This window comes from Brevibacillus jepli (assembly GCF_047229145.1).
In the GTDB taxonomy this organism is placed as follows: domain Bacteria; phylum Bacillota; class Bacilli; order Brevibacillales; family Brevibacillaceae; genus Brevibacillus.
Window position 1 is genome coordinate 1 of sequence record NZ_JBFEFW010000018.1, and the last position, 57,671, is coordinate 57,671.

52 protein-coding genes and 2 tRNA genes (1 of these 54 running past the window's edge) are annotated in these 57,671 nt (G+C 47.5%); 21 read left to right on the forward strand and 33 right to left on the reverse strand.

Translation table 11 applies throughout. The features are described 5' to 3' along the window. Positions 1 to 35 precede the first annotated feature (35 nt). From AB1L17_RS19280 to AB1L17_RS19295, 4 genes are all read right to left on the reverse strand, one after another. Positions 36 to 977 (reverse strand): helix-turn-helix transcriptional regulator, encoded by a 942-nt coding sequence (locus tag AB1L17_RS19280; RefSeq protein WP_412846825.1) that lies wholly within the window; start codon positions 975 to 977, stop codon positions 36 to 38. 137 nt (positions 978 to 1,114) lie between these two features. Then, complete coding sequence (locus tag AB1L17_RS19285; protein WP_412846824.1) at positions 1,115 to 2,581, reverse strand: S-layer homology domain-containing protein; 1,467 nt, start codon at positions 2,579 to 2,581, stop codon at positions 1,115 to 1,117. A gap of 179 nt (positions 2,582 to 2,760) precedes the next feature. Next, complete coding sequence (locus AB1L17_RS19290; protein ID WP_412846823.1) at positions 2,761 to 3,969, reverse strand: DUF418 domain-containing protein; 1,209 nt, start codon at positions 3,967 to 3,969, stop codon at positions 2,761 to 2,763. 68 nt (positions 3,970 to 4,037) lie between these two features. Further along, complete coding sequence (locus tag AB1L17_RS19295; protein ID WP_412846829.1) at positions 4,038 to 4,421, reverse strand: 3'-5' exonuclease; 384 nt, start codon at positions 4,419 to 4,421, stop codon at positions 4,038 to 4,040. 190 nt (positions 4,422 to 4,611) lie between these two features. On the opposite strand from AB1L17_RS19295, the gene AB1L17_RS19300 reads away from it, so the two are divergent. The 3 genes from AB1L17_RS19300 to AB1L17_RS19310 all read left to right on the forward strand — a co-directional run bounded on the left by AB1L17_RS19300 (position 4,612) and on the right by AB1L17_RS19310 (position 9,695). Beyond that, complete coding sequence (locus tag AB1L17_RS19300) at positions 4,612 to 7,734, forward strand: GNAT family N-acetyltransferase (protein WP_412846822.1); 3,123 nt, start codon at positions 4,612 to 4,614, stop codon at positions 7,732 to 7,734. Then, positions 7,721 to 8,578 carry an amidohydrolase family protein gene (locus tag AB1L17_RS19305; RefSeq protein ID WP_412846821.1) on the forward strand — a complete coding sequence of 286 codons (858 nt, stop codon included), beginning with the start codon at positions 7,721 to 7,723 and terminating at the stop codon, positions 8,576 to 8,578. Before AB1L17_RS19300 ends, AB1L17_RS19305 begins: the two co-directional genes overlap by 14 nt. Positions 8,579 to 8,849: 271 nt before the next feature. After that, complete coding sequence (locus AB1L17_RS19310; protein WP_412846820.1) at positions 8,850 to 9,695, forward strand: fatty acid kinase binding subunit FakB; 846 nt, start codon at positions 8,850 to 8,852, stop codon at positions 9,693 to 9,695. 73 nt (positions 9,696 to 9,768) lie between these two features. On the opposite strand, the gene AB1L17_RS19315 is transcribed toward AB1L17_RS19310, so the two are convergent. The 4 genes from AB1L17_RS19315 to AB1L17_RS19330 form a co-directional block, all read right to left on the reverse strand. Continuing rightward, on the reverse strand, positions 9,769 to 10,680 hold the full coding sequence (locus tag AB1L17_RS19315) for an NAD(P)-dependent alcohol dehydrogenase (protein ID WP_412846819.1): 912 nt from the start codon (positions 10,678 to 10,680) through the stop codon (positions 9,769 to 9,771). Between the two features lie 83 nt (positions 10,681 to 10,763). Then, complete coding sequence (locus AB1L17_RS19320) at positions 10,764 to 13,412, reverse strand: winged helix-turn-helix domain-containing protein (RefSeq protein WP_412846828.1); 2,649 nt, start codon at positions 13,410 to 13,412, stop codon at positions 10,764 to 10,766. Between the two features lie 74 nt (positions 13,413 to 13,486). After that, positions 13,487 to 15,580, reverse strand: coding sequence for a multicopper oxidase family protein (locus tag AB1L17_RS19325; RefSeq protein ID WP_412846818.1), 2,094 nt, complete (start codon positions 15,578 to 15,580; stop codon positions 13,487 to 13,489). A 5-nt stretch (positions 15,581 to 15,585) separates the two neighbouring features. After that, entirely contained in the window at positions 15,586 to 16,113 is a 528-nt protein-coding gene (locus tag AB1L17_RS19330) for a hypothetical protein (RefSeq protein WP_412846817.1), read from the reverse strand. A gap of 145 nt (positions 16,114 to 16,258) precedes the next feature. Here AB1L17_RS19330 and AB1L17_RS19335 point away from each other — a divergent pair, with 145 nt between their 5' ends. Together AB1L17_RS19335 and AB1L17_RS19340 are read left to right on the forward strand one after the other, a co-directional pair. Then, on the forward strand, positions 16,259 to 16,960 hold the full coding sequence (locus tag AB1L17_RS19335) for a response regulator transcription factor (RefSeq protein ID WP_412846816.1): 702 nt from the start codon (positions 16,259 to 16,261) through the stop codon (positions 16,958 to 16,960). Then, entirely contained in the window at positions 16,950 to 18,308 is a 1,359-nt protein-coding gene (locus AB1L17_RS19340; protein WP_412846815.1) for a sensor histidine kinase, read from the forward strand. Before AB1L17_RS19335 ends, AB1L17_RS19340 begins: the two co-directional genes overlap by 11 nt. A 43-nt stretch (positions 18,309 to 18,351) precedes the next feature. On the opposite strand, the gene AB1L17_RS19345 is transcribed toward AB1L17_RS19340, so the two are convergent. The 5 genes from AB1L17_RS19345 to AB1L17_RS19365 all read right to left on the reverse strand — a co-directional run bounded on the left by AB1L17_RS19345 (position 18,352) and on the right by AB1L17_RS19365 (position 21,154). Then, positions 18,352 to 18,798 (reverse strand): SRPBCC family protein, encoded by a 447-nt coding sequence (locus AB1L17_RS19345; RefSeq protein WP_412846814.1) that lies wholly within the window; start codon positions 18,796 to 18,798, stop codon positions 18,352 to 18,354. Between the two features lie 87 nt (positions 18,799 to 18,885). Beyond that, complete coding sequence (locus AB1L17_RS19350; protein WP_412848879.1) at positions 18,886 to 19,035, reverse strand: DUF4253 domain-containing protein; 150 nt, start codon at positions 19,033 to 19,035, stop codon at positions 18,886 to 18,888. Next, positions 19,022 to 19,954 (reverse strand): iron-hydroxamate ABC transporter substrate-binding protein, encoded by a 933-nt coding sequence (locus AB1L17_RS19355; RefSeq protein ID WP_412846813.1) that lies wholly within the window; start codon positions 19,952 to 19,954, stop codon positions 19,022 to 19,024. Before AB1L17_RS19355 ends, AB1L17_RS19350 begins: the two co-directional genes overlap by 14 nt. Positions 19,955 to 20,039: 85 nt before the next feature. Beyond that, positions 20,040 to 20,693 (reverse strand): serine hydrolase domain-containing protein, encoded by a 654-nt coding sequence (locus AB1L17_RS19360; RefSeq protein ID WP_412846826.1) that lies wholly within the window; start codon positions 20,691 to 20,693, stop codon positions 20,040 to 20,042. Then, positions 20,609 to 21,154 carry a serine hydrolase gene (locus tag AB1L17_RS19365; RefSeq protein WP_412846812.1) on the reverse strand — a complete coding sequence of 182 codons (546 nt, stop codon included), beginning with the start codon at positions 21,152 to 21,154 and terminating at the stop codon, positions 20,609 to 20,611. The genes AB1L17_RS19360 and AB1L17_RS19365 overlap by 85 nt, the downstream gene beginning before the upstream one ends. A 144-nt stretch (positions 21,155 to 21,298) precedes the next feature. Here AB1L17_RS19365 and AB1L17_RS19370 point away from each other — a divergent pair, with 144 nt between their 5' ends. The 3 genes from AB1L17_RS19370 to AB1L17_RS19380 all read left to right on the forward strand — a co-directional run bounded on the left by AB1L17_RS19370 (position 21,299) and on the right by AB1L17_RS19380 (position 23,995). Beyond that, positions 21,299 to 21,886: an ASCH domain-containing protein gene (locus AB1L17_RS19370; protein ID WP_412846811.1), complete on the forward strand. Its 588-nt coding sequence runs from the start codon at positions 21,299 to 21,301 to the stop codon at positions 21,884 to 21,886. Between the two features lie 132 nt (positions 21,887 to 22,018). After that, positions 22,019 to 22,402, forward strand: a complete 384-nt coding sequence (locus AB1L17_RS19375) for a nuclear transport factor 2 family protein (protein ID WP_412846810.1) — start codon at positions 22,019 to 22,021, stop codon at positions 22,400 to 22,402. A gap of 132 nt (positions 22,403 to 22,534) precedes the next feature. Beyond that, entirely contained in the window at positions 22,535 to 23,995 is a 1,461-nt protein-coding gene (locus tag AB1L17_RS19380; protein WP_412846809.1) for an MFS transporter, read from the forward strand. A 180-nt stretch (positions 23,996 to 24,175) separates the two neighbouring features. On the opposite strand, the gene AB1L17_RS19385 is transcribed toward AB1L17_RS19380, so the two are convergent. Further along, positions 24,176 to 24,544, reverse strand: coding sequence for a DUF4180 domain-containing protein (locus AB1L17_RS19385; RefSeq protein WP_412846808.1), 369 nt, complete (start codon positions 24,542 to 24,544; stop codon positions 24,176 to 24,178). Between the two features lie 134 nt (positions 24,545 to 24,678). After that, a complete protein-coding gene (locus tag AB1L17_RS19390) occupies positions 24,679 to 25,698 on the reverse strand; it encodes an AraC family transcriptional regulator (protein WP_412846807.1) in 1,020 nt (339 codons plus the stop codon). Between the two features lie 142 nt (positions 25,699 to 25,840). Here AB1L17_RS19390 and AB1L17_RS19395 point away from each other — a divergent pair, with 142 nt between their 5' ends. After that, positions 25,841 to 26,416: an NAD(P)H-dependent oxidoreductase gene (locus AB1L17_RS19395; protein ID WP_412846806.1), complete on the forward strand. Its 576-nt coding sequence runs from the start codon at positions 25,841 to 25,843 to the stop codon at positions 26,414 to 26,416. Between the two features lie 186 nt (positions 26,417 to 26,602). After that, entirely contained in the window at positions 26,603 to 27,133 is a 531-nt protein-coding gene (locus AB1L17_RS19400; protein WP_412846805.1) for an ECF transporter S component, read from the forward strand. Between the two features lie 482 nt (positions 27,134 to 27,615). Here AB1L17_RS19400 and AB1L17_RS19405 read toward each other — a convergent pair whose 3' ends face one another. Continuing rightward, complete coding sequence (locus tag AB1L17_RS19405; RefSeq protein ID WP_412846804.1) at positions 27,616 to 28,224, reverse strand: TetR/AcrR family transcriptional regulator; 609 nt, start codon at positions 28,222 to 28,224, stop codon at positions 27,616 to 27,618. Between the two features lie 114 nt (positions 28,225 to 28,338). Here AB1L17_RS19405 and AB1L17_RS19410 point away from each other — a divergent pair, with 114 nt between their 5' ends. The 4 genes from AB1L17_RS19410 to AB1L17_RS19425 all read left to right on the forward strand — a co-directional run bounded on the left by AB1L17_RS19410 (position 28,339) and on the right by AB1L17_RS19425 (position 31,784). Continuing rightward, the gene (locus tag AB1L17_RS19410) at positions 28,339 to 29,043 is read left to right on the forward strand and encodes a response regulator transcription factor (protein WP_412846803.1); all 705 of its coding nucleotides are present in this window, start codon (positions 28,339 to 28,341) and stop codon (positions 29,041 to 29,043) included. Continuing rightward, the gene (locus tag AB1L17_RS19415) at positions 29,043 to 30,005 is read left to right on the forward strand and encodes a sensor histidine kinase (RefSeq protein WP_412846802.1); all 963 of its coding nucleotides are present in this window, start codon (positions 29,043 to 29,045) and stop codon (positions 30,003 to 30,005) included. Before AB1L17_RS19410 ends, AB1L17_RS19415 begins: the two co-directional genes overlap by 1 nt. 113 nt (positions 30,006 to 30,118) lie before the next feature. Continuing rightward, positions 30,119 to 31,039: an ABC transporter ATP-binding protein gene (locus AB1L17_RS19420; protein WP_412846801.1), complete on the forward strand. Its 921-nt coding sequence runs from the start codon at positions 30,119 to 30,121 to the stop codon at positions 31,037 to 31,039. Then, positions 31,032 to 31,784: an ABC transporter permease gene (locus AB1L17_RS19425; protein WP_412846800.1), complete on the forward strand. Its 753-nt coding sequence runs from the start codon at positions 31,032 to 31,034 to the stop codon at positions 31,782 to 31,784. Before AB1L17_RS19420 ends, AB1L17_RS19425 begins: the two co-directional genes overlap by 8 nt. 61 nt (positions 31,785 to 31,845) lie before the next feature. Here AB1L17_RS19425 and AB1L17_RS19430 read toward each other — a convergent pair whose 3' ends face one another. Continuing rightward, on the reverse strand, positions 31,846 to 33,159 hold the full coding sequence (locus AB1L17_RS19430) for an MFS transporter (protein WP_412846799.1): 1,314 nt from the start codon (positions 33,157 to 33,159) through the stop codon (positions 31,846 to 31,848). 300 nt (positions 33,160 to 33,459) lie between these two features. Between AB1L17_RS19430 and AB1L17_RS19435 the strand changes: the two genes are divergently transcribed. Beyond that, positions 33,460 to 35,172, forward strand: a complete 1,713-nt coding sequence (locus AB1L17_RS19435) for a LytS/YhcK type 5TM receptor domain-containing protein (RefSeq protein WP_412846798.1) — start codon at positions 33,460 to 33,462, stop codon at positions 35,170 to 35,172. Next, positions 35,147 to 35,890 (forward strand): LytR/AlgR family response regulator transcription factor, encoded by a 744-nt coding sequence (locus AB1L17_RS19440; protein WP_412846797.1) that lies wholly within the window; start codon positions 35,147 to 35,149, stop codon positions 35,888 to 35,890. The genes AB1L17_RS19435 and AB1L17_RS19440 overlap by 26 nt, the downstream gene beginning before the upstream one ends. A 207-nt stretch (positions 35,891 to 36,097) precedes the next feature. Here the strand turns inward: AB1L17_RS19440 and AB1L17_RS19445 are convergent, their stop codons facing one another. The 5 genes from AB1L17_RS19445 to AB1L17_RS19465 all read right to left on the reverse strand — a co-directional run bounded on the left by AB1L17_RS19445 (position 36,098) and on the right by AB1L17_RS19465 (position 41,376). Next, positions 36,098 to 36,586 carry a DUF6022 family protein gene (locus AB1L17_RS19445; RefSeq protein ID WP_412846796.1) on the reverse strand — a complete coding sequence of 163 codons (489 nt, stop codon included), beginning with the start codon at positions 36,584 to 36,586 and terminating at the stop codon, positions 36,098 to 36,100. A gap of 257 nt (positions 36,587 to 36,843) precedes the next feature. Beyond that, positions 36,844 to 36,925 (reverse strand) — tRNA-Ala (locus AB1L17_RS19450). Between the two features lie 44 nt (positions 36,926 to 36,969). Beyond that, positions 36,970 to 38,130 carry a hypothetical protein gene (locus tag AB1L17_RS19455; protein ID WP_412846795.1) on the reverse strand — a complete coding sequence of 387 codons (1,161 nt, stop codon included), beginning with the start codon at positions 38,128 to 38,130 and terminating at the stop codon, positions 36,970 to 36,972. A gap of 403 nt (positions 38,131 to 38,533) precedes the next feature. Then, positions 38,534 to 38,609: transfer RNA gene (locus tag AB1L17_RS19460), tRNA-Ala, on the reverse strand. A gap of 169 nt (positions 38,610 to 38,778) precedes the next feature. Then, the gene (locus AB1L17_RS19465; RefSeq protein ID WP_412846793.1) at positions 38,779 to 41,376 is read right to left on the reverse strand and encodes an Ig-like domain-containing protein; all 2,598 of its coding nucleotides are present in this window, start codon (positions 41,374 to 41,376) and stop codon (positions 38,779 to 38,781) included. Between the two features lie 202 nt (positions 41,377 to 41,578). Here AB1L17_RS19465 and AB1L17_RS19470 point away from each other — a divergent pair, with 202 nt between their 5' ends. Further along, positions 41,579 to 42,220 carry a YdcF family protein gene (locus AB1L17_RS19470; RefSeq protein ID WP_412846792.1) on the forward strand — a complete coding sequence of 214 codons (642 nt, stop codon included), beginning with the start codon at positions 41,579 to 41,581 and terminating at the stop codon, positions 42,218 to 42,220. Here AB1L17_RS19470 and dnaI read toward each other — a convergent pair. The 3 genes from dnaI to nrdR all read right to left on the reverse strand — a co-directional run bounded on the left by dnaI (position 42,197) and on the right by nrdR (position 45,231). Next, positions 42,197 to 43,129, reverse strand: a complete 933-nt coding sequence (gene dnaI, locus AB1L17_RS19475) for a primosomal protein DnaI (protein ID WP_412846791.1) — start codon at positions 43,127 to 43,129, stop codon at positions 42,197 to 42,199. The genes AB1L17_RS19470 and dnaI overlap by 24 nt on opposite strands. Positions 43,130 to 43,144: 15 nt before the next feature. After that, positions 43,145 to 44,596, reverse strand: a complete 1,452-nt coding sequence (locus tag AB1L17_RS19480) for a replication initiation and membrane attachment family protein (RefSeq protein WP_412846789.1) — start codon at positions 44,594 to 44,596, stop codon at positions 43,145 to 43,147. 155 nt (positions 44,597 to 44,751) lie between these two features. Beyond that, positions 44,752 to 45,231, reverse strand: coding sequence for a transcriptional regulator NrdR (nrdR, locus tag AB1L17_RS19485; RefSeq protein ID WP_012685137.1), 480 nt, complete (start codon positions 45,229 to 45,231; stop codon positions 44,752 to 44,754). A gap of 137 nt (positions 45,232 to 45,368) precedes the next feature. Here nrdR and AB1L17_RS19490 point away from each other — a divergent pair, with 137 nt between their 5' ends. Then, positions 45,369 to 46,499, forward strand: coding sequence for an HD-GYP domain-containing protein (locus tag AB1L17_RS19490; RefSeq protein ID WP_412846788.1), 1,131 nt, complete (start codon positions 45,369 to 45,371; stop codon positions 46,497 to 46,499). Between the two features lie 69 nt (positions 46,500 to 46,568). On the opposite strand, the gene AB1L17_RS19495 is transcribed toward AB1L17_RS19490, so the two are convergent. The 5 genes from AB1L17_RS19495 to polA all read right to left on the reverse strand — a co-directional run bounded on the left by AB1L17_RS19495 (position 46,569) and on the right by polA (position 52,514). Beyond that, positions 46,569 to 47,615: a glyceraldehyde-3-phosphate dehydrogenase gene (locus AB1L17_RS19495; RefSeq protein WP_412846787.1), complete on the reverse strand. Its 1,047-nt coding sequence runs from the start codon at positions 47,613 to 47,615 to the stop codon at positions 46,569 to 46,571. Positions 47,616 to 47,792: 177 nt separating this feature from the next. After that, positions 47,793 to 48,356 (reverse strand): lytic transglycosylase domain-containing protein, encoded by a 564-nt coding sequence (locus AB1L17_RS19500; protein ID WP_412846786.1) that lies wholly within the window; start codon positions 48,354 to 48,356, stop codon positions 47,793 to 47,795. After that, positions 48,353 to 48,961: a dephospho-CoA kinase gene (gene coaE / locus AB1L17_RS19505; protein ID WP_412846785.1), complete on the reverse strand. Its 609-nt coding sequence runs from the start codon at positions 48,959 to 48,961 to the stop codon at positions 48,353 to 48,355. The genes AB1L17_RS19500 and coaE overlap by 4 nt, the downstream gene beginning before the upstream one ends. Positions 48,962 to 48,989: 28 nt before the next feature. Beyond that, positions 48,990 to 49,817 carry a DNA-formamidopyrimidine glycosylase gene (gene mutM / locus AB1L17_RS19510; protein ID WP_412846783.1) on the reverse strand — a complete coding sequence of 276 codons (828 nt, stop codon included), beginning with the start codon at positions 49,815 to 49,817 and terminating at the stop codon, positions 48,990 to 48,992. Positions 49,818 to 49,865: 48 nt separating this feature from the next. Continuing rightward, on the reverse strand, positions 49,866 to 52,514 hold the full coding sequence (polA, locus tag AB1L17_RS19515; RefSeq protein WP_412846782.1) for a DNA polymerase I: 2,649 nt from the start codon (positions 52,512 to 52,514) through the stop codon (positions 49,866 to 49,868). Positions 52,515 to 52,655: 141 nt separating this feature from the next. On the opposite strand from polA, the gene AB1L17_RS19520 reads away from it, so the two are divergent. Beyond that, the gene (locus AB1L17_RS19520) at positions 52,656 to 53,438 is read left to right on the forward strand and encodes a divergent polysaccharide deacetylase family protein (protein ID WP_412846781.1); all 783 of its coding nucleotides are present in this window, start codon (positions 52,656 to 52,658) and stop codon (positions 53,436 to 53,438) included. Here the strand turns inward: AB1L17_RS19520 and AB1L17_RS19525 are convergent. Next, positions 53,409 to 54,152: an N-acetylmuramoyl-L-alanine amidase family protein gene (locus tag AB1L17_RS19525; RefSeq protein WP_412846780.1), complete on the reverse strand. Its 744-nt coding sequence runs from the start codon at positions 54,150 to 54,152 to the stop codon at positions 53,409 to 53,411. The two genes, AB1L17_RS19520 and AB1L17_RS19525, sit on opposite strands and share 30 nt — an antisense overlap. A gap of 124 nt (positions 54,153 to 54,276) precedes the next feature. Between AB1L17_RS19525 and AB1L17_RS19530 the strand changes: the two genes are divergently transcribed. Both AB1L17_RS19530 and AB1L17_RS19535 read left to right on the forward strand, forming a co-directional pair. Next, positions 54,277 to 55,221 (forward strand): DMT family transporter, encoded by a 945-nt coding sequence (locus tag AB1L17_RS19530; RefSeq protein WP_412846779.1) that lies wholly within the window; start codon positions 54,277 to 54,279, stop codon positions 55,219 to 55,221. Then, positions 55,184 to 55,324, forward strand: a complete 141-nt coding sequence (locus AB1L17_RS19535) for a hypothetical protein (RefSeq protein ID WP_412846778.1) — start codon at positions 55,184 to 55,186, stop codon at positions 55,322 to 55,324. The genes AB1L17_RS19530 and AB1L17_RS19535 overlap by 38 nt, the downstream gene beginning before the upstream one ends. Positions 55,325 to 55,384: 60 nt before the next feature. On the opposite strand, the gene AB1L17_RS19540 is transcribed toward AB1L17_RS19535, so the two are convergent. Continuing rightward, positions 55,385 to 56,959: a DHA2 family efflux MFS transporter permease subunit gene (locus tag AB1L17_RS19540; protein ID WP_412846777.1), complete on the reverse strand. Its 1,575-nt coding sequence runs from the start codon at positions 56,957 to 56,959 to the stop codon at positions 55,385 to 55,387. Between the two features lie 13 nt (positions 56,960 to 56,972). Further along, positions 56,973 to 57,671: the 3' portion of an efflux RND transporter periplasmic adaptor subunit gene (locus AB1L17_RS19545; RefSeq protein ID WP_412846776.1), read on the reverse strand. The gene runs 531 nt beyond the window's last position; the window shows 699 of its 1,230 coding nt (coding positions 532–1,230); its start codon lies off the right edge, out of view; it ends in the stop codon at positions 56,973 to 56,975.

Genomic DNA, 57,671 nt, shown 5'->3' on the forward strand with positions numbered 1-57,671 from the left:
TCCAAGACCCAGCATACAGGAGGCGCTTTTTTCTTTCAAAGCTCAAATTTCTTCATTACAGGAATGGCTCCTCGAAATGATTGGTAGCGTTGCTGAATCTCTTGGATCTCTTTACATACATCTGCCTTCAAGTCGTCAGGTGAAATAATTTCAACCTTCGATCCATAGCTTAGAACAACGGAAATCGCGTAGTCTCTTTTATAGAAAACTTTATGCAGATCGATATACGTCCCGTGGTGCGTGCATTCTCCCGGGAATTGTTCCAGCACACGCAGCTGAACTGCCGGATCAAAGCGGAGATGCGCAAGCGTCCCTTGAACTTCTTGCGTTTCTTCTTCGTCTTGGCTCGTCGGCTCTTCTTTTGGTTGGAAAATTTCTTCTGTCACCTCAAGTGCAGTAATTCTTGATAGTCGAAAGATACGCTTGGCCTGGCGCAGCAAGCAGTACGCCTCTAGATACCATGCTCCACGCTCCCAAAATAGATGGAGCGGCTCCACTCGTCTTTCGGTGACCGTACCAGATGCGCTTATATATGAGAAGATCGTGACTCGCCTTTGATGAACGGCCTCCGAGAGAGGGTGTATGGTGTTCTTCTCACCTTCTACCGTACTCAGGTTAAAAATGATCGATTCGTTATTTCCCCCATTCACTAGAGCAGGCTGGAGACTGCCGAGCTTATGAACAAGTGATGTATATTTTCCTCCGATAGCCCCTTCCGTGCTCTTTAAGAGATTGTAGATGACCGAAAAGTCTTCAACAGAGAAGTGCTGTTTCGTTATGAAGAAACCTTCCATCAGCTCAAATCCGCCATCTGCTCCTGTAAAAGAAACGATGGGAATGCCCGCCTGATTGATTAACTCCACATCTCGATAAATCGTTCGCACCGAGACCTCAAACCGGGCAGCAAGCTCTGTGGCTGTCACCCTTTTTTTCGTCATCAACTCCATCGTAATGGCGAGCAATCGATCCAGTTTCATCTGTGTTCACTCCTCATGTTCATCACCAATCCGGCAACTGTTATCATCATAACGCACGAATCCTGACATCATGTGTGTCAGGATTTAAAAGACGCACCCTCATCTTTTACACGAGGGTGCGTCCATTATCGAAAACGCTACTTTATGGATGCTTCTTCAATTTGTTGATACGCCCAATGGCCAGGTACTACATCCGGCCATCTCTGTGCCCCAGTCAGGTTCTCTGGAACACGATTCAGCACGCGATTGAGAATCGTTACGGCTTCAGCACGAGTCAACGCTTTCTCTGGCTGGAATGTTCCGTCGGGATAACCCGCCATGTATCCTTTTGCAACTACAGCCGTTATGATTTGAGCCGACCAATGATCTCCCCTCACATCTGCAAAGGGACTGCCCCCTCCTACACCTTGCAATGCCTTATACTTAAAGATTACCGCAGCTATTTCAGCCCGGGTAATGTTGGCCGATGGTCGGAATGTGCCATCCGGGTAGCCGTTCATCATGCCTGCGCTGCTTGCTTGATGAATCGCATTGACAGCCCAGTAGTTGTCGGCTACATCGTAGAACGTCCCCTTATTCGCTGACTGGCTCACCATTCCTGCGTTCAGCAAAATGGCAGCCAGCTCAGCACGGGTCACTGTGCGATCTGGTTGAAAAGTCCCATCTGGATAGCCATTGATATATCCACGCTGACTTTTCGTCTTTTTGTTGGTTGTTGGGCGATCTTCTTCCTTTTCTGTGCTGCTACCACCTAGGAAAAAGGTGCTTGTCGGCGGGGGAGAAGCACCTTTTTTACTGTCCCTGTCCCGGTCTCGACCGTTGTCATCTCTGTCTTCATCTAGATTTCTCCATGCTCTTTTCAAATCATTCAGTGCGTCATCTACCTCAGACTGCGTTGCATGTGGATCGTCGAGGACGTCCCACGCATGATCGAGAGCTTTTTCCAATGCACGCCAGCTCGATCGGGTATAGTCGTCTTCATCCAGGTCTTCGTCCTCGATGTCATCCACCTTGGCCCTCAGCTGTCTTTTATAGACCGCCTCATCCTCTCTCGTCAATTCCTTTCTCGCCTTGATCAATTTCTCAAGAGCAACATCTACGACAAGCTGGCTTGCATGCGGATCATCCAACACAAAGTAAGCCTGCCCCAGTGCATCCTGCAGCTTTCGCCAGCTGACTCTGGTGTAGTGTTTTTCTTGCAGTTTTTCTACTGAAATTTCCTCTACTTTCGATTGCAATTTACTCTTGTCGATGGAGGCATCCTGCTTCGTCAAGCCTTCTCTCGCTCTGACTAACACAGATAGTGCGTCATCAATTTCAGCTTGGGTGACGTTTGTTTTCATCAGTGTTGCTCTTGCCTCGTCCAACGCATTCACAAGCCTTCTCCAGCTATCGGGCGTATATTTATCCTGGTTTAAATTCTCGGCCTTAATTTCATTTACTTTTGCGACCAGATTGTGAAGGTCTACTGTGGAGTCAGCCTCGGCAGGAGTTTCCTCTGCGCTTGCTGCCTGGCTAACAGGCGCGAATACGGATGCGTTGAAGATCAAACAAAAGAGGCTAAAGAAAACAAGACTCGTTATGGCTCTTTTAAAGCGTCTCAATTCCAATCCTCCGTTCTGTACGATGATCCATGCGACCATCTTATTTCCAATCATTACCACTATATGATGGATACCGATAAGAGGATTCATATTATTGAAGAATGATATCGAAAAAATCTGGATGGCTTCCACATACAAAAGCCATGCACCCGATGGAATGCTTGGCTTTTGCTCCCTATTTAACCAACATGCTCAACAGACACAGGCTTTTCTGGACGCTGCTTCGTCTTGCCGGAGATCGAAAAATTCGTCCACATGCGCAGAAGCTTTTCCACAGGTCCATAACGGAACCGTGTGACATACCACTGACTCACGAAAAGCTGTCCCACATAAATCACGATCGCCAATCCGCAGCCAGCCAGTACTCCGATCTTGCCGAACCAACCGAGTCCATAGCCATAGAAGATCGTTGTACAAATGACGGTTTGCATAAGGTAATTCGTTAAGGATAGTTTACCCACTGCCTGAAACCTCGGCAACCAAGTCGATTGTGTGCTTCTGGAAAAAAAACATACAAAGACGAAAATATAACCGATGGCAAGGATGGTTCCGCCAGATATTTCTCCGACACCACTCCACCAATTTCCGGGAAATAGCACATGTGACGCCTTTAGCAAAAGTCCCACTGGCACGAAGATCAGTATTTTTCGGAGATACGAAGCTCGTTCTTCCTCTGGACTCTCGAACCATCGACGCTTCGCAGCATACATCCCAAATAAAAACATGGGTGCACTCATCAACGGAGCAACCAACAGTATTCCGAACATCATGTAGTCAGGCAATCCAAGCGGATCTTCATTGAATCTGTGATTCACGATTTCCTCGTATGTGCCGGTGCCATATACGGTGATTGTTTTGAGGACATAAGCTTCCATCCGAGCAGGATCGGTGATACTCGCTGGATTATTCGGATCATCTGGCACAAATCCTAGCAAGCTGGCCAAGCATAGTATGATCATCCCCCAAACGAGCAACGTCTTCGGTTTACGGTTCATGAACAGTAACAGGAAGAATCCCATCATGCCATAAAACAGTAAGATATCGCCTTCCCACAGGAAGTACGAATGAAGGCTGCCAAGCCCGATCAGCATCAGAAATCTTCGGGCAAGGTAACGTTTTTGCCTCAATCCCTTGGCAGCCAAGCTTTGTTGCATCTTAATGATGCCGTAACCAAACATGAACGCAAAAATCGGCATAAAACTGCCTTCCACAAATATTTGCACCAGTTTGTAAACAGTCATTTCAAAATTCGGCAGCGCGTATAAATCGATTTCCTGGCTTCCCCAAACCCCGTACTGGAATATCAGCATATTCGCCATCAATATCCCTACTAAACTAAATCCCCGCAAACCATCGATGATGCGAACGCGGTTTTGTTTTAGCTCCATGATGATCACCTCAGCTTGAGTGTAGCAACGCAAGCTTAAGGGCTTCTAAATGTCACCTTAATTTTTACTTAATTATCCAATTCCAACTTTTCAAAAATCGCTGCGAATATTTTGGCGATATTTCTCGCGTCATCTATTCCGCGATGATGAGTGCCTTCCAGAGGTATTTGAAGCATCTGCAAAGCCTTCCCCATCCCTACGCCACGCTCTACTCCGATCATTTTTCCATGCTTGTGTTTCAGGCTCATATGGTTCCGAATCCACGTGGAGGATTCTTTGTGAAGTTCACAATCCATTTTCAACTGCTTTTTATCATAAAATCCCCACGAAACTAGACGATAATCAGAACCGTTCCAGTTCTTGAAATTGCGAATAGCCTTACCAAAAGTCGGTGCTTGATCCACCTCTTCTTGAGAAATCGATGTTAATTGTTTGCAAAAGTCCGAGAGAATCGGATGTAGATTAGATTATTACTGATTCTACCATCTCTTGAAAATCTTATGCTACTTGTAGCAAGCTTAGCATTATGCGCAAAGCTAAGCCCTCATACTTTTTTCCTAAAACTAGCAACAATTATGTCTCTCAAACGTACAATTCTAATAGGATACAAAAATTTACAATGCAATCGAGGTGTTAGCAACCATGGAATCATCAATTTCTCTCGTCACCTATCGCCCAGAGCTGGCCGCAGCAGTCGCTGATATGTGGAACGCCAGCCGGGATAGCTGGGGAGGCGGAAACTCGATTACGACCGCAGAACAGATCCGTCAGGAAGAAGCAAATTCTGATGCTCTCGTCGTATACCTGGCGATGGATGGTGAAACAGTCGTTGGCTATTGCAGCCTCGGTGAATATCGGGAAGATACAGGTGCACTCTACATCCCGTTGCTCAATGTACGGCCTGACTATCACGGCAAAAAAGTAGGCCGCATGCTGCTTGCTCGTGCGCTGGAAAAAACGATTGAGCTTGGCTGGCCGCGACTTGACCTTTATACATGGGCCGGAAACACGAAGGCTGTTCCTTTGTATAAAAAGTTCGGCTTTTTCTGGGAAGACCGGGACGACGCCACACATCTAATGAACATGATCCCCACTGTCCTGCGTACAGAGGCAATCGCCCACTATTTCGAGGAGCTTGACTGGTATCAGGATTCTACGCGAGAGATTGTAGTAGAACCGGACGGACGCAAGGAGAACGGCTTTGATTACTTCACCTACTCCTGGGCAAAAGGCGATAAGAACTTGCGCGTGGAGTTTGAGCGGCGCGGTCGAGGCATGCGCCTCATCGAGACAGAGGACTATCTGTTGTCTGCCGAGGTAGAGAAGCTGGAGCTGGTATTTGGCCGGGAGTATCAGATTCACTACCGCATCGTCAACAAATCAGGCAAGCCGCTGCAAATTTCCTTAAAGGGAGAACCGGGCGAGACGATCCGCTTTGATTATCAGCACGAGCTTGCGGTTACAGGGGAAACGACGCTGACTGCAAACTTTTTCGTGGATGAGATCACAGAAGAGCAAAGCGTCTGGCGAACGCATCCTCGTGTCTGCACAAACCTCCTGATCAACGGCAAGGCAGCTCAGTTCCAAGTCGGGATTTTGCCCAAGTTTCCTGCCACTCTTTCCCTGCATGTACCTGGGCTCTCCTATCCAGGTCAAACGAAGCCATTTTATTTGGATGTGGAGAACAACTTTGCAGAAGAGGCGGAATTTTCATTCGAGCTTCCCGCTCATTCCTTTCTCCGCCTAAATGAACAGCGTCACACGCTCCGGCTGCTCGGAAAGGAACGCATCTCGCTTCCGCTTGCCGCTGATTTGCATGAACACGGCTTTTATGAGGCCAATGTGCAAGTAGTGGCAAAGCTGGCGGATGGCAGCACTGTCTCTTTTGCCAAAAAGATCGGGGCCGCCTTTACAGGACTCGGGGCGATGCTGTCTGGTGAAACGGAGCAGGCCTGGCAGGTTCACCATGGCCGCCACACGCTTTCCTTAAACAAGGACGATAATGAGATGACTGTTTCGGTCGGAACAGGTGGGGAGCCATCTACTCTTCTCTATCCGAAGCTCGGCAAACCGTATTCTAGCGAGTTCTCCAAAAAACGTGCCGAGAAAGTCGAATTTTTCATGGAAAAAGGGGCTATCGGTATCCGCGCCACGTATCGTTCGGGTACATACCCGCAAATAGCCTTGGTTGGCAGTACACTCCTATTCGGAGATGGTACGGTGGAACACGGACTGGAGATAGAAAACCTCTCACCTGACAAGATGGCAGCTGAGCTCTGGATTAACCAAGGCTTTGAGCACAGCTTTGAGCGTCCGATTTTGCCTTATCAAGGGCGTTATGTTGAAACCCCCTCCTCCTACGGGAGTGATCTGGACTATTGGGATGCGGAGCTAATCAGTGAAAACTGGCTGTTCACAAGGGAGGAAACAACTACCTGGGGCATGTGCTGGCCAGAGGAGTACCGTCTGGATATTCAAGGATGGTATATGACATTGGAAATTAGTCTCGGGATGATGGAGGCGCATAGCAAAAAAACCTTCGGCCCTATCCACCTCATGCATGGAAGCTGTACCGACTGGAAAGAGTTCCGTGCATTTGCCAGAAAAGAAGCAATGCCAGCGGACTTGTCGCTGTCACCTCATCTGGAGCTGATTGCGAACGAGAATAACCCGTTTGTCCGTAATGAGGAAATAAACGTACAGGTAAAAGAATACAAGCAGCAGTATTTGGAGGGAGAACTGACTTCCTCGCTGATGAGCGATTCAGCCGCAGGGCAAGCACAATCGTTTACGGAAGAGGAGGAAGAGACGGAATCCAGCTTCTCTCTTGTGACTCCTGGTCATCCATATGACCTCGTGCAGGTTGATGGACGCTTTGCCACGCATGACACTCAATTGCGCAGTGCTATTTTCCCGATTGGCCAAGGGAAGGTTATCCACGAGCAGTCTCTGGAAGAAGGACAGCAAGTCTTTATTGCTGACAACGGTCTATTGCGAATCAAAGCAGCTCCAGATTTTTCTTCGACGCTCTACTCCCTGACGAGCAATGGCCAGGAGTGGCTGGATACCTCCTTCCCCGAGCGACAGCCCAAATCATGGTGGAATCCGTGGACAGGCGGAATCGGCAACTATATTGAGGAGCTAAGCGCATTTTCACTGGTCAAGGAAGAGCGTACTGCCTCATTTGTCGAGCTGGTAGACAACAAGCAAAATGTGTGGCAGGGAATCAAGGTGAGCTACCATGTGAAAAAGCAGGAGAAGTATCGCGGCTTGACGTGCCATCAGTACTACCTGCTTTTGCCCGGGGTTCCTGTCCTCTGTCATACAGTAGAAATCGAGCAAAATACCGGAACGTACTTCGCTGACAAGACCTGGTCGACTGAAATCTTCTTGAACACAGGCAATGAAAACGAAAAAGCTTGGCTGAAAACCTGCGATTCCAATGGCGAAGAACTGAGCTACAAGCTTGCACAGGGTGAGTTGTTCGTCGGTGAAATCTCTGATTATGTGGTTGGACATGCTTCCCGGAAGCATCAGATGCAGATCGTTACTGACCTAGACACAGCAGAACTGCAAGTTTACTCCAACAAGGAAGTGGCAGTGACCTCGGTCTTCCGCGAACTGAATCTGCCGAACAATAGCGTTTCCTTTACTCCACCCGTCTTTTTCCTGTTTGCTGACAAGATGATTCCGTCCGATGCCTTGTCTGCTTTACGGGCCATACGTTTTGTTAACCAAGGGAGGACACCGAATGAAAATCATTGATGCCCATATGCATTTATCCCATATCGAGGAGTTCAAGCGGACCGCGGCGGAAAAGTCATTTGTCGATTACTCAGTGGCTGGCCTTTTGCAGGAATATGCGGAAAATGGCGTCGTGCTAGGAATCGGCATGGGCTTGACGGAAACACAGCCGGACGGCTTTCCTGATACGGAGGCTGTCACTCCCATGGGACTGGACCTGACCGACGAGCTACCGCCGCAGTTCGTCTACTGCTTGGGCATCAATCCGTTCAAGCTGGATGAAGCAGCAGTAGCACGCTTGGAGAGCGACCTTCAGAAGCCGCACGTGGTCGGATTGAAAATCTATCTAGGCTACTATCCCTTCTACGCCTATGATAGTGTCTACGATCCAGTCTATGCACTCGCTGCCAAATACCAGGTGCCCGTCGTCTTTCACACCGGCGACACGTATTCGGAGCGTGGGCTGCTCAAGTATTCCCACCCTCTCACGTTGGACGAGGTGGCGGTGAAGCATCGAGACGTTAACTTCATGATGGCCCATTTTGGCGATCCGTGGGTACTCGACGGGGCGGAAGTCGTCTATAAAAACCGCAACATGTTTGCCGATCTCTCCGGACTGATGGTAGGTGACACAGCCAATTGCAAGCGTCTTGCGGACTCCCCGCTCTTCTTCTCCCATCTGCGCCACGCGATCACCTATTGTGATCATTATGACAAGTTTTTGTTTGGAACCGACTGGCCGCTGGCACCTGTGAAGCCGTATATTCAGTTTGTACAGGACCTGATCCCGGCAGAGTATCACGAGGATGTATTTTACAAGACAGCCTTGAAGGTGTTTCCAAAAATCAAACCGTTGGTCGAGTAGACGATACAAATCCCATGTCCCTTCCCTTTCACAATGTGAAGGAGCATGGGATTTTTCTTGTCTAAGGTACCTTTTCCCAGTAATCCCCTCTCATTTGTTCAATAAAATTTCTTCTATTACGACAAAAACCGACATATTTCGTATTATGATAGAGAGAGTATGCGAGTTTGCTTATACATCTTCAGTATCGGACAACCATGACCTGAAGCTTTCGCTAGTAAAAATAGAGTCGACTTTTTGCACGCATTTTAATGGGGGAGGACATGTTTCCTTGAAGAAGAAAATTGCCTGGGTTACAGACAGTACCGCTTTGATACCTGATCACATTAGGGAAGAGCATGATATCTACGTCGTTCCACTGGAGATCATCTTTGAAGATGGAGCTTATGAAGACGGTATTGATTTAACGCCTGAACAGCTTTATCAAAAAATTGTGCAGACCAATTCTGCTCCCAAAACGTCGCAGCCTTCCATCGGCAAATTTGTAACACTCTACGAACGATTAAAGGAAGAGTATGAATGCGCAATTGCTGTCCACGTCTCCTCTGATCTGAGTGGAACCTACAATACGAGCGCAACCGCTGCCAAACTGGTAGACTTCCCTGTCGAATCGGTCGACTCCAAGCTGATGTCCTATCCGATCACCGCGATTATCTTAAAAGGAATCGAGATGGCTAAAGAGGGAAAAAGCTCTCAGGAAATCGCGACAGACTTGCGCGAAGAATACAAAAAGTTTGAAAATTACATCCTGGTCGGCAGCCTCGATCAGTTTTACAAGGGCGGCCGAATGACCGGTCTGCAATATTTTATCGGCAACCTGCTTCAAATCAAACCGATTTTCCAAATTAAAGATGGTCTGTTTGGGGTATATGAAAAGGTGCGCACTGAGGGCAAAGCCGTAAAACGCATGCTGGAGCAGCTGGAGAAGGCGAAGCAGAATTACTCTGTGAAGCACGTGCAGATTCTACATGGAAACGTCTTGGAAAAAGCGCTTGAGCTGAAAGAGAAAATCCAGAGCAAGTACTCCGATGTCGAGGTGTTAATTGGACCGATTAGTTCTACCATTGGGGCGCATGCCGGGATGGGGACGTTGGCGTTGGCTTGGAGGAATGACTAAAGGAACGTAAAAAGTCGCTCGGGTATTCACGAAAATACCTGGGCGACTTTTTTGCTAATCGATACTCTTTTACCTATCCTACCGTGATCACGACATTCCCCTTCTTGCGCCCTGTTTCCACATATCGATGCGCCTCCGGTACTTGTTCCAGCGTATACCGTCTATCGATGACCGCTTTAATATGCCCCGCTTCCATCAGCTCTTTCAGATAAACCAAATCTTCCGTACGTACCTCCGCGATCCCTAGCCCATCTACCGTCAGATATATCCCGTTTGGCGCCAGTGCTTGCACGCATTGGGATTTCGTGCTTTTCCCAACCGCATCAAAGACAATGTCATAGCGCTCTTCTTTTTTTGTAAAATCCTCTTTCGTGTAATCGATGACCTGATCGGCTCCCAGAGATCGCACCAACTCAACATTGGCATTACTACATACCCCGGTCACCTCCGCCCCAAAATACTTGGCAAGCTGTACCGCGGAGGTCCCTACCGAGCCAGAAGCCCCGTAGATCAGCACTTTTTGTCCCGTTTGAAGCTTTCCTTTTCGAAAAAAATGCAAGGCAGTCGTCCCCCCAAAAGGAATCGCGGTGGCTTCTTCATGTGTAACATTCGTCGGTTTTAATGCCACGACTGCCCTTTCATTCATACAGATGTACTCCGCGTGCGCACCACAACGCATCCCGCTTAATGCATACACTTGATCACCTTTTTTAAATTGCTTCACATGTTTTCCTACTGCTTCAATTTCCCCAGATAGCTCCACACCCAGAATCGGGTTCCTCGGCTTTGTGAGACCGAGCACGAGGCGCATGGGAATCCAGAGCAACAACGGACATTTAAAGGCGCGTATTCTACAGTCTCCTGATGTAACGGTGGTTGCATGAACTTTTATCAGGAGCTCATGATCCTTGGGAATAGGCTTCTCTACTTCTTTCAGCTCCAAAACATCTGGCGATCCGTACTTCGTGCATACTACGGCTCTCATTGTCATCCTCCTATGCTGCACTTTGCCATGAGTATAGCGGGAGCACGGTATTGGTATACAGATACTTAAGTATTGTTTTGGATTTACAACAAGCCCAGCTGGCGAGCCCGTGCGACTGCTTCCGTACGCCGCTGTACCTGCAGCTTGTCAAAGATATTCCGGTTATGCCCTTTCACCGTGCTGATTGCGAGGAACAGCTGCTGGGCGATTTCACGATTCGATAATCCTTTTTCGATAAGCTGCAAAATTTCAAGTTCTCGCTCACTAAGCGGCTCGATCAGGGATTCAGCATGGCGGGGCTGATTCGGTTTGCCTCCTCCGCTTTTCGGCTCTTCCTCTTTCCATTCCGCAAGCAGCTTTTCTATATAAGCTGGCATCGTCCTATGAACTGCCGCATCACACAATAACCTTTTCATCGGGATACCTTCGTCGACGAAACTGCGAATGAAACCACCCGGCTCCGCTATCACCAATGCTTCACTCACCATTTGAGCGGCTTTTGCTTGCTTACCATACGTATACAGAACAACCGCCAGCAAAAGCATGATCTTGAGTCGTTCATCCTCTAGCTGTTTTGCCTCTGCCCGCACGAGCAATGGTTCGAGCATCGCAAGTGCCGCTGACGCATCTCCCTGTGCCAGAAGTACACGGGCTTGGAGTATGGGAAGGTCGTGCTTCTGTGCCAAACGAGTTGCCGCTGTCTTGTTGTCTTGCTGAAGCCATATAAGGACTTGTGTTTCGGCAATAGGAGGTATCTGCATGACAAAGCAATGCTTACGAGCCACATACTCAGCCTTTGCAATCATGGCAGCCGCTCCACTTACGTCTCCCTGTGCTAGCTTCAGTCTTGCGAAAAATACCTGCGCTGCCACGACTCTGTCCGTTTGTTCCAGCTGACCTGCTAATTGGATGGCCTGTTCACCATGATGCTCCGCAGTATGCAGGTCGTTCCATTCATAATAAATCCGGGCCAAGCCTAGATGCGCTTCACAAGCAGCTGGCAAGGGAGGTGTACCAGCCAATTTTTGTACATACTGATAAGTCTCAGCCGCCATTTGGAGCTGATTATCTGCCTCCTGTAGCTTCGCTAGTCCAAGCGTAGCCATCATGGTGATTACGACATGGCCAATCTTCTCACTGATCGATACTGCCTCATGGTAAGCCTTGCTGGCTGCGGTACGATTGCCTTGAAGGTGATAGGCATACCCCAGCGACCAAGTAGTGGCTGTGCGGACAGGCAAGTTGTCAGAGTGCAGGTACTCCAAGGCCCGCTTGGCCTCGGCCATGATGTTCTCTGATTGGTGCTTACTCACAGCCAATGTGGCGCGTATGGCAGCGATATGCCCAAAAGTATCTCTGGACCTTGCATCCTGCTCCAAACCTTGCAATGCTTTTTCGGCGGCCAGCAATTTTGGTTCAACGCCAGTCATTTGACCTGTCATTAGCAAGGCTGAGGCGTACATCGCCCACAGCGCGGGCCTTGCATCCAACTCCTCGTGTGGTAACGACTCCAGCCAGTCCAGTACAGGAACTACCCCTCCACGAAAGAGCAGCGGCATCCTCTCTCCCTCCACCAATCGAGCTGCTCGCGATGTATCATTGGCTGCCACTGCATGGCGAAAAGCCTCCATCTCAAGACCATTGTCTTCATACCAAATGCTTGCACGAGTATGTAATTCTGCGACGATTCGCTCTCCCTCTCCTGTTGTCGATGAAAAACGCTGAAGGAGCCTCTGCCGCAGCAAATCAGCAAAAAGATGGTGATAGCGATACCAGTGCCGCTCGTTGTCCAGCGGGACGATAAACAGATTGGCTCGCTCGAGGAATTCTAACGTTTCCTGTCCTGAAGCATGACTTTGGCGAAAAACGGCGTCACAAAGAGGACCGGACAATCTGTCGAGGATGGATGTATGCAGCAAGAACGTTTGAATGCTTGCCGATTGCTGGGAAAGCACTTCTTCCACCATATAGTCGAGGATAAAATGGTGACTGCCGGAAAAAGATGGAAGGAAGGCTGCGACATCTATTTGTTCTTTCATGGAAAGAGCAGCTAACTGTAGACCGGCAATCCAGCCTTCTGTGCGGGCTTCGAGCAGGGCGATATTTTCTGACGACAGGTGCAGACCCATTACACTCGCTAAAAATTCCGCTGTCTCCGAATAGGTAAATCGCAAGTCTGAAGCGCGTACTTCGGTCAATTGGTTCCGGACACGCAGCCTGGCGATCGAAAGTCGTGGTTCCTCGCGGGTGGAGATAACCAGATGCATCTGTGGAGGCATGCGTTCAAGCAGCAAAGTGATAGCCTCGTCGATCGGACCAGACTTGATCAGGTGATAATCATCAAGAACGAGAACAAAATGGGTGGTAATGGCGTTCATTTCATTGATCAGCGTCGTCATAATCGATTCGATTGGGGGCATTTGAGGGGATTGCAAATGAGACAAGCCTGCTCCAATCTTCCGGTCAATCGTTTGTAGAGCAGCGATGAGGTATGTGAGAAAACGTGCAGGGTCATGATCCCCTTCGTCCAGCGAAATCCAGGCCACAGGGCGATCACAACCCGTGAGCCACTCGCTCACAAGCGTCGTTTTTCCGAAGCCAGCAGGTGCAGAAATGATTGTCAGTTTCCGGTGTAGACCCTCGTTCAGCAGTCCGATCAGTCGCTGACGGGTAACGACGTTCAAACGCAGCGGTGGCATGTATAGTTTCGTGGTTATCATTGGCATCATCATACAGGAATTATAATAATCACAATCTTTCGGCGTCAACAAAGAGTCGACGGACTCCCACACCTCATCATACATGGTTAATCTGGCAAGTTTCCAGATTTCGTCCCCACTTCATACGAAGGAAGTACGTGGTCATACATCAAATGCAAAACCATTCCTGTAGTAGCATGGTCCAAGTTATGGCAGTGGTCCATCCACATGCCTGGATTATCTGCGACAAATGCGACATCATAGGTTTCTCCTGGCAGCACGTTTAATGTATCAGTCATCCATGGCGTCATTACTTGCTTGCCATTCTTCCTCAATACCGTCATATGGTGCCCGTGGAGATGCATGGGATGCTCGGCCAGACTTTTATTCACAAAGGTTGTTTTCACCCTCTCCCCTTCTTTGACCACGAACGTTGGGGTGCGAGGGTAGACCTCTCCATTTATCGTCCAAAGAAAATGAAATTGACCGTTGTAAAAGCCCATTCTGTTGCCAAGTATCATGTTGAATTCTCGGTCAAATTGGGCTGCGGAGGTTACTTCATTTTGTACGGGCTTTCCGTATTGTGACGGATCGAACATGTCTGATTCTGCTTCAAAGCTCGGGCTTGCAGGCGGAGTATCCGGATAGAAAATCATACTCGGCTTTTTCTCATCCTGATAGTCGCCAATCTTAAAAAGAACAGGCATGTCGGGCATCGTAAAGGTGACATCGTATCTACCACCTGACCCCAAACGGAATGCGGTTCGGTCCGATAAGCGATCCGGGTCTTGAATCCGCACACCATCAATGCTCGTGATTTGATAGTCAGTTCCTTGCAGCAGATACTTTTGCGATTGATTATGCGTATTGATGATTCTCAGCTTTACTTTCTTGCCTGATTGAATGTGCTTCCATTGCGGTTGATCGTCGTACCCAAAAGCTGTCTTTTTTCCTTGGTCTGTATCCCATCTATGGTTCATAACCGTAAACTCTTCCTCATATCCTTCTGTTTCATTTCGAGGGTCGACAATAAGTGAGCCAAAAAGGCCTTTCACTACTTGCTCTGCGGCTTGCTGGTGAGAGTGGAACCAATACGTACCTGCTTGTTTGGCCTGGAATTTATACGTGAAGCTTTGCCCGGGTTTGACGACATTTTGGGTCATGCCCGGTACACCATCCATTGCATTTGGGACATTGTAGCCATGCCAATGAATCGTGACTCCTTTGTCGATATCCTTATTGCTCAGCTTCACTTCTACGATATCTCCTTGCCTCACACGCAGCTCGGGAGCGATTTCTCCATTGTAGGTCCAGGCATCGATTTTGGCTCCGGAAGAGAGTGTTACTACTTTCGTTTGTGCAACCAGCTCAAACTTGCTGTCTGCCGGAGCAGAAATGTCTCCTGTGAGTGCTGCCACCTCCACCATATTGGAATGGTTCCCATGGTTTTGGTGATCCGAGGTCATGGTAGGGACTCCGCCGCCTTCGTCTATCAAATGATGGTTCATCATGTCGGAGGCTTCCGGTAATTTGGACGACTGAATTCCTGCCAGAACATGAACGACCATGACCGTGATGACAACACCGGTAGTTATGACACTCATCAGCCCAAATTGAAACAGCTCTCTCCCTCTTTTTTGCTGGGCGAACTCACCTCTCCGAACAGCCTGATACTTTCTTCTTACGAAAAGGAATGGAACGAACAATATCAGCAAAAGCAGGAAAGGTAGTTGGACTAGCTCAAACATGTTGGGCATAACCGGCTGGGCGAAGATGTGGCTTGCGACATTCATGACAGAGGTTATTGCTGCTGCATAAATCGGGATGACCATGCCAGGATGCGAAAGCTTGGCGAGCGTGTCTGCCGATATGCTTTCTTGCTGTGCTGGCTGGATGGTTCGCAGTTTAGGCAAAACGTACATGGCGACAGGGAGATGGCCGATCAGCATGATTGGGGCGATCACTTTGATGATGCCTTCGACGAAAAGCCATCCATACCGTACAAACTGACTTATGACCAGAAGACACCATATCAGATCGATTACGAGAGCAATACAGCTCACCCAAATGAGCAAGGTTTTCCTGCTTTTCAGGCGTTGAACATTTTGGGAAGCGGGGAGCATCGTCACGATGAGGCTAGCCCATCCCCATAGCACCGTCATCACAAGGGCTACGATTATACCTGCAATTGTTTCAAGCATAGCATCTATTGCTTTTCATTCCTTTCCCCACGTTTTTTGATTTTACCGAACGGTTTGAGATAGGAGATGGCTGTCATAAAAACAAGTGCCACGATATTGGCAATTGCACCCCCGAGCAAGGAATAGCTAGCCGTGAGAAATCCTGCATCCTTCAGGGCGACGATTCTCATTTGATCCGCCCCTTGAATGAGATCGGATAACCAGTTGCCCATGAACTTGATCCCAAACGCAATCAAGAAAACCGTCAAAATGAGCTTGATGACAATCCAGTAATGCTTGAAAAGCCCCCATTGTGTCCAAATGGATAAGGCAATACCGGATACTAAAGCGACCAACGCCGTGTATCGAATCAAGACCACATCGATCAAATGCATATTGTCGAGTGTGTAGTATAGCTGCTCTCCATTGCCAGACTTCAACATGTAAGAGCCGAGTACAAACATGCAAATGGCCCCTCCTAGCCAGCACACAACCGACAGAACATGAATCGTAATGAGCCATTGCTTTTGTTTGATCGAGAATTTGTATTTCATTTTCCCACCCTCCCCTTATGCTGTTGATGCTACCAGCAAAATGTTGCGAACTTATGGTGATGATCTGGAGAGGTGATGATGGCTCTATGTAAGCTCTTTACCTGTTGTATAATAGGGAAAAATTGAAAAAGATAGGGGAACGAGAATGGGGATCAAGGTTTTGATCGTGGAAGATGAGGAGAAGATCTTGTCGCTGATGGAAACGTTCCTTCAGTCGGAAGGCTACGAAATCTTTACCGCGCAGGACGGGAAAACCGCTGTCCAGCTTTATACCCAAATCAAGCCGGATATCGTCATTCTGGATTGGATGCTCCCCCATATGAATGGTCTGGATGTATGTCGGCACTTCAGACAGCAAGGCGAGCCGGGAATTATCATGGTGACGGCCAAAACAGAGGAAACAGATAAAATCGTCGGCTTGGAAATGGGAGCGGATGATTACTTGACGAAGCCTTTCAGCTTGCGGGAACTATCCGCCCGAATCCGCTCTTTGTTACGAAGAATGAACAAGGGTGGAAACAATCACGAGCGGCCTTCTGTCCTCCGAAGAGGCGAACTAACCATTCACGAGGAAAGCTTGCAAGTATTTAAAGGCAATCAGGAACTGCGGTTAACCCCAACCGAATTCAAGCTCCTTCACCTGCTGGCATCAAAGCCTGGGCGGGTATACAGTCGAATGCAATTGCTTCAGCACGCCTTCGAGGAAGAATTCGTCATCGACGAACGAACGGTTGATTCTCATATCAGCAAGCTGCGCAAGAAAATAGAGGACGATGCCGACCATAACGTGTATATCCAAACGGTTTACGGGTTCGGATACCGGTTCGGAGCCCACCGTGAAAATTAGAACGAAGCTGATGCTGTCGATGAGCATTTTAATCGTCTTCATCATGCTCAGCCTACTCGCTGTCACGCACGTTCAATTTTACATTCATCGCGATTTTGCTTATTTGGAGGAAAAAGCACGTTTTGATTCGTTACGGGATGAGTTCGAGCAATATTATGTGAATCACGGTGAATCCTGGGATGGGATTGAGGCTCAGGCCGGAGCATTCGAGCATAGCCGTGATTTTGTCGAAATTGGATTAGTTATAGAAGATAAGATGCTTTATCAGCAAGGGAGCTTACATCTCCGTGATCTCCGCGACCAAGGCTATAAATTGACGTTATACGGCCACAATGAGCAGAAAATCGGCCGACTCTATGTCATGAATGACGCCCAATATAAAACGTACGAATTCAAAACGATGTGGTACAGCACTCTACCTGCCATCGCTCGAGTATCGATCCTCTTCACTTGCCTTGCCGCTTTGGTCACCATTTTCATTTTGTCGTGGAGGCTGACCAGACCAATCCGTGAGATTATCAAAGGAATTGATTTGATCAAAGGCGGGAAACAAGAGGTTTCCTTTCCCGTTCATAGAAAAGACGAATTCGGGGCGATTTCGAGAGCTTTACAAGAGATGAACGATAGCCTCGCAAGCCTGGAACGCTCCCGAAAGCAGTTGCTATCCGATGTTACCCATGAATTGAAAACGCCGCTCATGATTATTCAGGGGGAGCTGGAGCTCGCCCAAGATACGGGGACCGCTCTTTCCTTGGAAAAGCAATCGTCACTTCTCGATGAAGTATTGCGATTATCTCGCATGGTGAATGAAGTGCTGGATTTATCCAAGCTGGAGGCTGGCGGCACGGAGCTGTATCCAAAAACCGAGAATCTCGTCATGATTCTGAATCAGTTGGTGGAGAAGACCCAATTCTTAGCGGAGGATAAGCACATCCGTTTCACCACACATATCTCGGAGGAAGCCATTGAGGTGTCCGTAGAGAAGCAACGCATTCTTCAGGCTCTTTACAATCTCGTGATCAATGCCCTCCATTACACCAATCCAGGGGGATACGTAAAGCTGCATGTTGACCGGGTGTACAGACAAGACCGCCAGAACGAGTATGTCCGAATCACGATAGAAGACAACGGAACGGGCATACCCGAAGAGGAGCTGCCCCATATCTTCAACCGCTTTTACAGAGCAGACCATTCCAGGGCTCGTCCAAACGGCGGAACTGGTCTTGGGCTCGCGATCGCGCAACAGAACATCTTCGTGCATCACGGGTGGATCGAGGTACATAGCGAGGTGGGGAAAGGTACTACGTTTTCGGTGTTTTTGCCCACACTTCCTGTTGTCAGTGAGTGAACGTGTTTCAACAAGCAAAAAACACGCCTCGGAGGCGTGTTTTTTACCTGGTAACGGAATGGAGGCGCTTTGCGATCGCTTCCACCAATTCTCTCGTTGTCTTGGGCAGATTGGATTTCAGAATGGAATTAATCATGGGACCCTTCACGCCATGGGCGGTGATATCCAGACACCCCGTCATTTTCGTCCGTGCCTCACCCAGTGCCTTCGCTTTGAAATAACCCTCTCCGGTAAAATTCCCGCTGATCCCTGTCAGGTTGAACCTTACCTGAGTTGGCGGAGTCCATTCGGTGATATCCACTTGCAGGCTGATCGTCTTCTTCATGATGCCGATATCGCCTGTAAACGTCCAAGCGACACGACGTTCATTGATTACCTCGTGGCTGATGTAGCCAGGTACCAGTGGAACCCAATTCTCCACTATACTCACAAACTGCCATACCGCCCCGATGGGCAGATTCAGCTCCACATCATGTATTCCTTGAGGCATGATTTGCTCATTCCTTCCCCCAGTGTTCTTTGGTATCTTGTTATGTTTATTGTCGGAACACGGGAGATATTTCAGGAATATGGCGAGTTAATCCCACCAAAAATACCATACATCCTGTTTCATTAGGTAATCGGCGTAATGCCCTAATGTAGGAAAGTCATCCAACAGATACTGACAAAAGATAAGAAAAAGCAAAAAGAAAAATGCTTGGATTCCCAAGCATTTATGATTTGGCAAGAAACTGTTCCGTAAAGATTTTCAGCAAATATTCGAGTGTGGTCGGATCACTATAGGTAGACGCTTCCGTGTCGATCTCAATGATGCGATTTTGTTTTACTGCCGGAATGTTTTTCCATGTCGCGGACTGCAAGAAATCATTGGTACTGCCATTTCTTCTGCTGAGGATGAGATAATCACCAGCATATTCAGGAATCGCTTCCGTCGATAGCTTATAGTAACCAGCACCGAGAGCGTCCTTTTGTACTTTGTCCGGCATGTTTAAGCCCATCGCTTGATACAGGATTTCCGTGCCGCGCGCCCAGTTATTTCCGAATACATAAAAATCTTTCGTGTCATACTCGAAGACAGATACCGTTGCGTTTTCACCGATTTTTGCTTTAATTTGTTCACCTGCTGTTTTTGCACGGTTCTTGAAATCATCAATCCATGTCTGGGCTTCCTTTTCCTTGTTCAATAGCTTGCCGATCTCCAACTGCTGCGACAAGTAATCCAGTTTGCCCCACGTAAACACGACAGTCGGCGCAATTTTACTTAGCTGATCCAGATTTTTCATTTCTGCTCCCGCCACAATCAGATCAGGCTTCAGGGCAAGAATTTTCTCCAAATCTGCATCCGATACGACTTCCACGTCTTTTAATTTTTCTTTGAAAAGCGGATTTTGCTTCGTCCATTGATCTACTCCGACAAGCGCCCCCTCCAAAGATACAATATTCGGGGCATTGGTAAGACCGACGATTCGTTTCGGTTGGGCAGGAACCTCGACAGGTCCTTTTTCAGATTGGTAAATTACCGTTCCCTCTTTCGTTTCGTTGCCTGCCGCTGGTGTCTCTGACTGTCCAGGTTGAGCCTGTTGAGCTCCGCAAGCACTAAGCAGGAGCATAAACATGAGCATAACAGGGATAAATGCTTTTTTCATTGTAGGATATCTCCTTATTCATGATTCTAACTTCATGAAAGTGATTATCAATCGCAATCACTCACCTACTATAGTAATTTCTCTTCTACTTGTCAATATTGGAAACTTCACGAGGTTTTGCCTTCGCTAGTTTGCGCAAAACGTGAAAAAACAGATAGTTCATCCCTTTTGCTTGATAAGCAGTCTGATTGAAGCTCCCGATGAGATAGATGTCCAAGGCAGGAAAATAAAGCATGTAGCTGCCACTCGCCCCTAAGTGTCCCCACCCCGTGTACTTTTGCGTGAACGGAATCATACGCATCCGCATGAGTCCATAACCATAATCCATGCCGATCCGCATGTTGTTCCACTGCTGCATCATCTCAAGCGTTTCTTTTTTGATCATCTGATTTTGAACCAGTGCTTTCATGAAACGAAGCTGGTCTTCCATTGTACTGACTGTTTGTCCTCCTGAGTAGAAGCTGCTAAAGCTGCGGTAGTTTTCTACGTTTATTTTCAACTCATCCATATAGAGATGGGCTACCGGATGCTCGCATTTCACGCAAGGCTCCGAATACTGAGATAGATAAGAGTGATGCATGTGTAGTGGCTTGAAAATATAGTCATGAAGAACTTCATGAAAGGACTTGGCTGTGATTGTTTCAATAAGGAGACCTAAGAGGTTGTATCCCGTGTCCGTATAATGAACACGTGTTCCGGGAGCAAAGCGAGGTTGTAAGTGCTCTTTTGACCAATGAATCGTTTCTTGTGGCGTCCAAAAACGCGAGGAATGCTCCAGTATCTCTTCCAGAAATCCTTTCCCCGCTTCGGCTTTTCTTCAAAGAAATCCGGTAAGCCAGAAGTATTGTTCAGGAGATGTTTGATCTTAATGTCATGTGCGTGGTCTTTCCCTTTCAGGACGTGCAGGTCTTTGACAATCTCGCTCGGTAAGTAATTGGCGATCGAATCTTCGAATTTGACGAGCCCTTGTTCTACTAGCATTGATAAGATAACAGCCGTAAAGGTCTTACCCACGCTAGCCGTATGGTAGGGCTGGTTTGGGTTGGCTGCCACTCCATCTATACTTCCGGCAGCCATAGGCCAGTGGATGTCCAGCTTCTCTGAATGGATTAACAGATAAACATTGTGTAGCTTGGGATCAATTGCTACTTTTTCCTTCAGCTTGTTTTCAATCTCACTCCTTATCATTTCATTGCTCATTCGTTTCCCCCCACTTCGTTCACCTGCAAAATTCCAATGCAGCCTTTACTGATAAGCTATGTGCATTCTCCTGCCAATTATGAACATAGGAAGCTTTCCAGCTATAATGAAAGGAATAGGTCAGTGGCAAAGGGGGATGAATCCATGCTTTTTAAAAATCACATTCTGAACGGAATTGCTGACGGCACTGTCTCGCTTGCATTTCGTCGTTGGAAGCAGGCGCGTGTCAAAAAGGGAAGCCAGCTTCACACTCCGGTCGGGCTGCTTGAGATCGGGTCTGTTACCGTCGTTTCCGAACTGGACATAAACGAATCAGAGGCCATTTGTGCGGGATATTCCACGCCTGAGGAACTGTTGAAGGAAATGCATTCTTTTAGCCGTGAAGGCAATATCTATCGAATCGAAGTGACCCGTGTTGGCCCTGATCCAAGAGAAGCATTACGGGAGCAGGACGACCTGACGGATGAACAATTTGAGGAGTTGCATACTCGGCTTAAGCGGTTGGACAATGCCAGTTCTTCCGGACCTTGGACGGCTGTTTTCCTAAAGCTGATCGACGGTCATCCTGGAGTCAGAGCGGCAGAACTGGCTGCCGAAATTGGTTGGGAAACGGAGAAGCTGAAGCTGAATGTGCGTAAACTGAAAAACCTCGGGCTTACCATCAGTCTTGGGACTGGGTATCGGATATCACCGCGCGGAAAATCGGTGATGAGTAAGCTCGGTATCGAGTGAAGCTGCAACCAGTAGTATGACCATTCATCATAATACCGACCGTTGGTTTGCAAATAGTCGTTTAAAGGAATTACGCTGCATCTCAAGAAACTAAGTAAGACGCATTGTAAATCCTTGAAGAGGGGTATGACCATGACAAATGAAGCGGTTAAAGAAATCATTGAAAATTATGTGCAGGCCTACAATTCATTTGATGTCGACGGTATTGTGAAACGATTACATACGGATATTGTGTTCAGGAATTTTTCTAACGGTGAACTGGACACGGAGACGAGAGGAATCGAAGCGTTTAGAGAACTAGCAGAAAAATCAGCGAATATGTTCTCTAGCCGTCGTCAAGTCATGATTGACTACAAAGCGATGGATGACAAAGTAGAAGTACAGATTGACTATGAAGGAACACTCGCAATTGATTTGCCTAACGGATTAAAAGCTGGCGATACGATCCAATTACAAGGGAAGTCCATCTTTCAAATGAAAGCAGGAAAAATCTCACTGATTGAAGACTACAGCTAAATCACACAGCCAAACGCTTATCCATAAAATACAACGATATCGACACAGGAAAGACCCCAATTTGTTCACTTTCTTCCCCCAAAAAAATGTTAGGATAAAGTATCACTTCACAAAAAATGAGGAGAGTAACAAGTGAGGGTACATCCAATCTACATTTTACGACTAACAGGTCTTTTAGATGGCCTTTCCTTATTAGTTCTGATGGGCTTAGCGATGCCTTTGAAATACATGTGGGGAATAGACAAAGCGGTTACCATCGTAGGAAGCATTCACGGTGCGATATTTTGCTTATATGCACTGGCGATCTTGTATGCTGCCATTCGTGTAAAGTGGAGTCTGCTATGGTCTGCTGCTGCACTACTCGTCGCATTTATCCCCTTTGGGAACTTTTTTCTGGATCGCAAGCTGAAGAAGGCACAAGACACGTATCCTCTGAAGCCATTTAACTATGCTCTACTCGTGTACGGCATCGTCTTTTTTTCGTTCTTTGACTTATTCTCTCAGTTGCCCGTTATGAGTACGTTCGCGGCTTCGGTTGGCGCCAGTTCATTTGTGGTAGGTTTTGTTATTGGTCTGTATTCGTTGGCCAATACATTTGGCAATATTATCTCGGGCATGATGACGGATAAAGTTGGTCCTTACAAACCATTATTGATCGGATTGCTCTTATCAAGTGGTGCCTTGTTGCTTTATCATCTCGTCGATCAGCCACTCATTTTGATCATCGTTCGGATCATTCACGGCTTTGTGGCCGGATTAATTGTTCCAGCAGCTTTTACATTCTCTGCGAATACCACTATACAAAACGAGCAAGGGCGAAAAGTCGCCTTCACCGGTACTTTTGTCGGACTAGCCGCTATTATCGGTCCTGCCTTCAGTGGTATTATGGCAAGCAAAACATCCGTACCTTTCGTCTTTACGTGGGTAGCTGCCATGGGTTTTCTACTAGCCATCCTGTCGATCATTTTTCTTCGTTCGTATCAAACGTTGAAGAAAGAGAAGCTTGCCAGTGACATTCCATCATCAGCCCTGATCTTTAATGCTGGTGTGATAAAGGCTTACGGCGGTGCCTTTTTGCTCATGTTTTCCCAAGGTGTGATCGCTTATCTCTTGCCCTTGCATGTTCAATCACTTGGGTATGATTCAAAATTAAGCGGTACGTTATTGAGCACTTTTGGGCTGATTGCCGTTCTGCTTTTTGTGCTTCCTACCAATCGGATTTTTGACCGGGTTGCTCCATCCAAAACGATGGCGCTTGGAATAGGCTTCATGGGTGTGAGTCAGCTGCTTATGAGCCAATCCTCCACGACATTGGCGCTGTACTTCGTGTTAGCTCTATATGGAGTAGGCTTTGCTTTCTTGTTTCCCTCTGTGAATACGATGCTCATTCAATCTACGCCGGAAGAGTTGCGCGGGAAAGCATACGGATATTTATACGCCTTCTTCTCTCTCGGTGTTGTTGCGGGGTCTTCGCTCTTAGGCTGGCTGTCCTTCTCTATTGCGGAAGGTTTTCTGTTCACCGGAAGCCTGCTTCTTGTCTTTGCTGCTTTCATTACCATGCATAAGCAACGAGAGCGACTATTGAATCACTAGCATCATCCCTTAACTGAAAGAAGGTACCGTTCGTTATGATCGGTACCTTCTTTGCTTTGTGGACACACTTGCCCTTTTGTCACTATTTTACAGATACCTGGCAAGACGAAAGCCCAGATCATCCATTCGAAACGTACGCATTCGTAACAGGAACCGGTACGAGCAAAAAAGAGTTCATCTCTATTTCACCTGGCTTAACTTCTCGATCGCCTGCTCTTCGGTCGGCAAGAAAAAGATGTCGTTTCCGTTGTTGGATTCATAGATGAAGTCCTTTAAGCTTTTGCTTGTATACACCGAAAAATCTCCGACGATCGCCACTTTCACGCGATAATTGATGAACTTCTGAAGGATTTCACCTGCTAAGCGTGTTTTCAAATCGAAAAAGCTTTCGTTAATCAGTGATTTGTTAAGAATGATACGATTACTGTCTGCTTCATAATGTACGGTTGCGATCAGGTCCAATGCGGACTGCACATCAATAATCAATACCTCGGTTCCACTCAAGATCGCAATGTTTCCCCCGGCTGCTTCTACCTTCTTAATTTTCATATCCATCCTCCTTCGTTTATCCATGAGTAAACTTGCTTACGTAATCCTCACAAATGTATCGGTTGTATTCGCCCCTTACCGGTGGAATGCTTGCCACTCGGAAGTCGTCTTATTGCCGTAATCAAAACACATCGTTACATGGCAAGTGCTTGGCGACTGATCCGATATTGCCCCGGTGTCAGCCCCGTCCATTTCTTAAAAGCATTTTGAAAGGCGCTTGGATCTGAAAAATGCAGCAGGTACGCAATCTCTCCGATGGAATGCTCCGCTTGCTGTAAATACCCCATCGCCATTTCTTTGCGGACATTCGTGGACAATTCATGATAGGAAGTGTCCTCTGCCTTTAGTTTGGCTTGCAGGGATCTCGTACTCATATGAAAAGCAGCGGCTGTCTGCTGTAAGCTCGGAAAAGCCGCAGGCATACATCCCATCATCCATTGAAACACACGGTCCGAAAATTCCCGTCCTCTAATCTGCTTCTCTCTAATTTCTTCCGCGATTGGTTCAAAAGCTTTACGCAGCCGGACATCTGAATACAGAATCGGGTATTGCAAAACTTCTTTGCTTACCAAGAGTCCATTTTCTTTTGCACCAAAGTAAGGCTCCATTCCGAACAGATTCAAATAAGGAGCGATATCGGCCGTAGCGTCGTGTGTGAATTGTATCGCCTGTAGCGGAATGGCGCGATGGCTCATACGGACGATCAAGTGATACAAGGAGCTGACCATATCTTCCATGCAATGTCGAGACACGCTCCCAGGGCTTTGTCTATGAAACCGCAGGAAAACATCGTTCCCCCGCTCCTCCCAATTCAGCTCGTACCCGCTGCAAAGAATCACGTGATACCGCTGATACGCCTTCAATGCATCGACGATTCTCTCCGAATGCATCATGACATAGCCAAGAATGCCCAGATCGGCAATGTCGGTTAACTGCCCTTGATGCAATCCGAAATGATCATCCTGCGTATAAATGGCTGCTGCCTTCATCAAACGCTCGAGCTCCGCTTCGGCAATGTGCGCCTCTACATCTTTTAGCAAGCTACTGTCGAAAGCTATATGGTCACAAAAACGCTCAAAATCAAGCTTCTTGTGAGTAATTGTCTTCATAATCGGATACACCATCGAAATCGCAAACCCTTGCGCATTTTCCAAGTACGGCACCTCCTTTGCGTGAATCCACAACATTTATGCGCTTTCGAGCATTCATCTGCTCCCTTTCACACGATATGCTGAATACAGTTCAGTTTACCACGATCTGTCGGTTATGGAATCAACTCTACAGGGGGACAAGAAAATGAACATTCTCGTTATCATCGGACATCCAGATCCCGAGAGCTATTGCTCTGCGTTGGCACACGCTTATATAAAAGGAGCCGCAGGCCAGACAGCACAGATTCGCACCATTGATTTGAGCCAAATCTCTTTCGACCCAAATTTGAAGTACGGATATCGGAAAAGAATGGAGCTGGAGGATGATTTAAAAGAAGCGCAGGACCTCATCCGTTGGGCGGATCATCTGGTCATTGTCTATCCGACCTGGTGGGGCACCATGCCAGCTATCTTAAAGGGTTTTTTCGATCGTGTCTTACTACCAGGATTCGCCTATAAATATCGGGAGGGTTCGCCACTCTGGGATAAGCTGTTAACGGGCAAAACCGCGCATGTGATTGTGACCATGGATACCCCATCTTGGTACAACCGATTGATCTACTGGCAAGCCGGACATCTCGTGATGAAACGCAACATATTGAAGTTTTGCGGGATCAAGCCTGTGAAGGTTACGGAGATTAGTGGGGTGAATGCTGCGTCGGAGGTAAAGCGCAAGAAGTGGCTGGAGAAAGTGCGTCTGCTTGGGTCGAGATTTGCCTAAGCGGTATGATGAAAAAAGCCGAACCACTCTCAACCGGCTAAAACAAAAACACAAGCATATCCCCGCGCTGTCCCTTTTCACATTATCACTGGAATGATTTCCTAGGCAAATTAATAGTACGAAGTGTATTTATTATCTATCTAATTCTGAGTATGATAGATAATAAAAAAAGAAAGAGGCTATCAGATGGATTCTACACTTTCATCAAGAAAAGCAACAAAGACGAAAACCCTCGTCATCAACGCACTTTTTATCGCTTTTACTCTCGCAGCCACCATGTTCATCAATTTACGACTCCCGATCATGGGTAACGGTGGCCTCATCCATCTCGGTAACGTTCCTCTTTTAATCGCTGCCTTTGTGTATGGCAGAAAAACAGGAGCCATCGCAGGCGCTTTCGGAATGGGCCTCTTCGACCTGATCTCTGGCTGGACTGCCTGGGCACCGTTTACATTCGTTATCGTAGGTGCAATGGGCTATGTAGCCGGACTCATCGCCGAGAAGATGCCTGGCAATCGCGTCGTTGTTTACTCACTGGCAGTTGTCGCTGCACTGGTGATTAAAATCGTGGGATACTACTTTGTTGAAGTGATCCTGTACGGGAACTGGATACAGCCATTCGGCTCCATTCCTGGGAACGTTCTGCAAGTGGTAGTAGCCGCTGTAATTGTCATCCCATTGGTAGGACGCTTGAAGAAGATTGTTGGTCAAGGCTAAAACAGAGAAATCGCTCAGAGGACCATCTATCCCTTGAGCGATTTTTCGTATTTCAATGATATGACGGATAATCACCATTGCCGCTCCCTGCCCTCTGAATTCAGGAGCGGTTCCGACAAAATCGATGGAGCCTTTAACAGGCGAAGGGTCAGCCAACGTAGCTTCAAATTCTTTTTTCAAAAAGAGTCCGGCGAGTGTGCCCTTTACAAGCCCCAAGTGCTTTCGCAGCTCTTTTGGATTCAGTTTTACCGAAGGGACATTAGCGTCTGAGCATGCAGCCATTCCGGCAACTTTGCGATCTTCCGTTACTGCTACATAAAATCGATTCAAAGCGAACATGTGGGCAAAAGCTCTTGCAATGGTTTGTTTATCCTTGGAAAAAAAGCCAAGCCACTGTGTGAAGCCCTCTGCAAAAATCCGGGACATTTGCTCCCTTGCATCGAATGCTACTTGGTCCGCCCTGATCACTGTAAAATGCACGGTTATTCTCCTTCCTTATACAGAAAAGAAGTGAGGATAGAGGGTGAAGGCATCGTGAAGCTGTTCTTGATCATCAATTTCATCGTAGCTAGCCCATGAAGTGTCGCATAGAAAAATACGACCATTTCATCCGGGTCCCCCAAACGGAATTCGCCAAGCTCCTGCCCTTTCTTGATCAGCTTGGCTGTAGCGCGAAACATGTTGTCGCTAAGCCGTGCGACCTCGTCTTGTTTTACGCTTGTTCCCCCTGCCGATTGAAACGATTGCGCCATCAGGATCAGCAAATTCGCAAACTCTTCGCCTGTCATCATGTCGTTGTATATTTCATTCACAAACTGTTCCATTAGTTGTTTGGGCGAAACACCCGACTCGAAAAAATCAATGTTTTTACTCATGCCTGCAAGAGCGTAGTCCACCAGTTCGTCAAACAAGATTTCTTTTGATTTGTAATGCCGATACAAAAGTCCAATGCTGATTCCAGCCGTATCCGCGATGTCCTGGACATTCGTAGACCCGAATCCTTTTTGAACGAACAGCTGCATGGCAGCCGATTGTATCTTCTGTTTTGTCGCGTTGCGCATTTGTTCATATTGTTCTTTGGTGCGGGGCATTGGACGACCTCGTTTTTTGAGTGAGTTTTTACTCATTATAAAATGATCAGTGGTCAAAAGCAATGTTCTCCTGTGGTAAGATGTGGTTATCCAAAATAGGAAGAGGTAGGTTAGATGACTCCCAAAATCCTCATCGTGGAAGATGATCGGGAAATTCACCAGTTATTGACCGCTTTTTTGCAAAAAGACGGCTATACGACAATCTCCGCCTATAACGGTCAGGAAGCAATGAACCTCATCTCCCAGGAGCACTTTCAATTGCTCATCTTGGATCTGATGATACCTGATCTCGACGGTTATGAAGTTCTCCGTCGCTTGCGGACAACAAAAGACATCCCGGTCCTCATCCTCTCCGCCAAAAGTGAGGAAGTAGACAAAATCATCGGGCTCGGGCTAGGTGCAGACGATTATGTGACCAAACCATTCGGCCTTGGTGAGTTGTCCGCGCGAGTGAAAGCGATGCTTCGTCGCTATATTTATTTCAATCAACAGGAAAAAGCAGATGGCCCATCAATCCTTACCCATGGCGACCTCGTCATTAACCTCCACACCTATGAAGTCACTTCCGGCACCGACAAAATTCCCCTTACTGTTAAGGAATTTGAAATTTTGAAGCTATTCCTCTCTTATCCTTCTCGCGTGTTCACCAAGGCGCAAATTTTTCAATCCGTATGGAAAGAAGAATCCCTGTCAGACGAAAATACGGTCATGGTACATATTCACCGTCTGCGCACGAAAATTGAGCCGGATCCATCCCAACCGCTCTACATTCAAACCGTCTGGGGTATCGGCTACAAGCTTGGGGAGGGGACTCATTAATGTCTGCCTACCTTCACCTATTGATCACTTTCCTATTATTCTTCGTCTGTACTCTTCTGCTCTTCCGACATTGGCAAATCAATCGACAAGTAGCCAAAGTGAGTGCCCGCCTCGAAGAGATACGCCAAGGCGACATCAACCAGCGCATTCGCATCCCGACAACACGAAAATCAATGAATCAGCTCGGAGCAAGCATCAATCGTCTGATCGGCGACTTCCAGCAAAACATCGAGAAGCTTCATTTACTCGAAAGTGAACGCAAAAAAATGATCGCTCATCTTTCCCACGACTTGCGCACTCCACTGACAGCAATCCTCGGCTATGTGGAAATGATGCAACACGATCAAACATTGGCGGAAGCTACTCGTGAGAAATACTTACAAATCATCTCTGCTAAAGGGATGAAATTAGAGACATTGATCAGCCATTTTTTTGAACTAGCCAAACTAGAGACAGATGATACACCTCTCCCCCTTGCGAAGGTGGATATGATCGACAAAATCCAAGAGGCACTCCTCTCTTTTTACCATTCCTTTCAACGCTTACAGATCACCCCACAGCTTCACTATCCAGAACATCCCGTCTTTGTACTTGGCCATGCACAAAGTATGGAAAGAATATTGAACAACCTATTGTCCAATTCGCTACGTTATGGAGCGAGTGGCGGCGTGATTGGCGTTCATGTTCGTGAAGAAAAAGATACGGTCTGGGTAGACGTATGGGATCAAGGTCGTGGGATTTCTGAGGAGGAAATGCCGCATATTTTTGAGCGACTGTACACAGGGCAAGCTGCTCGAAATGCTACCCAGCAAGGCAATGGCCTAGGTCTGCCCATCGTCAAAAAACTTGTAGAGAAGCAAAATGGAACAATCGTCGTCACAAGCGTGAAAAACGAGAAAACTACCTTTTCCTTCAGCTTATCCAAGAGCAATGAACCTTCTGAAAACGTAAGAGAAACGTAAGAAACCGTTCATTCGAATGTAAGCCATTTTTTGTAAGATGAATCCTAACCACGAGATGACTTGCGAAAGTGGTGAAGCTTAGCTTTGTACTATTTTTAGGAGGTTAGATTCGCGTGGATTACATTCTCAGAACGAATGGACTGACGAAAAGGTATAAAGACCATATCGTGGTCGATCAGATGAATATCTCGTTAAAAAAAGGCGAAATCTACGGATTCCTTGGGCAAAACGGCGCAGGAAAAACGACGACCATCCGCATGATTATGGGGTTGATTCATCCGAGTGCAGGACAAATCGAGCTCTTCGGGCAGAACTTGAGCTCAGGGAGAAAAGCTGCGTGGGAGCGCATCGGGTCGATGATTGAAATTCCCGGTTTTTATCCAAATTTGACCGCGGTTGAGAATCTGGACATTCACCGCCGTATGATGGGCATTGGCAACAAGGAAAGCATCGAAGAAACACTCGCTCAAGCTGGCTTGCTGGATGCTCGTAACAAGCGTGTGAAGAGTTTTTCACTTGGGATGAAACAACGACTCGGGATCGCACGCGCCCTCCTTCACCATCCAGAACTGCTAATTCTAGACGAACCGACCAACGGCCTCGATCCGGCTGGGATCAAAGAAGTGCGCAATCTCATTATTGAGCTTGCTTCGAAGCGCAATATCGCCATTTTGGTATCCAGTCATATCTTGAGTGAAATCCAGCAGATGGCAACGGTTATAGGCATTATTCACAAAGGTAAGCTAGTCGAGGAAATCGCGCAGCAAGAGCTTCAAATGAAAAATAGGCATTGTGTGGAGTTCAAAGTAAACAATGAACGGAAAGCTTCGATGTTACTTGAGCAGAAACTAGGAATCTACGATTACTCCGTTCCTCTTCCGGGTGTTATCAGGGTGTTTGAGAGGCTTTCCGATTCAGCCGCGATGAATCGAATGCTAATTGAGAATGACGTAGACGTGTCAGAAATTACGATGCTGCGTGAAACATTAGAAGATTATTTTCTTACTTTGACAGGAGGCAGTGTCCATGCTTAATGTGCTATATACGGAGATGTTGAAATTAAAACGCTCCAACATTATTTGGCTAACCATTATCGGCGGATTGCTTCCCGTCTGCATTACGACTGTAGGTGAATTCCCACATATGGATTGGAATAACCTGCTTATCAATAATTTGCTTTTTCTCAATGTGATGATTGGTCCCATGCTCTTGGCGTTGATCGCTGGTTTTGTTGTCGTTAGAGAATATACAGAGAATACCGTGAATCAATTATTCGTCTATCCCCAAAGTCGTGTAACCATTTTGATAGGTAAAATGATCGTGATTCTCTTGCTAACTGCTTCTATTTTTCTTATCAACTACGTACTGATCTGGCTTTCGGGTAGTATCATCGGCGACCACCCCATCCCGAGCGACTTCTTTTGGAAGCATACAAAGGCTTATGTATGGATGTTTTCACTCCATGCCCTGTTAATCCCGCTCACGATGGCCGCCGGAATTATCGGAAGAAGCTATATTCCCCCGGTTGTTCTAGGGATCATTGCGATTTTGACGAACATGATGGCGATTCAGGGTGTTGAGGGACATACACCTGAGCAGATTGTTTTTGTTAGTTATTTGCCGTTTGGTTCGATGATAGTACACCTGCTTGATTTGATGAAAGCCAATGTGCATATAGACGTTCTACACGCGCTCTATCCGAATGGGATTGCTTTTGTCGTCTTTTTTATTCTCAATGCGCTCTTTTACACGAAAGCAGAGGTTCATAGCGGGTCTTGATATATAGAAAAAAACACGCTGATTTAGCGTGTTTTTCAAAATTGAAAACGAGCGTGGCATGCTAATCCTTTGCAGAATTCAGCTCAGCTTCAATCTTGGAGTTTTTCGACGACTCATCCATTCGCCAGTATACGAGGAGGCTTATGGCAATACAAGCTGCTACATAGTAATAGAAGAGAGACTCGTTCCCGATGCTCTTGAACCATAACGCGATGAATTCTGCTGTTCCTCCAAAAATCGCAACGGTCACCCCGTATGGAAAGCCTACACCCAGAGCGCGAATCGCGGTAGGAAACATCTCTGCTTTCACAATCGCGTTGATGGACGTATAGCCGGTAACAATGATCAGACCGGACAGCATCAGCAGGAAAGCGACATATGGGCTAGTCGTCTGTTCCAGGAGCAAAAACATCGGTACGGTCCACAATGTCCCAAGAACACCGAAACCAATCAGTAACGGTCGCCGTCCAATCCGGTCAGACAGCATACCGGCAAGCGGCTGCAAGACGACGAATACGAGCAATGCGGTAAAGTTAATCCAGCTGACTACTTCTTTCGGCATTCCGACCGTAATCACCATGAATTTTTGCAAATAGGTCGTGTAGGTGTTAAAGGCGATCGTTCCCCCGAGCGTAAGACCGACGACTGCCAGTACCGCCTTCGGATGCTTCATCAGCTCGCGAAGCGTACCCGCCTTCTCCTTGTTTTTCGACTCCATTTTGGTATACTGCTCCGATTCATCCATACTGCGGCGCAGCCACAACACAGCTACTGCGCCAAATGCTCCGATGATGAAAGGAATTCGCCAGCCCCATGCCATCATGTCTTCTTCCGGGAGCATTTGCTGCAAGATAATTTGCACACCCAGTGCCAGCAATTGTCCACTGATCAGCGTAACGTACTGGAAGCTGGAATAGAACCCTCGGCGACCACTCGCAGCCATCTCGGACAGGTACGTTGCAGATGTTCCGTATTCTCCCCCAAGCGAAAGACCTTGGAGCAAGCGGGCAAGAACGAGAATAATAGGAGCAAACACACCGATAGTGTCATAGTTTGGTGTTACTGCAATCACCAGAGAACCACCCGCCATGATGGTAACAGACAGCGTCAGCGCGGCACGACGACCGTGACGGTCAGCGTATCGACCCAGGAGCAAGCTCCCGATCGGTCTCATTAAAAATCCGATAGCAAAAACAGCAGCAGTATTCAGCAACTGGCTGGTAGCGTCACCCTTTGGAAAAAACTGAGACGAGAAATACACCGCAAAAGCTGCATATACATACCAGTCATACCACTCAATCAGGTTCCCCAGTGAACCTTTAAAAATGTTGCTTGTGATGCGCCGCGTATTTGCACGATCACTCGATGGCTTCATTGCTGCACCCTCCTTATGTTTGACCCGAATCCATTCGCAATTGGGATAGTTTAACCGCTTTCAAATGTACCAATACCTTATCTTGAGAATGATGGCGCTTCGTTTACTTTGAAAGGGTTTACATCTCTACCCGGATGGATTCTCGAAGAACTGTTTTTATTCTAAGTTGTTTGTTTTGCTAGAATCTATCGAATACTTCCAGATGTGCAAAAACAGCATCCGAGCTGCCAAAAAACCCAGTTGAGTTACATTGATTTTTCGACCGGATCGGGCTACCCTTTTTCATAGGGAGGGCCTGTTATGACAATCACTATGCTGCTGGGACTGCTTGAAAATATCTCTGTAATCGCGGTCATCGCCCTTATCATCGGCCAACTGGATTACTTTCGGAACATCGTCTACGGGAAAAACAACTGGATGCGGATCGTGATCCTCTCTACGCTGTTCGGGTTCCTGTCGGTAATCGGAACGGAGAGTGGGGTACGTGTCAATGACGCACTCGCCAATACGCGCATTGTCGGTGCCGTCGCGGGCGGGTTGATCGGGGGGCCAGTCGTCGGCTTTTTTGCCGGTCTTATCGGAGGCATTCATCGCTATTCAATAGGCGGATTTACCGCATTCGCCTGTGCCATCTCGACCGTACTGAACGGCTACTTGGCGGGGATCGTAAGTACAAAAATGAATATGCTGCGTCTGAAATGGCAGCATATCGTACTGATTGGCGTTACAGCCGAGCTCATTCAAAAAGTGTTGGTGCTTCTCATGGCCAAGCCTTTTTCTGCGGCACTCGAACTGGAAGTAAAAATCGCGATCCCGACCACGATTATGACCATTGCAGGACTGCTGCTCTTCACGCGCGTTTTCCAAAATCTAAAAATGATGCAAGACCAGTCCGGCGCATTGGGAGCCAACCTGGCCTTGTCGATCGCAAGTCAGACGTTGCCTCATCTGCGGACGGGGCTAAATGAATATTCTGCGAAAAAAACCGCTGAAATCATCCGTGAAATGGCCAGGGTGGATGCAGTCGCCATTACCGACCGCGAAAAGCTGCTCAGCGCAATCGGCCATGAACTGGAGAATCATTTGCAAAAAGAGACGCTGTGCGCACAAGTAGCGGAGGCTGTTGTGACCCACTCTGCAGGGGTATGGTGCGACAAAGATTTTGCTATTCCGCGTCCACCTCGCCTAAAATCGATCATCGCCGCATCGTTGTATCATCAAAACCAAAAAATAGGGACGCTGCAATTCTACTATAAATCCTCTTCCGTAAAGTCGACCCAGACCAACGAGAAGCTAGTGGACGGCCTGGCCAAGCTGTTGTCGGTCCAAATTGAACTGGCGGAGATCGAGCATCAGGCGAAAATGCGGAAGCAGGCCGAAGTGAGCGCCCTGCAAGCACAAATCAACCCGCATTTTCTGTTCAACACCTTGGGGACGATTATGTCCTATTGTCGTACAGACCCTGATCAGGCGAGAAACTTAATCGGTCATTTAAGTGACATCTTCAGGCGCAACTTGAAAAGCAAGGGAAATCATCACAGCTTGCAGGAAGAACTGGACGGAATCAAGTCGTATTTGGAAATCGAGAAGGTCAGATTTACTAACCGATTAAAGGTAAACATGGAGATCGACGAATCAATGCTTTCGCGTAAATTGCCTGTCCTGACTTTGCAGCCGATCGTGGAAAACGCCATTCACCATGGTCTTTTTCCAAAAATCAGCGATTGTCTGCTCACGATTCGAGTGGAACCCTACGGCCGTGAAGTAAAGATCAGCATTGAAGACAATGGAGTTGGAATCAGCGAAGAGCGTTTGTCCGAAATCTGGAACAGCCAATCGACGGGGATCGGCCTTGTCAATGTCCATTCACGGCTTCGATCCATTTATGGCAAAAAATATGGCCTCACGATTCAAAGCAAGCCTGGTTTGGGAACAGTCGTATCCTTTGTCGCTCCGTTATCCGAATCTGAAAAGGAAGTGCATCCAGATGCTCCTGAAAACGATCATCATTGACGACGAGCTGGCCATTTGTTCCGAATTGGAATATTTGCTGAAAAAATATATTGATATCCATGTGGACGCAATCTATACCAATCCGCTGGAAGCATTGCCCCATATTATCAATTCTGAGCCTGATTTGCTTATGCTTGATATTCAGATGCCTGGGATGAATGGGCTTGAATTTGCCAAAACATTGAATCAGATGTCCAATCCCCCCATGATCGTATTTTCGACTGCCTACCATGAACACGCTCTGGAGGCCTTTGCCACGCTAGCTGTGGGGTATTTGACCAAACCGATCATGGAATCGAAATTGGACGATGTGATCCAAAAAGTGAGGACACTGAGGAACCGATCAGCCGTGAATGACCGCACCGCAACGGTTCCCCCGATGGAAGAGCATGTCTGCATCCGGAAGACCAACAAGATCATCCCGATCCCTGTCGGGCAGATTTTCTTTGCGTTTGTACGGGAGAGAGATTTATATATTGCAACAAAAGAGAGTATCGACAAGTGCGACTTGTCCTTAAATGAGCTGGAGGAGATTTTGAACCGGTCCCGATGTTTCTTTCGAAGTCATCGGAACTATATATTGAACGTGAAGCATATTAAAGAAATTATTCCTTGGTTTAATAATACGTATTTGATTAAGATGAATGATGACAGTCAGACGGAGATTCCTGTTAGTAGAGGGAAAATAAAAGCGTTTCGCAGTTTGATGAATTTGTGAGTTTGGGGAAAGAAGGATGGACGGAGCGGGATGATACTATCTTTTCGCTCCGTTTTTTCAGAGAGGCGCGGCATATTACAAAAAGAAAAAACGGCATCTCTGCCGTTTCCGTAGTTACTTGTATGGTGGAGCTTAGAAGGATCGAACCGCTGACCTCTACACTGCCAGTGTTGCGGTCTCCCGCTTTGATTAGTGTCGCCGCATCTCCTACTCCTTGAGTTGCCGAATTCCTTGGACAATCTGCTCCTTGACGCTCTCCTGCAATGTATATAAGACTGGAGCTTGCGGGATATCAAATTTCAGATGAGAGTGGGGGATTTCTGTCAGCAAAGTTCCAATAGGCTGCCCTTGCTGATTTCGGACAACGTTCCAGAATACTCGTGATCTGTTGTCTTCCGTGCCCCATTTTTCAAGCGAGTTTCGAAAAATCAAGTTTTTGCCGATGACAAAATCGTCCTCCTTGAGTGTCTCCGATACCACAAATCCGGCATCTACCAGCCTGTCAAACACGGCAGGCATCAATTGATCCAAAAAAAGACCATAAGCTGCATCCTCGATTTCAAGAAAAGCAGCCGTCAATTGTTCGTGCATCGACTCGTACAAAGATCTCCATTCAGAAGCAATATATCGGTTGCCTTCCGCACCGATTTCTTCGATCGTCATCTCAATTTGGAAAGTTGGAAAATGTTTACTCATCTTCATACGCCTCCCTTTTCTCAATTCGCTTTCATTGTATAACATGCAAGCAAATTGGAAGGTTAGGCAGAAAATAAAGGGTAAAACAGCGAATTTTTCCACAAAACCTTATACGGCTTTTCATGTTCAAGAATGATGTGCTGAAATGGTGAGGATCACAAGTTAACCATGAGTTCAAAAAAATGATGGAGAGATTTTTGATGAGCGCTTGAATCAAAATAAAAAACGGCATCTCTGCCGTTTCTGTAGTTCCTATATGGTGGAGCATAGCGGGATCGAACCGCTGACCTCTACACTGCCAGTGTAGCGCTCTCCCGCGGTGGTTAAGTTAACAGCCCCAAAAACGATTCGATTACATTCATCATATGAATCTCAGTCCGTTATTAGTTTTTCTTTTTAAATACCCATTCTTTAACCAAGTTATATAATCGAGGAAGATCGATTTCAAAACCATTCCCTTGGTATTTTGTGAGCGAAACATTACCGCCTAAAAAGCTAATATTATCCTCAACCTTTTGCCCATCTGAAATTTGTTTAACATAAGTTGAAATAGGCTGAATGTTATTACTCACATGAGAAGCACCTATTGTTTTCAGATATACATCGATTGTCGATTGTTGTGCTTGAATTGTTGCTTGCTGTAATTGCAACATTGATTGATAAAACATTAATTGTGATTGAAAATGTTGGATTGTTGCAATTAGTTGTTGAACATTCATATCATTAGTTGTAAGTTGATAATTTTGGAAAGCAGGATTTTCAGGTAATTGTAGATAGATTTGTAAGGCTCTTTGAATTTGTTCAAGTGCAATTTCTTTTGATTCTGGGGTAATAGAAAATAATACATCTCCAGCTTGATGAACTAAGTCTCCAGTAGCATTAATTCCAATTTCTTTTAAAAAAGTAACAAAAAATAACAAATATTGCTCACAAGCGATTTTAATATGCTCAGGAAAGCTAAATAAACTTACCAACGTATTTGGGCTAGATTGCGATCTTAAAATAACAATAGATTGATCATGAATCTCTCGTGCAATTGGAGAACTCCGTTCGTAGAAATCTCTCACTTTCATATCTAGATTATCAATCTCCCAAATTATTGAGAATCCATTTGTAATTACTTCATCTTCATCCCAAGAAAGTCCTCTCATTGTAGTAAACTCTTTCATAACTTTAGCATATTCCGCGATACTCCAAGGCTTTTTCCAATGTTCAAAGTCATCTATCTTGAATTCATGACAAACTCTCAGCTTAGTATCATTTTCCGATATAATTCTTAAATAATCACTGAACTCCACCCCTTCAATTGGAAGGAAAAGAGAAATATTTGATATATAACTAACTATTGAATTATTGAATACTAATTCTCGAAATGAATAAGTATCAGCAATTTTCAACGAATCTTCATAATCATACGAGTGCAAACTAAACACACGATCCCTAAGACTGCTAACATATGTATTTGTAATATCTAATGTTTCTCCATTAATGATTATACAGTATTTTTTCCAGCCCTTTTCGTCATTATATTCTTGAAACATCATGATAAAAAACACCCTTTCGTCAATTTATCTGGTAAATTTTTTATCTTGTAGAGTAACCTTCCTTTTAATCCCTATTCTACCATGTAAGTATATGTTCAGAAGTTGAAACTCTAAGAATAACTTTGTATTATCCATGTTTTCACTTAGATTCATCAAGATGCGTATATACTATGCTGACCTATTGTTTCTATAAAACCATAAATAGTCGCTTAGGCCCTAACTTTCTGCTGAGCGCTTTTTAATTTCCAAAAATTTAGAATACTTGAACAAAGGATAGCAAACTAAAATCCAATCAAAAATTACTTCCAAGAATATGTACTGTGCGCAAAGAGAATAACAGCAAAAAAATAAATTAATAAAACAAAAAAACACTCGGGAATCCAAGTGTTTAGTGTCTATAATATGGTGGAGCATAGCGGGATCGAACCGCTGACCTCTACACTGCCAGTGTAGCGCTCTCCCAGCTGAGCTAATGCCCCATATGAAAGTACTTCCAGCGTTTACCGCCTCAGTGAAATCAGTATAGCATACGCCCACCGTACACTGCAAGCGAAAAAATCTGATAAATCCCCGTCCCTGCTGAAAAAACCAAAGAAAAAGCCAACCGATCCCAACCGGTTGGCTTCCCTGTTATTCCCTATCAATCTACTATCTCACCGTCACCACGATCGGTGTCTTCTTCCCACCATATTGCACATAAATCGTCGCTTTACCCGACCCTGTCGCCTTGATCACACCGTCCTTCACATCGGCTACTAACAGGCGGGACGTTGTCCAGAGAGCTGGCTTGGTGACATTTTGCTCAGAGCCATCCATATAAGTAGCGATGGCATTCACTTGCTTCACTTCGCCCTTGCTCATGACGATTTGGACGACATCTGTCTTCAAGTATTTCAACGTATCGACATCGACTGGGATGGATACGCTCTTGTCGTTGTATCTGGCTGTAATCGTCGCTTTTCCGTAAGCGCGTCCTGTAATGAGGCCCTTGGATACGTCTGCTACCTTGTAGTTGCTCGTCTTCCAGTCAGCCATAGAGGTAACATCCATGGTACGGCCATCTGAGAACGTAGCTGTCAAGGTCACTTGTACGGTAGTGTTCGACTTCGTAGATACATAACGCTTGTTTGCTTCCAGCTTGCTCACGATTCCGACTTCTACCGGGATGCTGATCGATTTGCCGCCGTATTTCGCGGTGATCGTCGCACGTCCGTTTGAGAGACCTGTTACGCGGCCGTTTACTACATCCGCTACTTTTACAGAGGACGAGGACCATTCTGCATCGTTGGTCACATTGTCCGAATCGCCAGCGGAATCTGTTGCGGTTAGCTTGATCTCTTTTGATTCGTTGACGTTTAAGATCAGCAGGCGAGGGTCGACCGAGAGATTTGTCGCTTGGTCTACTTCTACTGCAATCGTTACGGACTTGCCGTCAAAGGTACCCGTTACGGTCGTTTTTCCTGCACCCGTTGCCGTGATCTTGCCGTTCATTACTTCTGCTACAGCAGCAGAAGCCGTACTCCATGTCGCTGTATCTGTTACATCCTTGGTCGTTCCATCTGCGTAAGCTGCTGTCAGCTTAACCGTTTCGGACTTGCCATTGCCAAGCACGATCTTTTTCTTGTCCACAGTCAATGTCTGCATGACACCAACGGATACGGAAATGTTCACTGTGCGTGTTCCGTATGTAGCTGTTACGGTCGCTGCACCTGTCGATACACCTGTGATCAAGCCTTGGCGCACGCTAGCTACGTTAGGAGCACTGGAGGACCAAACCACTTTTTGTGTGACATCTTCAGCAGGAGTGCTTCCATCTGGATAGGATGCCGTTACCTTCACTTGCTTCGCGCCACCGACCGGGATTGCTACTGTCGTGGTATCCGCGGACAAGTTTTGTGGTACGTCTACATCAACAACCAGTGTCGCTGTTTTTCCGCCGTATTTTGCCGTTACATTCGCAGTTCCAGCCTTATAGGCCGATATGGTTTTGCCGCTTGCAAACACGACATCTGCATTGTCCGAAGACCACTCTACTTTAGAAGTGATATCCTCACTTGTACCATTCGCGAAGGACGCGTTTACAACCACATCTTTCGTTGTCCCGCTTTTCATTGTCAAGAAAGCAGGTACGATATACAAGGAACGAGGAACCTCAACATCTACTCGTACTTGAACGGATTTGTTTCCGTATTTCGCAGTAATCACTGCTTCACCGGACTTGACCGCGTGGATTTTGCCGTTGCTGTAGTACGCTACGTCCTCACGATCGGAAGACCACTCTGCCTTGTCGTTCACGACAGTGGATGCACCACCATTGGCATAAGTCGCTTTCAGCTCGATGTCTTCTGTTTTTCCCACATTCAGGAAGATGTTTTGCTTGTTTAGTTCCAATTTTTGCGTCGTATCCACATCGACCTTGATCGTCGCTGTTTTTGTTCCGTACTTCGCAGTAATCGTCGCTGTACCCGCTCCATAAGCCTTGATGTTACCTTTGAGCGCATCGGCTACTGCTGTATTATCTGAAGACCATTCAGCCTTGTCGGCAACGTCATCCGTTACACTTCCATCCGGGAAAATAGCCTTGAGCTTGATTTTTTCTTCCCCGTTCAACAAGAGTGAAACCTGGTTTTTGCTAGGCTCCAGTCTGTGTGCAATCTCTACATTGACAGAGATCGTCGTCGTCTGGCTGCCGAACTTCGCTGTCACTGTACCTGTTCCTGAATTCAGACCTTTGATTGCCCCGTTTACTACTGTCGCAATCGCAGGATTGTCGATGGACCAGTCTGCCTGGGTCGTTACGTCTTCCGTTGTCCCATCACTGTATACAGCTGCCAGCTTTACGTTTTCCGTATTGCCGATCCTTACATTCAACGTTTGATCTTCTGTTGTCAGTGCCTTTACCTTTTTAGTTACAGTCACACCCACTACGACAGGCTTACCCATGTAAGTAGCTGTAATGGTAGATTTCCCTACCGATTTGGCTGTGATCTGTCCGGCATAAACAGAAGCGATATTCGCGTCCTGTGTCGTCCATTCTGTCTTGACGGTGACGTCTTCCGTTTTTCCGCTCACATAAATAGCGGTAGCCGTCAATTTGGTAGAATCTCCATTTTCCAATGTTACCTCATTCTTGGACAGAACGAGTCGGCTGATTTCATCGGCAGCCAATCCTACCCCTGCGTTTCCAGTCCCCACTAATAGCAGGACGGCCAGAAACAAGAGCATCGTTTTTTTCCAGAATAACATTGCTAGCCTCCCTCGCAAGTATGAAATTTGCTGTTCTTCGAAACCATTCCACCATTACTATATCGGCAAAGAGCAAGAAACAATTTACTAGTTTTTCATGTCAGGCATATGTCAAACGTTGTAACTAGACCTCTTTTCATACGTCTTAGTTATGAAAGAAAGTTTCCTAATAAAAGAGCGAATACAAGGGAGAATCTGAAGAATGAAAAATCGAACTGCAAGGGTACAGCGTCCTTGCTGGCGAGGTATTTTGATAGGCATGGGGATTATCTTGCTGCTCGGTGTGATCTGGGCGGGCTACAACTGGTACCGCATCGAACAGACAATTGAGGGAGCCAAGGCTCGGCATGCAGAAGTCGGCATCGTCCTCGGAGCAGCTGTCTGGGGTGAGGGGCCTAGTCCTGGTCTGCGCGAACGACTGGAGCAGGCGGTGATCCTGTATGAAGAAGGCTATGTATCGAAGCTGTTAGTCACAGGTGGTCTTGGAGAAGGCAAAACGATTACGGAAGCGGCTGTCAGCAGAAATTATTTGGTTGCCAAAGGGATTCCAGAAGAGGACATTCTACTCGAAACAAAGTCAACCAGCACATACGAAAACCTGCTGTACGGCCAGCAGGTCATGGAAGAGCATCATGTACAAGACGCCTTGATCATCAGCCACGACTATCATTTGGCCCGTGCGATGGTCATGGCTGAATCACTGGGCATTGTCGCCTCACCTGTAGGGACAACGTCACACATCCTGTTTGGACCGTACCATCGGGCGAGAGAGGTACTCGCCCTCACTTATTGGGAGCTCTCTCGCCTCTGGACACAAGCACTAGGAACGGTGGTTCTTGCGTAAAATCTCATACACATCGACAAAGTGGCGGATTCGCTCCATGATGCGGGCCGCCTTTGTCTGTTCGATCCGATTGCCGTTGGAGATGGACAGATGCTCCTGCAGTTCATCCAACGAGTAATTCGAGGTAAACAGTGTAGGTAAGTGGTTGTTAGCCCGCTGATTTAAAATGACCCCCAAAATCTCGTCCCTCACCCATGGCGTCAGGTTCTCCGCGCCAATATCATCGAGGATCAATACAGGTACTTCCTTCAGCAGCTCCAGCTTCCCTGCGTACGATTGATCCGAGATCGAGTCCTTCATTTCCCGGATAAAGTCGGGCACATAAACCAGCAAGGACGCGACATTGCGCTCTGAGAGCTCGCGACCGATTGCTCCCATGATATAGCTTTTCCCTACGCCAAAAGGACCGTGAAGATAAAGCCCTTTTACCCGCTCGCCAGTTCCGACTTTCTCGCAGAACTGGATCGCTGCATCTACCGTAGACAGGTTGCCGGAATCAATGACCAAGCCCTCGAAGCTCGCGTTCATTGTCTCTTCGGATACGTAGTAGCTGCGCATCAGCCTGCGGCGGCGGAGCTCTTCCTCATGTGACAGCTGCTTGGAACAGGGAGTAATGGAGCTGACGATATTGTGGTGAGCCAGCTCCAATTGGGTGCTGTGGCCTTTGACCAGATTCGGGCATTCGCCAAGCCCTGGACAACGCTCACACCAATACTGTTCCTTGACTGCCGTATATATGCTGGAGAGCGAGCGAAGGTAATCCTCCCTGGTCAACGCGGGATTCTCTTGTTGAAATGCTTTTAAATAGGTTGACGAACGGAACATTTTATCTAGCTGCTGGTCCGGTGTCAGCAACTGACGCGGTGTTCGTTTGGCGAGTTCTTGCATGAACTCACTGATAGATTCCACGTTCCCTCACACTCCTTATTTCCGTTTTCGCAAGGTTTCCAGTCTTTTCTGCAAGTCTGGAAAATCCTGAATAGACTGTTGCTTAGACTGTTGTTTTTCAGCGTCCGTCGCGGCTTTCTCCTGCGACAGTTGCCACTCAACAGATGCAGGCAGCTTGTCCTGCAAAATCGCCCGGCCATTCCGTCGAACAGGAGTATTATCCTTCTTGCCAGCTTTTGGCTTGTCTGCTGTTTGTGCCCGCTGGTCTGCACGTTCGACGATCTGCTTCACTGCCTCGTCAGCAGTCGCGATCCTTTTGGCCTTCCAGCTATCGCGAATCGTCTCCATGTACGCTTTCGGCAGCTCCATTTGCATGCTGGCTAACGTATGGAGCAACAGAGCATTGACGACTTCTGCTTGCATCCCATCCGCAAATACGAGCGTCTCTGCCCGCTCCAAAAACACCTTGCTGATTCTGCCACCCACAACCTTTTCCAACAGGGTCACCGGAGATAGCTGGCGGCAAGCGCGGATAAAGGCTTCACTGCCAGGCTCAGGCAAGCGGCCAGGTCCCCAGCCATCCTCTGCCGTACCAGCTGCAGGTACTGCTCGATACAGCTTGTCTTCTGTGTAGCGCTGCACCAATCGCTTGCGCAACACCTCTCCGTCCAGACTGCGATCCGACTTGTACAACGTCCAATCACGCAGCTCCTGCCCCATCCCCCAGCTGTCCAGCTGATAGAAATGGCATAGCGAGAATAACAGCTCCATGCTCTTGCCTTCCAAAACTTTGGAGGAGTCCGCATTATCCGGCAGGTATAAGCGCAGGGACGATACACTCAGCGAATGGTTCACTTGTGCCTCGTAGCCCGATTTCATCGGCGCTTGTGGGAAGTTGGTCTCCATCTCGGTCAAAAACTGATCGCGCTCCGATCCTTTTTTCACTTCCAGCTCTGATGGCTTCAACGACTGGAAAACATCGTGGAAGTCTTTCGTGACGTTTTCGACGATGGAATATTCCTGCTCCAACTGACTGCCAAGTGAATCTGCATAATGCTGGCGCAGTTGCGAATAGCGAACGTTTTCGATTTTGTTTAACAACATCAAAGAAAGTACATAGTCTGCAAAAAACTCTCCCGGACTAAGTGGTGGTTTGATCAAGTATTCATAATAATAATCTCGCTGCTGATTTTCCCTGCGGCGCACCTCGACTAGCCCGATTGCCTCCAGACGTTCACGCGCATCCAATAGCCGATCCAGAGAAAGCGAAGTCGTCAGCATCAAACTGCGATGGGTCCCCTCAGTAGAGGCTCCGCTCACTTCCTGCACGCCATGGACGAGCAGTTGGTAGAGAGCGTACGATTCGACACCGATGATCGGCAAGTATAGCAGCGTGACGAAACCCATTTCGGCAAAGCCAATTGGTCTTGCCATCCGCACCAGGTAACGATCCTTCGGCAACAATTCGTTCCAAACTAAACGACGCATCAGATCTTTCCTTCCTGACAAAATTCGATTCTCTTATTATAGCATGACTGCCCATTCAATCGCGGAAAAATCAGCTGGAAAGCCAAAGAAGCCCTGGCGGATCGGCCGCTAGAGCGTGAGAGAGAAGTTGCAAGTCACTGGCGTAAGGCGTTTATTTATTCTTTTGGGAACGAGCTGTTCCGCGCTTGTGCCAAAAGCTCCTCCAGCTCTTTCATAAATACATTAATATCTTTGAATTGACGGTATACAGACGCAAAACGAACGTAAGCGACCTCATCTACATGGTATAAACGCTCCATGACCTTCTCCCCAACGTCATTGCTGGGGATCTCCGCTTGTCCACAGCTGCGCAGCTCTTTTTCAATGTCGTTCACTACATTTTCCAGCACTTCTAGCGGTACGGGGCGCTTCTCGCAAGCGCGCACCAACCCGCGCAATATCTTGTCTCGACTGAACTCCTCGCGCGTTCCGTCCTTTTTCACAATTAACAAAGGTGTTTCTTCTACCATTTCAAAGGTTGTAAAACGGCGCTCGCAAGCCTCGCACTCACGACGGCGTCGAATGGATTTATTATGATTGAAAGGACGTGAATCCAGGACTCTAGTCCCATTATATTCGCAAAATGGACAACGCATATCAGAATCAACTCCAATACTGACAATACTTGTCTACAGTGTCCCTCATCTTCCCATCAGAAGTCAAGTCAATCCTTGTACCTATTTAAAGCATAAGTCGAATGGAGTACAATTATGGTACTGTTGGAGGGATAGTCATGCGTTTAGTATCTTTAAGGCACCTACAGCCTGGAATGAAATTGGGACGTACGGTCTTCACAGATGATGGGAAGGTGCTACTCGGGACAGGTATGCTCTTAACGGATCGCCTGATTGCTGGCCTTGAGCGAGCTGGTGTTGATTCGGTGTACATCGATGATCCACGTACCCAAGACATCGTTGTGGAAGAAGTGATTCGCCCACAAACCAGACAAGTTGCAGTGGAAGCCATCGAGAAGACGATCAAGCAAATTACCAATTCAAACAAACTGGCCCGGAAAATCTCCTTAAAAGAAATGGGCCTTCACTTTCAACGTGCCTTTAGTTCCATATTGGACGACCTGATGCAAAACAAGCAAATGGTTGGGCACTTGACGACGATCTCTACTCATTCGCCATCCTTGTACCATCATTCCGTGAATGTGGCCGTTCTGGCGACTGCTGTGGGCATGTCTCTGGGCTACAATCGCACGCAGCTCATGAACTTGGGGATTGGTGCCATGCTGCACGATATCGGCAAAGTCAACCTGCCTGAAGAGCTGTTGCAAAAAACGGAGCGTTGGACGGACGAAGAGAAGGAAATCGCCAAAGAGCATACGATGCTCGGCTTTAACTTGTTGCGAAAGCAGCATGACATCTCACTCTTGTCTGCACACGTCTGTTTGCAGCACCATGAACGGCTGAATGGAAGCGGCTATCCACAGGGATTATCCGGCAAGCAAATTCACGAATTCGCACAAATCGTCGGCCTGTGTGATATATATGACTCATTGACTTCCCCACGCCCATGGCGCAAGCGGTACATGCCACAGGATGCCGTTGAGTACCTGCTAGGCTCTGGTGGTACGTTGTTCGAGCATCATCTCGTGAACGCATTTATCAAGCACATTGCCATCTTCCCGATCGGAAGCAGCGTCGTTCTGAATACCGGTGAAGTCGGGGTAGTGAGTCGAGTCGATCCAGACTATTCGCATCGTCCGACTGTACGCGTGTTAAAAGACGGCCGAGGAAACGACGTTCCTAGCCCTTATGATCTCGACCTCAAAGCAAACATTCGACTGTTTATTGTCGGCTTTGAAGATGATGATCTGTTTAATGTAACTACCTTAGAGGAATCATCTCCATCATAATTACAAACGAAGCAACGAAAAACCCCTTTGCTCGAAATCAAATCGGCAAAGGGGTTTTGGTTATTCTACTTATTTTACACCAACTGCAGCTGCTTCTTTGGTTGCAGATTGATTGTGCTGCTCGGATACGTGGCGAACCAGGTCTACGACACGGCAGGAGTAGCCCCACTCGTTATCGTACCAAGCAATCACTTTCACCTGATTGTCTCCCATCACCATCGTAGACAGACCATCGATGATCGAGGAATGATCATTGCCATTGAAGTCACTGGATACGAGCGGCTCGTCGCAGAACTCGAGATAGCCTTTCATGCTGCCTTCACTCGCATCACGCAGGACACGGTTTACTTCTTCTAGCGTAACTGGCTTCTTCGTGTTGATCACCAAATCCACAACGGAAACGTTTGGAGTCGGTACGCGAAGTGAAAAACCATTCAGCTTGCCATTCAATTCTGGCAGAACCTTTCCTACTGCACGAGCAGCTCCAGTAGTCGTTGGAATGATGGACTCGCTAGCTGCACGTGCGCGACGCAGGTCTTTATGCGGATTGTCGAGATTCACCTGATCGTTTGTAAAGGAGTGAATCGTAGTCATGAGACCTTGTTCGATTCCGAATGCATCGTTGAGCACTTTTGCCACCGGTGCGAGACAGTTGGTTGTGCAGGAAGCATTGGAGATAATATGATGATTGGCATGGTCGTAGATGCCCTCGTTTACACCCATCACAATCGTTACGTCTTCTTCTTTTGCAGGTGCTGTAATGACAACTTTTTTCGCACCGCTTTGCAGGTGCTTGCCAGCGCCTTCACGATTGTTGAACTTGCCTGTAGCTTCCACTACGATTTCTACTCCGAGCTCGCCCCAAGGCAGCTTCAGCGGATCACGGTCAGACAGTACGACTGTCGCTTTGCCATCTACGATGATTTTGTTATCTTGTACTTCTACTTTATTTTGCAGGCGTCCGTGAATCGTATCATACTTCAACAAATGTGCAAGCGTCTCCGCTGGATAGCTGGCGTTGATTGCAACGATTTCAATGTTGGGGTCCTGGATAGCGCGGCGGAATACCATGCGACCAATGCGGCCGAAACCATTAATACCAATTTTGATTGTCATATATAGAAACCCCTTTCGAATTGAGTTACGCTTATCAGATACTTTTATTATAATAAGTATGACACAATTATCAATGTGTTTTACTGAAAAATAAATATTTGGACATTTTACCATGCCCAAAATAACAGCAAAAGCCGCCCTCTTTTTTACAGAGAAACGGCTTTATTAGCGCTTATTTTAACGTAATTGGAAGTCGTATATATTTTTGTAACGATCATGATAATAGAGCACTCGCTGCACATATTGGCGGGTCTCACCGTATGGAATGTCCTCAATCGTCTCTCGTTCTCCATCCCATTGATCACTCGCAAGCCATCCGTTTACTTTTCCCGGACCGGCGTTGTAGGCGGCAATGACCTTGACGATGTCTCCATCATAGCGGGACAGCAAAAAATCGAGATACCATGTCCCGATCTCGATGTTCATGACAGGGTCGTACAAGTATTGACTGTCCTTTGGGCGAAAGCCCGCCTCCTTGACGATCCACTCCGCTGTATCCGGCATGATTTGCATGAGACCTACTGCACCTTTTTTCGAAACACGATCTGTCGCAAACCCGCTCTCGGAACGAATGACGGCCAATACGAGATAAGGGTCTACCTTATATTTCAAAGCAGCCGTCACAATCTGTTGCTCATACTTGATCGGATACATCCATTTCCACACCAATGGCGTGTTTAGCAGCAGTAATACGCTCATTAAAATGAGCAAGATAAATGCTGCACGTTTGCCAAAGCTCATGATTGCCGCTCCGCCCGGATCGAAGCCAATACCGCTTCTACTTGCCGCTCGGTTTCTTCCCGCGAGCCGGAATTATCGATCAGAAAATCTGCTTCCTGCTTTTTCTGATCAATCGGAAACTGCGCCCGCAATCTTTTTCGTGCTTGTTCTTCTTCCAATTCGTCGCGCTCCAGCATTCTCGCCAATTGCATCTCGTACGGTGCATAAACGACCACAATTTTTTCTACCATGTGCGTAAGCTTGCTCTCGTACAAGAGAGGAATGTCCATAAAGACGATTTCGGCTCCATTCGCTTCCGCTGCTTCGGCCTCTTCCCGCATGACTCGGCGTACCTCGGGATGGACGATGGCGTTCAGCTTTTGACGCTCGGACTCGTCCGAAAACACGATCTCACCTAGTTTTTTCCGATCAATCTGACCGTCTTCCAATAGGATTTCTCGTCCAAAATGGCGCACGATCGCTTCATATGCCAGTTTGCCTGGTTCTACGACCTCTCTGGCGATCTGATCAGCGTCAATGACAGGAATTCCGCGCTCTCGCAGCATGCCTGTCACGGTGCTTTTCCCAGTGGCAATACCGCCTGTTAACCCTAGTATCATGCCCATCCTCCTCCCTTGGTCGAAATGTTATCTACTATATCTTTTGGCACGCAGGACAAATATGTGTCCCTCTGCCGCCGACTACAAACCGAACGATTTCGGCCCCACACTTCATGCAAGCCTCATCTTTTCGTCCGTAAACCAAAAGCGATTGCTGGAACATCCCCATCTCGCCCTGTCCGTTCACATACGACTTAATGGAGCTGCCTCCCTGCTCCACTGCTTCTTGCAAGGTGGAGACGATGCTTTCGTGCAGTCGGATGACTTCTTTATCCGTCAGCTTTCCTGCTGGTTTCTCCGGGTGAATACCTGCTTTAAAGAGTGACTCGTCCACATAAATATTCCCCAGCCCTACAATACATTCCTGGTTTAGAAGAAGCGGCTTGATTTTTGTTGGTCGTCCCTTTAACAATTTCCCCAAAACTTCAGGGGTAAAACTCTCATCGAGCGGTTCTACCCCAAGTTTTGCCAAAGGTCCGACGCTTGTTTCCTTCCCTTTAGGGAAAAGATCCATCGTTCCGAACTGGCGAACATCCCGATAACGAAGCTCCGTTCCGTCTGTAAAGTGGAAAACGACGTGGGTATGCTTCTCCACAGGATCATTCGCTTGATACACGCCATAGCGCCCTTCCATCCGCAGATGGGATACAAGTACGTCTTTATTTAAGAAAAACTGAATGAACTTCGCCCGTCGCTGGATGTCCTGAATCGTTTGTCCGACCAAAAGGGATTTGAATGCTTCCACGTCATCTGGCTCGCGAACAATACGTGCCAAATGGACGCTGACTCTCTCAATCGTTTTGCCCATAACCAAACCACGCAGTGTCCGAACGACGGTTTCTACCTCCGGCAATTCTGGCATATGCCCTCCTCCTCTCGCTGTCTATCCATCTTTATTGTCCAGGCATGCCTACTTCGCATCGTACCAGGTACGTCCATCACTGACGTCCACCTTGAGTGGAACATCGAGGGACAACGCATTCTCCATTACTTCTGGCACCAGCTTGCGCATGACCTCAAGCTCACTCTCCGGCACTTCAAATACAAGCTCATCGTGCACCTGCAAAAGCATGCGGCTAGCGAGTCCTTTTTCCTCGATGGCCTCCTGCATGCGGATCATTGCCAGCTTGATGACATCGGCAGCAGTACCCTGGATCGGCGTATTCATCGCAGTACGCTCGGCAAAAGAACGCAGGTTGAAGTTGCTGCTGCGAATGTCAGGCAAGTAGCGGCGGCGATTCAACAAGGTCGTAACGAAACCGTCATCCTTCGCCTGCTTCACGATCTCTTCCATCCAGCTCTTCACACCTGAGAATACATCGAAGTAACGCTCGATAAAGTCACCCGCTTCTTTACGGGTAATATTGAGGTTTTGTGAGAGACCGTAGTCGCTGATGCCGTATACGATTCCGAAGTTGACCGCTTTGGCCTGACGGCGCATCAAAGAGGTTACTTCTTCCTCGCTCACACCAAATACGTCCATGGCCGTACGTGTATGAATATCCATTCCCTTTTGGAACGCGTCAATCAAATTCGCGTCTTGCGAGATGTGCGCCAAAATCCGCAGCTCAATCTGAGAGTAGTCGGCCGCGAGCATAAACCAGCCGTCCTCTGACGGGATGAACGCCTCGCGAATCTTGCGGCCTTCCTCCATCCGGATTGGGATGTTTTGCAGGTTCGGGTCCGTACTGGACAGACGTCCTGTCGCCGTAGTTGCCTGGTTGTACAGCGTGTGCACCTTGCTCGATTTCGAATGGATTTCCTTGGTCAAGCCCTCAATATACGTAGAGCGGAGCTTGCCGAGCTGACGGAAGGTCAGGATCGCATCGATGATCGGGTGATAAGGCGCCAGCTTCTCCAGTACATCTGCACTGGTAGAAGGCCCTGTTTTCGTCTTTTTCAATACAGGCAGGGACAAGCGGTCGAACAAAATTTCACCCAATTGTTTCGGCGAATTGATGTTAAACGAACCACCTGCCAGCTCGTATATCTGATCTGTCAGACTCGCGAGCTTTTTGTCCAAGTCTTCCCCCATTTGTACGAGACGCTCACTGTTTACCTTCACGCCTTGCTTTTCCATGAGGGCCAACACCATGCTCAGTGGTGCTTCCAATTCGCCGAGCAGCTTTTCCATTTCGTTTTCTGCCAGCTGCTCGCGCAATACCGGTACGCTCTGCCAAATCGCAGCCACTTTATGCGCCACATGCTCACTCAATACGTCTGTCTCAGGAACGAGTCTCTTGGCACCCTTGCCGTATATCTCTTCATCTGGCAGTACCCGCGTCTGTGCGTATTGTGCTGCGATGCTATCCAAGGTCGGGTTGCTCTCAGCTGCATTCAGCAAGTAGGAAGCGAGGTAAACATCAAAGCTGATTCCTTTTACCGCCAGCTCATGCCATGCCAGCCCAACGGTGTCCCGCTTGCCGTCAAATACCCACTTTTCTTTCGCTGGATCAGCCATCCACGCACAGAGCGCCTTCCATTCCTTCGCTACATCCCAAGGAACGTACATCACCGTTCCTTCTGCAGCCAGTCCAATGCCTAAGAATGGCGCGCGATGATAATTTTCCCCGTCCATTTCGATGTAAAGAGCCATCGGTGAAGTCAGCTTGGATTCGTATGCCTTTTTGTTCTCCTCAGAAATCAAATCAAAAGAAAACGGCTTGGCGTCTGCTTGTCCGCCCCCATCTGCTGGCTGCGCCACTTTGATCTTGGTCAAGAGCGATTTGAACTCCATCTTTTTGAAGAACTCGCTGAGAGGCACACCATCATAGCCGTCATAGCCTGTCTCCTGCACATCCAGCTCAACAGGCGCCTCACGCAAAATAGTTGCCAAGGCTTTGCTCATGTTCGCCTTGTCTACATTCTCACGAAGGTTCTCTTGCAGCTTTTTGCCAGAGACTTTATCGATATTTTCCAGTACTTGCTCGACCGAGCCATATTCATGCAGCAGCTTCAAGGCTGTTTTCTCCCCGACACCAGGTACTCCTGGAATGTTGTCGGACGAATCGCCCATCAAGCCTTTCAGATCAATAATTTGCAACGGCTTAAGTCCGTATTTTTCATGAATTTCTTGTGGGGTATACAGCTCGATCTCGCTGACACCCTTGCGCGTCAGAGCGACAGATACATGATCAGACACGAGCTGCAGCATATCTTTGTCCCCGGTAATGACAGTCGTTTTCCAAGCCTGCTCATCTGCCTGTTTGGTCAGCGTACCAATAATGTCATCAGCCTCGTAGCCTTCCAGCTCGAAGCGTTTGATCGAGAAGGCATCCAACAGCTCCCGAATCAGTGGAAACTGCTCAGACAGCTCCGGTGGCGTTTTGCTGCGTCCCCCTTTGTACTCGGCGTACTCACTATGGCGAAAAACGACTTTTCCCGCGTCAAAAGCAACCATAATATGCGTTGGCTTCATTTCCTCCAACACTTTTAACAGCATAGTCGTAAAGCCCAGCACTGCATTCGTATGCAGTCCTGCCGATGTGGACAACAAAGGGAGCGCATAAAACGCTCGGTTCGCAACACTGTTTCCATCAATCAACACAAAATGACTCAAGGAATTCGACCCCTCTCGTTACAAAACTACTATCTTTAATCGTAACATAGGGCAAACACCAAAGCCAAGCTGTAGATGTCGCGCGTAAAGAACGAACGGATTGAACAGACTATGAAAAAATTGGACAAGGAAGGTGATCCTATGAATTGGAGGAAAACGATACCTCTTTTACTTGCACTCGTTCTTTCCTTTCGCTTATTTCCCGCGGCAGCTGACCCGAGTGTAGAGCCCGAACCCGCTGCCAAAAAGCTGATGGCATTTGTCATCGATGATTTCGGGAACAACATGCAGGGGACCGAGGAAATTTTATCGATGCCCGTCCCTCTGACTATCGCCGTCATGCCGTTTCTGCCAAGTACAAAGCAGGATGCCGAGCTCGCCCATCAAAAAGGTCATGATGTCATCTTGCATATGCCGATGGAGCCGATGAAAGGAAAACGCTCCTGGCTAGGTCCCGGTGCCATCACGGCTGATCTGTCCGATGAAGAAATTCGCAGTCGCGTCGAGAAAGCGATTGACGATGTGCCGCACGCGATTGGCATGAACAATCATATGGGCTCAAAAATAACGGCTGACGAGCGGATCATGCGTATCATCATGAAAGTGGTCAAAGAACGCGGGCTGATCTACTTGGACAGCAAAACGACCGACAAGAGCGTTGCAGGCAAGGTTGCAGCTGAAATGGGCGTGCCTTTCGCAGAAAATCTATATTTTCTCGATGATATCTATACTGTCCCTCATATTACGAAGCAAATGGAAAAGATCTGCCAAAGAATCGGAAACCATCCGATCTGCATCGCGATTGGTCATGTCGGACCCCCTGGCAAGAAAACAGCCTCCGTTCTGCGCCAGTACATCCCGCGAATTCAGAAGGAGGCCGAGTTTGTAACCATTTCAAAGCTTATCCAGCAAACTGCTCATTAATTTTCGCCACCAGCTCTCCTCAACGCTTGCCTTCGCTTTCAGATTTCCCGATAGCTTTACGTATTCGCTCACGGCCTCTGAAATGGCTTGGGCGATTTTTTCTTGTGATGTAGGATTCGTCAGCATTTCGCGGTCGTGCGCACTACTGATAAATCCCATCTCCACGATGACAGACGGACAGTAGTTATGGCGCAGCATGTAGTACGTCTTGCCCTTGACAGGCTTATCGTTGGTTCCTGTGAGCTTGTTCAACGAGTTTTGCAGCAGCTCCGCCAAGAGGTAGCTTTCTTCCGTGTTTTGATGCAAAATAATCGGGCCTTGACGCCGTGGATCAGGCGACCAGTTGACATGCAGGCTGAGCATCATCTGGGGATCGATTTCTTTTGCCAAATTTTTGCGTTGCGCCAGGTCCCGAATATGCCGGGATCGATTGTTCAACCAACGATTGTCATCACTCAGGGCAATATCCTCATGTCGATTCAAAGCAACAGTGTAACCCGCAGCGGTCAGTTGTCGGTACAGTCGTTTGGCAATTTGCAGATTGATATCTTTTTCGTGCAAATCCCCATAAGAAGTGCCCGAATCCACACCTCCATGACCAACATCAATCAAAATGTGAAAGGAGGTGAGCGGCAATGCATCGCTACGCGTCGGGATACAGATGAGGATGAGAAAAAAAATAGTCATTCGAAAAATAGCCTGTAAGTTTCTCATGTCTGTAGGATAACCGGATTGAAAAAATACCTTTCAAGCAACGCGGTACACATAACATTGTGAATTTTTCAATCCAACTGTACAATAAAGAAACATAACCTTACACGCATAAGAAGGTGTACTGATGAATCAATCTTTGGAAAAACCGTTATTCCCCCCGTATTTGGCTCTCTTAATCGGGGTGATCGCCATATCCACCTCGGCGATCTTCGTGAAGCTGTCGGATGCTCCGGCACCGATTATCGCTACGTATCGCCTTATTTTTTCCGTTCTCCTAACGCTTCCTTTTTTATTCTGGAATCGTGGCGCCATCGCAGAAATTGGTAAAATGTCCAAAAAAGTATGGCTACTCTGTATTTTATCTGGTGCCTTTTTGGCTAGCCACTTTCTCTTGTGGTTTGAATCTTTAAATTACACGTCTGTAGCGAGCTCTACCGTACTCGTTACTTTGCAGCCATTATTTGCATTTATCGGCGGCTATTTCTTTTTTGGGGAGAAAATACGATTGCTGGCCCTATCCGGTGGCTTGCTAGCCATTGTGGGGAGCTTCGTAATCGGCTGGGGTGATTTTCAGGTAGGCGGCATGGCCCTGTGGGGTGATTTCCTCGCATTGATGGGAGCTGTCACTGTGACTGGCTACTGGCTTGTCGGGCAGTACGTTCGCCAGCATCTGTCGTCCTTTGCCTATACACTCGTCGTCTATTCTGCTACCAGTGTGATTCTCGTCGGCTATGATCTGGCTCTCGGGTATTCGCTCGTCGGTTACCCTGCGGCTGATTGGGGTTGGTTCTTCTGTCTCGCTCTGTTCCCAACCTTGCTCGGTCACTCTATTTTTAACTGGATCATCAAATGGCTCAATACGACGACGATATCCATGGGGATTTTGGGAGAACCGATCGGAACCGCGATTCTGGCTTACTTCATCTTGGGTGAGGTGGTAACTCCTCCGCAATGGATCGGCGGCTTGATTATTATCGCCGGTATTTATTTGTTCATTCGCTACAACCAACCAGCAAAAGGAGTGGCCACTGTTGAACAAGCAACCGGAGCACCGAAAAAGCTTGCGTGAATTCGTCAAAGGACTGAGTATTTGGGCGAAGATCGGCTGGACGATTCTTCTTGGCTACATCGTCGGACGGATTTTGTATTGGTTATTTAAGCTGATGGCTTAATGACAGAAGGGGCTATTCCATGAAAGTCTACGACAAGACTTGCGGAATTGCCCCTTGCTATTAGGCTGTGGCCTTCTGTGGTGCTGATATCTCTTGATTCTTTTTTGGCTTTTTATGCAGGAAGTACAGCAGCGGAATCGAGAGAACAATAGGGATGACCGAGACGAGGAAGGTATCCCCGATCCCTTGGACCAACGATTCTTTGGCCATCATGCCGTACAAAATCGTGCTGGCTCCTCCTGTTGCACTCGCTGCATCTACCCCTACTTGTGCGTAAAGCCCTGAAATGCCGCCGATAAACTGTGTGGCCATATCCGTATTCAAATTGTCTGAGATAGACGCCATGTGGAAATTTTGACGTGCCTGCATGATCACCGTCAAAATCGCAATCGCAAACGAACTCATGACCTGACGCAAAACGTTGGACAGAGGAGAGGCGTCCCCCACGCTTGTACGTGGAACGGCATTCATCCCTACTGTCGACAGCGTCATCATGCATAGCCCGATCCCAATCCCGCGAATGGTCAAGATTGTATCGATCCACGAGTGCATGCTATCTGCAGCGAGATTGTGCAGCTCATACGTTGTGACGCTCATAATGGTCAATCCGATCAACCCAATCGGGCCGATCCCGTACTTATCCATTAGCTTCCCGCTAATTGGCATCATGATCGCCATCGCAATCGATTGTGGCATGAGCAGAATTCCTGATTCCATCGCCGTCATTCCCTGAATGTTTTGGAGGAAAATCGGCATCAAGAAAATTCCGCCCATCATTCCCATCATGACGAAGCCAGAAGTCAAAATACTGATAGTGAAGGTAGGGATCTTCAAAAGACGCAAATCAAGCAGTGGTTGCTCTTTTCCGAGCTCTACCCAAACAAACAGGATCAGACTCATGATGGCGACGAAAAACAGACTGACGATGTAAAAGGATGTCCAGCCCTCTGCCTGCCCTTTACTCAAGGCGAGCAGCAGTGACCCAAATCCGACGATGGCGAGAAATGCCCCCAAAAAGTCGAACTTCAGCTCTGGTTTTTTCGGCGTTTCCTTGAGGAGAACCATACTCATGATCACCGCAAAAATACCAAAAGGTACACCGACCAGAAAAAGAAACTGCCAGCTCAAAAACTCGATCAGATATCCACCCAATGTCGGGCCAAGAGCAGGTGCAGTCATGGATGCAATTCCGAAAATCCCCAATGCCATTCCGATCTTTTCGCGCGGAACGATCATGTAAATCATCGACATCCCGATTGGCATGATCATCCCCCCACTTACACCTTGCACGACACGAAAGGCAATGAGCGAAGAATCACTCCACGCCAACGCACAGAGGACAGACGAAAGCGTAAACGCTGATAATGAGAGGACGAATATTTTTTTCGCCCCGAACTTTGCGGACAGCGAACCGCTCATCGGAATCATGACGGCGTTTGCCAGCATGTATCCGGTCAATACCCATTGCATGGTCTCTGTGGAAGAACCAAAAATACTGACCATGGTGGGCAGGGCAACGTTAATCAAACTGTTGTTCAGAATCGCAACGAAGGTACCTGAGAGGATCGCGAGAAGAGACAGCCACATTCCGCCGTTCCCGCTTTTCTCCTCCCGGTGTGCTACCGCTTCCGCCATGTCAACACCCCCGTTAGTTTGCGATCACCTTACTGCCCTCAGACAGTTTGTCTGTCGGGTTCAGCACAATTTGATCGTTGTCTTTTACGCCATTCGTGACAGTCGTCCAGTCGCCGCTCGCGTTCTCCACAGCAACCTCCACTTGATGCACAACATTTTCGTCCACGGTATAGACGTAATGCTTGTTGTCCTTTTCCAGTACAGCAGAAGTCGGTACTTTTGTGCCTGGCGTTGCCTGACCTTGGAGCATCACCTCAGCTACCATCCCGGCACGCAGCAAGCCCTCCTGATTATTTACCTTCACTTTGACTGGGAAAGAGCTGCTGTTCGTATCGGAAATCGGAGAGACAAACTCAACGGTACCTTTGAGCACTTTTCCGCCCAGACTGCCTACCTTCACATCTACCGTCGAACCGACCTTCACTTGGTTGATTTGGTTCTCAGGCACGCTTGCTTCCACTTTGACTTCTGCCATATTGACGAGCACCATCAGTGGTGTCCCCGCTGCTGCCATTTCTCCCGGGTCAACCGAACGTTTGGCTACGATACCCGTGATTGGTGCACGAATAATGGTATTGTCATAATTGCTTTTCGCCAGCTCCAGATTGGAGCCCAAACGGCTTACCTCCGCTTGCAGAGCTGCTACCGTGTCAGCAGTTGGTCCTGCTTTTGCCAGATCGTATTGTGCTTGTGCCTGTTCCAGACCCGTGCG

What these genes read in the sequence shown, in the direction of transcription:
- AB1L17_RS19280 (WP_412846825.1), bottom strand. Translation starts at nt 977, where the DNA reads ATGAAACTGGATCGATTGCTCGCCATTACGATGGAGTTGATGACGAAA.
- AB1L17_RS19290 (WP_412846823.1), bottom strand. Translation starts at nt 3,969, where the DNA reads ATGGAGCTAAAACAAAACCGCGTTCGCATCATCGATGGTTTGCGGGGA.
- AB1L17_RS19300 (WP_412846822.1), top strand. Translation starts at nt 4,612, where the DNA reads ATGGAATCATCAATTTCTCTCGTCACCTATCGCCCAGAGCTGGCCGCA.
- AB1L17_RS19305 (WP_412846821.1), top strand. Translation starts at nt 7,721, where the DNA reads ATGAAAATCATTGATGCCCATATGCATTTATCCCATATCGAGGAGTTC.
- AB1L17_RS19315 (WP_412846819.1), bottom strand. Translation starts at nt 10,680, where the DNA reads ATGAGAGCCGTAGTATGCACGAAGTACGGATCGCCAGATGTTTTGGAG.
- AB1L17_RS19320 (WP_412846828.1), bottom strand. Translation starts at nt 13,412, where the DNA reads ATGATGATGCCAATGATAACCACGAAACTATACATGCCACCGCTGCGT.
- AB1L17_RS19325 (WP_412846818.1), bottom strand. Translation starts at nt 15,580, where the DNA reads ATGCTTGAAACAATTGCAGGTATAATCGTAGCCCTTGTGATGACGGTG.
- AB1L17_RS19330 (WP_412846817.1), bottom strand. Translation starts at nt 16,113, where the DNA reads ATGAAATACAAATTCTCGATCAAACAAAAGCAATGGCTCATTACGATT.
- AB1L17_RS19335 (WP_412846816.1), top strand. Translation starts at nt 16,259, where the DNA reads ATGGGGATCAAGGTTTTGATCGTGGAAGATGAGGAGAAGATCTTGTCG.
- AB1L17_RS19345 (WP_412846814.1), bottom strand. Translation starts at nt 18,798, where the DNA reads ATGCCTCAAGGAATACATGATGTGGAGCTGAATCTGCCCATCGGGGCG.
- AB1L17_RS19355 (WP_412846813.1), bottom strand. Translation starts at nt 19,954, where the DNA reads ATGAAAAAAGCATTTATCCCTGTTATGCTCATGTTTATGCTCCTGCTT.
- AB1L17_RS19365 (WP_412846812.1), bottom strand. Translation starts at nt 21,154, where the DNA reads ATGAGCAATGAAATGATAAGGAGTGAGATTGAAAACAAGCTGAAGGAA.
- AB1L17_RS19370 (WP_412846811.1), top strand. Translation starts at nt 21,299, where the DNA reads ATGCTTTTTAAAAATCACATTCTGAACGGAATTGCTGACGGCACTGTC.
- AB1L17_RS19375 (WP_412846810.1), top strand. Translation starts at nt 22,019, where the DNA reads ATGACAAATGAAGCGGTTAAAGAAATCATTGAAAATTATGTGCAGGCC.
- AB1L17_RS19385 (WP_412846808.1), bottom strand. Translation starts at nt 24,544, where the DNA reads ATGAAAATTAAGAAGGTAGAAGCAGCCGGGGGAAACATTGCGATCTTG.
- AB1L17_RS19395 (WP_412846806.1), top strand. Translation starts at nt 25,841, where the DNA reads ATGAACATTCTCGTTATCATCGGACATCCAGATCCCGAGAGCTATTGC.
- AB1L17_RS19400 (WP_412846805.1), top strand. Translation starts at nt 26,603, where the DNA reads ATGGATTCTACACTTTCATCAAGAAAAGCAACAAAGACGAAAACCCTC.
- AB1L17_RS19405 (WP_412846804.1), bottom strand. Translation starts at nt 28,224, where the DNA reads ATGCCCCGCACCAAAGAACAATATGAACAAATGCGCAACGCGACAAAA.
- AB1L17_RS19410 (WP_412846803.1), top strand. Translation starts at nt 28,339, where the DNA reads ATGACTCCCAAAATCCTCATCGTGGAAGATGATCGGGAAATTCACCAG.
- AB1L17_RS19415 (WP_412846802.1), top strand. Translation starts at nt 29,043, where the DNA reads ATGTCTGCCTACCTTCACCTATTGATCACTTTCCTATTATTCTTCGTC.
- AB1L17_RS19425 (WP_412846800.1), top strand. Translation starts at nt 31,032, where the DNA reads ATGCTTAATGTGCTATATACGGAGATGTTGAAATTAAAACGCTCCAAC.
- AB1L17_RS19430 (WP_412846799.1), bottom strand. Translation starts at nt 33,159, where the DNA reads ATGAAGCCATCGAGTGATCGTGCAAATACGCGGCGCATCACAAGCAAC.
- AB1L17_RS19435 (WP_412846798.1), top strand. Translation starts at nt 33,460, where the DNA reads ATGACAATCACTATGCTGCTGGGACTGCTTGAAAATATCTCTGTAATC.
- AB1L17_RS19440 (WP_412846797.1), top strand. Translation starts at nt 35,147, where the DNA reads ATGCTCCTGAAAACGATCATCATTGACGACGAGCTGGCCATTTGTTCC.
- AB1L17_RS19445 (WP_412846796.1), bottom strand. Translation starts at nt 36,586, where the DNA reads ATGAGTAAACATTTTCCAACTTTCCAAATTGAGATGACGATCGAAGAA.
- AB1L17_RS19455 (WP_412846795.1), bottom strand. Translation starts at nt 38,130, where the DNA reads ATGATGTTTCAAGAATATAATGACGAAAAGGGCTGGAAAAAATACTGT.
- AB1L17_RS19465 (WP_412846793.1), bottom strand. Translation starts at nt 41,376, where the DNA reads ATGTTATTCTGGAAAAAAACGATGCTCTTGTTTCTGGCCGTCCTGCTA.
- AB1L17_RS19470 (WP_412846792.1), top strand. Translation starts at nt 41,579, where the DNA reads ATGAAAAATCGAACTGCAAGGGTACAGCGTCCTTGCTGGCGAGGTATT.
- AB1L17_RS19480 (WP_412846789.1), bottom strand. Translation starts at nt 44,596, where the DNA reads ATGCGTCGTTTAGTTTGGAACGAATTGTTGCCGAAGGATCGTTACCTG.
- nrdR (WP_012685137.1), bottom strand. Translation starts at nt 45,231, where the DNA reads ATGCGTTGTCCATTTTGCGAATATAATGGGACTAGAGTCCTGGATTCA.
- AB1L17_RS19490 (WP_412846788.1), top strand. Translation starts at nt 45,369, where the DNA reads ATGCGTTTAGTATCTTTAAGGCACCTACAGCCTGGAATGAAATTGGGA.
- AB1L17_RS19495 (WP_412846787.1), bottom strand. Translation starts at nt 47,615, where the DNA reads ATGACAATCAAAATTGGTATTAATGGTTTCGGCCGCATTGGTCGCATG.
- AB1L17_RS19500 (WP_412846786.1), bottom strand. Translation starts at nt 48,356, where the DNA reads ATGAGCTTTGGCAAACGTGCAGCATTTATCTTGCTCATTTTAATGAGC.
- coaE (WP_412846785.1), bottom strand. Translation starts at nt 48,961, where the DNA reads ATGGGCATGATACTAGGGTTAACAGGCGGTATTGCCACTGGGAAAAGC.
- mutM (WP_412846783.1), bottom strand. Translation starts at nt 49,817, where the DNA reads ATGCCAGAATTGCCGGAGGTAGAAACCGTCGTTCGGACACTGCGTGGT.
- AB1L17_RS19520 (WP_412846781.1), top strand. Translation starts at nt 52,656, where the DNA reads ATGAATTGGAGGAAAACGATACCTCTTTTACTTGCACTCGTTCTTTCC.
- AB1L17_RS19525 (WP_412846780.1), bottom strand. Translation starts at nt 54,152, where the DNA reads ATGAGAAACTTACAGGCTATTTTTCGAATGACTATTTTTTTTCTCATC.
- AB1L17_RS19530 (WP_412846779.1), top strand. Translation starts at nt 54,277, where the DNA reads ATGAATCAATCTTTGGAAAAACCGTTATTCCCCCCGTATTTGGCTCTC.
- AB1L17_RS19540 (WP_412846777.1), bottom strand. Translation starts at nt 56,959, where the DNA reads ATGGCGGAAGCGGTAGCACACCGGGAGGAGAAAAGCGGGAACGGCGGA.